At 45.1% G+C, this 57,671-nt stretch carries 54 protein-coding genes, 2 pseudogenes and 1 riboswitch (1 of these 57 running past the window's edge); of the genes and pseudogenes, 12 read left to right on the top strand and 44 right to left on the bottom strand.

Features of this window, described 5'->3' with window-relative positions:
* The 5 genes and pseudogenes from AB4Z50_RS27340 to AB4Z50_RS27320 form a co-directional block, all read right to left on the bottom strand.
* Positions 1–154, bottom strand: partial view of an ABC transporter permease gene (locus AB4Z50_RS27340; RefSeq protein WP_441884167.1) — the 5' end (the start) only. 1,019 nt of this gene lie to the left of the window's left edge; 154 of the gene's 1,173 nt are visible here — the first part of the coding sequence; its start codon is at positions 152–154; its stop codon lies off the left edge, out of view.
* A 105-nt stretch (positions 155–259) separates the two neighbouring features.
* Positions 260–547 (bottom strand): hypothetical protein, encoded by a 288-nt coding sequence (locus tag AB4Z50_RS27335; RefSeq protein ID WP_076271489.1) that lies wholly within the window; start codon positions 545–547, stop codon positions 260–262.
* Between the two features lie 86 nt (positions 548–633).
* Positions 634–1,758 (bottom strand): annotated as a pseudogene (locus tag AB4Z50_RS27330) (DEAD/DEAH box helicase); the annotation flags it as partial.
* Positions 1,759–1,931: 173 nt separating this feature from the next.
* The gene (locus AB4Z50_RS27325; protein WP_441884164.1) at positions 1,932–2,408 is read right to left on the bottom strand and encodes a GNAT family N-acetyltransferase; all 477 of its coding nucleotides are present in this window, start codon (positions 2,406–2,408) and stop codon (positions 1,932–1,934) included.
* Between the two features lie 209 nt (positions 2,409–2,617).
* Positions 2,618–2,740: a hypothetical protein gene (locus tag AB4Z50_RS27320; protein WP_256711082.1), complete on the bottom strand. Its 123-nt coding sequence runs from the start codon at positions 2,738–2,740 to the stop codon at positions 2,618–2,620.
* Positions 2,741–3,001: 261 nt separating this feature from the next.
* Between AB4Z50_RS27320 and AB4Z50_RS27315 the strand changes: the two genes are divergently transcribed.
* Positions 3,002–3,544 carry a DUF6022 family protein gene (locus AB4Z50_RS27315; protein WP_441884161.1) on the top strand — a complete coding sequence of 181 codons (543 nt, stop codon included), beginning with the start codon at positions 3,002–3,004 and terminating at the stop codon, positions 3,542–3,544.
* A gap of 161 nt (positions 3,545–3,705) precedes the next feature.
* Here AB4Z50_RS27315 and AB4Z50_RS27310 read toward each other — a convergent pair whose 3' ends face one another.
* A complete protein-coding gene (locus AB4Z50_RS27310; RefSeq protein WP_430060975.1) occupies positions 3,706–4,359 on the bottom strand; it encodes a M48 family metallopeptidase in 654 nt (217 codons plus the stop codon).
* Positions 4,360–4,802: 443 nt separating this feature from the next.
* Here AB4Z50_RS27310 and AB4Z50_RS27305 point away from each other — a divergent pair, with 443 nt between their 5' ends.
* Entirely contained in the window at positions 4,803–9,086 is a 4,284-nt protein-coding gene (locus AB4Z50_RS27305) for a glycosyl hydrolase family 18 protein (RefSeq protein WP_441884156.1), read from the top strand.
* Between the two features lie 59 nt (positions 9,087–9,145).
* On the opposite strand, the gene AB4Z50_RS27300 is transcribed toward AB4Z50_RS27305, so the two are convergent.
* Together AB4Z50_RS27300 and AB4Z50_RS27295 are read right to left on the bottom strand one after the other, a co-directional pair.
* Positions 9,146–9,706 (bottom strand): GNAT family N-acetyltransferase, encoded by a 561-nt coding sequence (locus tag AB4Z50_RS27300; RefSeq protein ID WP_441884153.1) that lies wholly within the window; start codon positions 9,704–9,706, stop codon positions 9,146–9,148.
* 553 nt (positions 9,707–10,259) lie between these two features.
* Positions 10,260–11,144 (bottom strand): helix-turn-helix domain-containing protein, encoded by an 885-nt coding sequence (locus AB4Z50_RS27295; RefSeq protein WP_441884150.1) that lies wholly within the window; start codon positions 11,142–11,144, stop codon positions 10,260–10,262.
* Between the two features lie 174 nt (positions 11,145–11,318).
* Here AB4Z50_RS27295 and AB4Z50_RS27290 point away from each other — a divergent pair, with 174 nt between their 5' ends.
* Positions 11,319–12,161 carry a phytanoyl-CoA dioxygenase family protein gene (locus tag AB4Z50_RS27290; RefSeq protein ID WP_441884147.1) on the top strand — a complete coding sequence of 281 codons (843 nt, stop codon included), beginning with the start codon at positions 11,319–11,321 and terminating at the stop codon, positions 12,159–12,161.
* A gap of 199 nt (positions 12,162–12,360) precedes the next feature.
* Here the strand turns inward: AB4Z50_RS27290 and AB4Z50_RS27285 are convergent, their stop codons facing one another.
* Positions 12,361–12,921: a TetR/AcrR family transcriptional regulator gene (locus AB4Z50_RS27285; protein WP_441884144.1), complete on the bottom strand. Its 561-nt coding sequence runs from the start codon at positions 12,919–12,921 to the stop codon at positions 12,361–12,363.
* 200 nt (positions 12,922–13,121) lie between these two features.
* Between AB4Z50_RS27285 and AB4Z50_RS27280 the strand changes: the two genes are divergently transcribed.
* Entirely contained in the window at positions 13,122–14,051 is a 930-nt protein-coding gene (locus tag AB4Z50_RS27280) for a DsbA family protein (protein ID WP_441884141.1), read from the top strand.
* Positions 14,052–14,070: 19 nt separating this feature from the next.
* The gene (locus AB4Z50_RS27275; protein WP_441884138.1) at positions 14,071–14,412 is read left to right on the top strand and encodes a monooxygenase; all 342 of its coding nucleotides are present in this window, start codon (positions 14,071–14,073) and stop codon (positions 14,410–14,412) included.
* A 249-nt stretch (positions 14,413–14,661) separates the two neighbouring features.
* On the opposite strand, the gene AB4Z50_RS27270 is transcribed toward AB4Z50_RS27275, so the two are convergent.
* From AB4Z50_RS27270 to AB4Z50_RS27225, 10 genes and pseudogenes are all read right to left on the bottom strand, one after another.
* Positions 14,662–15,369 carry a DNA alkylation repair protein gene (locus AB4Z50_RS27270; RefSeq protein ID WP_441884135.1) on the bottom strand — a complete coding sequence of 236 codons (708 nt, stop codon included), beginning with the start codon at positions 15,367–15,369 and terminating at the stop codon, positions 14,662–14,664.
* Between the two features lie 416 nt (positions 15,370–15,785).
* Positions 15,786–16,178 carry an iron chaperone gene (locus AB4Z50_RS27265; RefSeq protein WP_441884132.1) on the bottom strand — a complete coding sequence of 131 codons (393 nt, stop codon included), beginning with the start codon at positions 16,176–16,178 and terminating at the stop codon, positions 15,786–15,788.
* Between the two features lie 24 nt (positions 16,179–16,202).
* The gene (locus AB4Z50_RS27260; protein ID WP_076271073.1) at positions 16,203–16,391 is read right to left on the bottom strand and encodes a hypothetical protein; all 189 of its coding nucleotides are present in this window, start codon (positions 16,389–16,391) and stop codon (positions 16,203–16,205) included.
* Between the two features lie 139 nt (positions 16,392–16,530).
* A pseudogene (locus AB4Z50_RS27255) lies at positions 16,531–16,698 on the bottom strand (M48 metallopeptidase family protein); the annotation flags it as partial.
* Between the two features lie 15 nt (positions 16,699–16,713).
* Positions 16,714–17,481: an ABC transporter ATP-binding protein gene (locus tag AB4Z50_RS27250; RefSeq protein ID WP_441884129.1), complete on the bottom strand. Its 768-nt coding sequence runs from the start codon at positions 17,479–17,481 to the stop codon at positions 16,714–16,716.
* A gap of 11 nt (positions 17,482–17,492) precedes the next feature.
* Positions 17,493–19,832, bottom strand: a complete 2,340-nt coding sequence (locus AB4Z50_RS27245) for an FtsX-like permease family protein (protein ID WP_441884126.1) — start codon at positions 19,830–19,832, stop codon at positions 17,493–17,495.
* A gap of 17 nt (positions 19,833–19,849) precedes the next feature.
* Positions 19,850–21,157: an MFS transporter gene (locus AB4Z50_RS27240; protein ID WP_441884123.1), complete on the bottom strand. Its 1,308-nt coding sequence runs from the start codon at positions 21,155–21,157 to the stop codon at positions 19,850–19,852.
* Positions 21,114–21,776, bottom strand: a complete 663-nt coding sequence (locus AB4Z50_RS27235; protein ID WP_441884120.1) for a TetR/AcrR family transcriptional regulator — start codon at positions 21,774–21,776, stop codon at positions 21,114–21,116. The genes AB4Z50_RS27240 and AB4Z50_RS27235 overlap by 44 nt, the downstream gene beginning before the upstream one ends.
* A gap of 263 nt (positions 21,777–22,039) precedes the next feature.
* Positions 22,040–24,091, bottom strand: a complete 2,052-nt coding sequence (locus AB4Z50_RS27230) for a serine hydrolase domain-containing protein (protein ID WP_441884117.1) — start codon at positions 24,089–24,091, stop codon at positions 22,040–22,042.
* Positions 24,092–24,622: 531 nt separating this feature from the next.
* Positions 24,623–25,408, bottom strand: coding sequence for a TatD family hydrolase (locus AB4Z50_RS27225; RefSeq protein WP_441884114.1), 786 nt, complete (start codon positions 25,406–25,408; stop codon positions 24,623–24,625).
* A gap of 390 nt (positions 25,409–25,798) precedes the next feature.
* On the opposite strand from AB4Z50_RS27225, the gene AB4Z50_RS27220 reads away from it, so the two are divergent.
* From AB4Z50_RS27220 to AB4Z50_RS27205, 4 genes are read left to right on the top strand one after another with little or no spacing between them, the layout of a single operon-like run.
* Positions 25,799–26,182, top strand: coding sequence for a GntR family transcriptional regulator (locus AB4Z50_RS27220; protein WP_441884111.1), 384 nt, complete (start codon positions 25,799–25,801; stop codon positions 26,180–26,182).
* Complete coding sequence (locus AB4Z50_RS27215) at positions 26,179–27,045, top strand: ABC transporter ATP-binding protein (RefSeq protein WP_441884108.1); 867 nt, start codon at positions 26,179–26,181, stop codon at positions 27,043–27,045. The genes AB4Z50_RS27220 and AB4Z50_RS27215 overlap by 4 nt, the downstream gene beginning before the upstream one ends.
* A complete protein-coding gene (locus AB4Z50_RS27210) occupies positions 27,038–27,664 on the top strand; it encodes an ABC-2 transporter permease (RefSeq protein ID WP_441884105.1) in 627 nt (208 codons plus the stop codon). The genes AB4Z50_RS27215 and AB4Z50_RS27210 overlap by 8 nt, the downstream gene beginning before the upstream one ends.
* Before the next feature lie 52 nt (positions 27,665–27,716).
* Positions 27,717–28,019: a YfzA family protein gene (locus AB4Z50_RS27205; protein WP_441884102.1), complete on the top strand. Its 303-nt coding sequence runs from the start codon at positions 27,717–27,719 to the stop codon at positions 28,017–28,019.
* A gap of 116 nt (positions 28,020–28,135) precedes the next feature.
* Here AB4Z50_RS27205 and rlmD read toward each other — a convergent pair whose 3' ends face one another.
* From rlmD to AB4Z50_RS27185, 4 genes are all read right to left on the bottom strand, one after another.
* The gene (gene rlmD / locus AB4Z50_RS27200) at positions 28,136–29,638 is read right to left on the bottom strand and encodes a 23S rRNA (uracil(1939)-C(5))-methyltransferase RlmD (RefSeq protein WP_441884099.1); all 1,503 of its coding nucleotides are present in this window, start codon (positions 29,636–29,638) and stop codon (positions 28,136–28,138) included.
* Between the two features lie 80 nt (positions 29,639–29,718).
* A complete protein-coding gene (locus AB4Z50_RS27195) occupies positions 29,719–30,627 on the bottom strand; it encodes a diacylglycerol kinase (RefSeq protein WP_179089927.1) in 909 nt (302 codons plus the stop codon).
* A gap of 41 nt (positions 30,628–30,668) precedes the next feature.
* The gene (locus AB4Z50_RS27190; protein WP_441884096.1) at positions 30,669–31,472 is read right to left on the bottom strand and encodes a sirohydrochlorin chelatase; all 804 of its coding nucleotides are present in this window, start codon (positions 31,470–31,472) and stop codon (positions 30,669–30,671) included.
* Positions 31,473–31,482: 10 nt separating this feature from the next.
* On the bottom strand, positions 31,483–31,773 hold the full coding sequence (locus tag AB4Z50_RS27185) for a YerC/YecD family TrpR-related protein (protein WP_054026535.1): 291 nt from the start codon (positions 31,771–31,773) through the stop codon (positions 31,483–31,485).
* 223 nt (positions 31,774–31,996) lie between these two features.
* Here AB4Z50_RS27185 and AB4Z50_RS27180 point away from each other — a divergent pair, with 223 nt between their 5' ends.
* Positions 31,997–32,524: a tyrosine protein kinase gene (locus AB4Z50_RS27180; RefSeq protein ID WP_441884092.1), complete on the top strand. Its 528-nt coding sequence runs from the start codon at positions 31,997–31,999 to the stop codon at positions 32,522–32,524.
* A 638-nt stretch (positions 32,525–33,162) separates the two neighbouring features.
* Here the strand turns inward: AB4Z50_RS27180 and AB4Z50_RS27175 are convergent.
* From AB4Z50_RS27175 to purS, 16 genes are all read right to left on the bottom strand, one after another.
* Positions 33,163–34,158 (bottom strand): inorganic phosphate transporter, encoded by a 996-nt coding sequence (locus AB4Z50_RS27175; RefSeq protein WP_076271085.1) that lies wholly within the window; start codon positions 34,156–34,158, stop codon positions 33,163–33,165.
* A 24-nt stretch (positions 34,159–34,182) separates the two neighbouring features.
* Positions 34,183–34,794 (bottom strand): DUF47 domain-containing protein, encoded by a 612-nt coding sequence (locus AB4Z50_RS27170; RefSeq protein ID WP_076271086.1) that lies wholly within the window; start codon positions 34,792–34,794, stop codon positions 34,183–34,185.
* A gap of 221 nt (positions 34,795–35,015) precedes the next feature.
* Positions 35,016–36,089 carry a DUF3048 domain-containing protein gene (locus AB4Z50_RS27165; protein WP_441884088.1) on the bottom strand — a complete coding sequence of 358 codons (1,074 nt, stop codon included), beginning with the start codon at positions 36,087–36,089 and terminating at the stop codon, positions 35,016–35,018.
* Between the two features lie 252 nt (positions 36,090–36,341).
* Positions 36,342–37,163: an alpha/beta hydrolase gene (locus AB4Z50_RS27160; protein WP_441884085.1), complete on the bottom strand. Its 822-nt coding sequence runs from the start codon at positions 37,161–37,163 to the stop codon at positions 36,342–36,344.
* 350 nt (positions 37,164–37,513) lie between these two features.
* On the bottom strand, positions 37,514–38,908 hold the full coding sequence (locus AB4Z50_RS27155; protein ID WP_076271089.1) for a sensor histidine kinase: 1,395 nt from the start codon (positions 38,906–38,908) through the stop codon (positions 37,514–37,516).
* Positions 38,905–39,759 (bottom strand): response regulator transcription factor, encoded by an 855-nt coding sequence (locus tag AB4Z50_RS27150; RefSeq protein ID WP_441884081.1) that lies wholly within the window; start codon positions 39,757–39,759, stop codon positions 38,905–38,907. The genes AB4Z50_RS27155 and AB4Z50_RS27150 overlap by 4 nt, the downstream gene beginning before the upstream one ends.
* Positions 39,760–39,784: 25 nt before the next feature.
* On the bottom strand, positions 39,785–41,230 hold the full coding sequence (locus AB4Z50_RS27145) for a hypothetical protein (RefSeq protein ID WP_441884078.1): 1,446 nt from the start codon (positions 41,228–41,230) through the stop codon (positions 39,785–39,787).
* Positions 41,231–41,259: 29 nt separating this feature from the next.
* Positions 41,260–42,189, bottom strand: coding sequence for a polysaccharide deacetylase family protein (locus tag AB4Z50_RS27140; protein ID WP_441884075.1), 930 nt, complete (start codon positions 42,187–42,189; stop codon positions 41,260–41,262).
* Between the two features lie 198 nt (positions 42,190–42,387).
* Positions 42,388–43,653 carry a phosphoribosylamine--glycine ligase gene (gene purD, locus AB4Z50_RS27135; RefSeq protein ID WP_441884072.1) on the bottom strand — a complete coding sequence of 422 codons (1,266 nt, stop codon included), beginning with the start codon at positions 43,651–43,653 and terminating at the stop codon, positions 42,388–42,390.
* A 192-nt stretch (positions 43,654–43,845) separates the two neighbouring features.
* Positions 43,846–45,393: a bifunctional phosphoribosylaminoimidazolecarboxamide formyltransferase/IMP cyclohydrolase gene (gene purH, locus AB4Z50_RS27130; RefSeq protein WP_441884069.1), complete on the bottom strand. Its 1,548-nt coding sequence runs from the start codon at positions 45,391–45,393 to the stop codon at positions 43,846–43,848.
* Between the two features lie 93 nt (positions 45,394–45,486).
* Positions 45,487–46,098 (bottom strand): phosphoribosylglycinamide formyltransferase, encoded by a 612-nt coding sequence (gene purN / locus AB4Z50_RS27125; RefSeq protein WP_441884066.1) that lies wholly within the window; start codon positions 46,096–46,098, stop codon positions 45,487–45,489.
* On the bottom strand, positions 46,098–47,141 hold the full coding sequence (gene purM, locus AB4Z50_RS27120) for a phosphoribosylformylglycinamidine cyclo-ligase (RefSeq protein WP_441884063.1): 1,044 nt from the start codon (positions 47,139–47,141) through the stop codon (positions 46,098–46,100). Before purM ends, purN begins: the two co-directional genes overlap by 1 nt.
* A 65-nt stretch (positions 47,142–47,206) precedes the next feature.
* A complete protein-coding gene (gene purF / locus AB4Z50_RS27115) occupies positions 47,207–48,691 on the bottom strand; it encodes an amidophosphoribosyltransferase (RefSeq protein WP_076271096.1) in 1,485 nt (494 codons plus the stop codon).
* Positions 48,673–50,919, bottom strand: coding sequence for a phosphoribosylformylglycinamidine synthase subunit PurL (purL, locus tag AB4Z50_RS27110; protein ID WP_339206949.1), 2,247 nt, complete (start codon positions 50,917–50,919; stop codon positions 48,673–48,675). The genes purF and purL overlap by 19 nt, the downstream gene beginning before the upstream one ends.
* On the bottom strand, positions 50,897–51,592 hold the full coding sequence (gene purQ, locus AB4Z50_RS27105; RefSeq protein ID WP_076271098.1) for a phosphoribosylformylglycinamidine synthase subunit PurQ: 696 nt from the start codon (positions 51,590–51,592) through the stop codon (positions 50,897–50,899). The genes purL and purQ overlap by 23 nt, the downstream gene beginning before the upstream one ends.
* Before the next feature lie 4 nt (positions 51,593–51,596).
* A complete protein-coding gene (gene purS / locus AB4Z50_RS27100; protein WP_175598164.1) occupies positions 51,597–51,842 on the bottom strand; it encodes a phosphoribosylformylglycinamidine synthase subunit PurS in 246 nt (81 codons plus the stop codon).
* A gap of 228 nt (positions 51,843–52,070) precedes the next feature.
* Here purS and AB4Z50_RS27095 point away from each other — a divergent pair, with 228 nt between their 5' ends.
* Positions 52,071–52,220 (top strand): hypothetical protein, encoded by a 150-nt coding sequence (locus tag AB4Z50_RS27095; protein ID WP_441884058.1) that lies wholly within the window; start codon positions 52,071–52,073, stop codon positions 52,218–52,220.
* A gap of 375 nt (positions 52,221–52,595) precedes the next feature.
* Here AB4Z50_RS27095 and AB4Z50_RS27090 read toward each other — a convergent pair whose 3' ends face one another.
* Genes AB4Z50_RS27090 through AB4Z50_RS27070 form a run of 5 tightly spaced genes read right to left on the bottom strand, consistent with a single transcriptional unit; the run spans position 52,596 to position 56,785 of the window.
* Positions 52,596–53,492: a phosphoribosylaminoimidazolesuccinocarboxamide synthase gene (locus AB4Z50_RS27090; RefSeq protein ID WP_076271099.1), complete on the bottom strand. Its 897-nt coding sequence runs from the start codon at positions 53,490–53,492 to the stop codon at positions 52,596–52,598.
* A gap of 15 nt (positions 53,493–53,507) precedes the next feature.
* Positions 53,508–54,803, bottom strand: a complete 1,296-nt coding sequence (purB, locus tag AB4Z50_RS27085) for an adenylosuccinate lyase (protein ID WP_076271100.1) — start codon at positions 54,801–54,803, stop codon at positions 53,508–53,510.
* A 7-nt stretch (positions 54,804–54,810) separates the two neighbouring features.
* Positions 54,811–55,986, bottom strand: a complete 1,176-nt coding sequence (gene purK, locus AB4Z50_RS27080; protein WP_441884054.1) for a 5-(carboxyamino)imidazole ribonucleotide synthase — start codon at positions 55,984–55,986, stop codon at positions 54,811–54,813.
* Positions 55,983–56,468, bottom strand: coding sequence for a 5-(carboxyamino)imidazole ribonucleotide mutase (gene purE / locus AB4Z50_RS27075; RefSeq protein WP_339206946.1), 486 nt, complete (start codon positions 56,466–56,468; stop codon positions 55,983–55,985). The genes purK and purE overlap by 4 nt, the downstream gene beginning before the upstream one ends.
* A 47-nt stretch (positions 56,469–56,515) precedes the next feature.
* Positions 56,516–56,785 carry a hypothetical protein gene (locus AB4Z50_RS27070; protein WP_441884051.1) on the bottom strand — a complete coding sequence of 90 codons (270 nt, stop codon included), beginning with the start codon at positions 56,783–56,785 and terminating at the stop codon, positions 56,516–56,518.
* Positions 56,786–56,788: 3 nt separating this feature from the next.
* A riboswitch (purine riboswitch) is annotated at positions 56,789–56,888 on the bottom strand.
* Between the two features lie 446 nt (positions 56,889–57,334).
* Here AB4Z50_RS27070 and AB4Z50_RS27065 point away from each other — a divergent pair.
* Positions 57,335–57,671: LysM peptidoglycan-binding domain-containing protein (locus AB4Z50_RS27065; RefSeq protein ID WP_441884048.1), on the top strand; the 337-nt coding region annotated here is incomplete at its 3' end.

The following is a 57,671-nucleotide window of genomic DNA, read 5'->3' as shown; positions in this document are numbered from 1 at the left end:
ATGCGACCAGAACCATTATTAATCCAATTAGAAAATATCTGCCTTTCGCATATTTCAATTCGCGCAGCGCTAGAAACATGTTCAACCATCTCCATTCCTTCTCTTGATAGCTGAAGTTTACGTTTGGAATATGAACAGAGCGTGAATGGCTCATTACAATGTGAAATTAACCTCAAAATAAACAAAAAAAAGCTCGAGCCGCGATGGGCTCAAGCTTCTACTTGCCTATAATTGACGCAATGCTGGCACTTCTACTGTTCTACTTGCCGCTGTATTCCGAAGTTGCTGTATCGAGCATAGACTGCCAATTGGCAAAATCCGTTTCTCTTGCAACGTGTCGATCAAATAGCTCATCCGGAATGTTCTGAACATCTTCTCTTGTTTCTACTTGAAAGTTGCCCTTCTCAAGAAACGCGCTAAAGCTTGTAAAGCTGGAATGCTTGCTCATAAACGATTCTTTAAACAAATCATCAAATGAAACATGATTTGGATCTTCCTGAATCGACTTCTGTCCTTGCAATTCCTTCAACAAATCTTCGAATGACATTGGCTTTTGCTTTCTCAGACGATCACCCCTAGGTCAATTTATTATATTTCGGCTTTCTTCGTTGCTTAACTGATCAGAACCCCATCAGGACGTTCGGTTACTACAGGTATAGTTTTGCGAATCATTTTCTCAATATCCTTCAAATAAGGAATTTCATCCACTTCGCAAAAAGAGATGGCGATTCCACTTAATCCAGCTCTGCCTGTACGGCCAATGCGATGAACATACGTTTCTGAAATATTAGGAAGGTTGAAATTAATGACATGCGAAAGCTCGTCAATATCGATACCTCTCGCCGCAATATCTGTGGCAACCAGTACTCGAGTTGCACCGCTTCTAAAATTAGTTAACGCATTTTGGCGGGCATTTTGAGACTTGTTTCCATGAATAGCCTGTGCAGAAATATTCACTTTAGTCAGTCCGCGCACTACGCGATCTGCACCATGCTTCGTCCGAGTAAATACAAGCGCCGAAGCGATGGATTTATCCTGCAGCAGGTCATTCAATAAATCTTGTTTATTACCTTTATCTACAAAATAGACAGATTGCTCTATTCGATCCACTGTTGAGGAAGCTGGAGTTATTTCCACTTTCGCCGGATTAACAAGCAGCGTTTTGACAAGCTTCGAAATTTCTGGAGGCATCGTAGCCGAGAAAAAGAGTGTTTGCTTTTTTCTTGGCATTTTGGCGATGATTCTCTTCACGTCGTGAATAAAGCCCATATCGAGCATTCGATCTGCTTCATCAAGCACTAATATTTGTACATATTGCAAATCAACAAACTTTTGATTAATAAGATCGATAAGTCTGCCTGGAGTGGCAATAATAACATCAGCGCCTTGTCGAAGTGCACGCTCCTGAACCTTCTGTGAAACGCCGCCCACGATAGCTACACTGCGCAGGTCGGTAAATTGTCCGTACGCACGCATGTTTTCTTCTATCTGGAGGGCAAGCTCTCTTGTAGGTGTCAAAATCAATGAGCGAATACGTCGCTGTGCCCCCGGTTTAGTGGGTTGGCCGCTTAATAACTGAATGATGGGTAATGCGAATGCAGCCGTTTTCCCTGTCCCTGTCTGAGCGCAGCCAAACAAATCTTTGCCCGCTAGTACGACGGGAATGGCCTGCTCCTGAATAGGCGTAGGCTTAGTGTAGTTTTCCTTGGTTAGCGCCTTCAGTATTGCAGGGCTAAAATTTAGATCATTAAAAGTCATCTTTTCTCCTTCATTTGAAGCCTTATATTCTCAATCATGCTGCTTTTATAATCGCATAGCATTTCCAAAAACCGTTCCTTTAAGACATAACAAGTAAGTATAGCATAATAAAACGATATAATCGACATAAACCTCTACCCTTGAGACAGTAGCCTATGCCCATTTTTCAACCTTTAATTAAAAGTCATCCAAACGGTATTTCCCAAAGGCTCAAAGCCTTGCTTATACCAAAAGTTCCTTGTTTTATCCAACGTATATACATACATCTTTTTATTCGGATATTTTGCTTTAACCCATTGAATAAAGGTAGCAGCGTAACCCTTGCCTTCAAATTCCTTTAAAACATCAAGTGCTTCTATAAATACAAAGTTCTTTTTGTTTTTAATCTCAATATAAAAGTCCCGCTCCAAATACTTCTCATCATCGCTAAAATAATCTTGTTCTGCTTTCTGAATCAGCTGCTTGGCGTTATCGTACTCCCAAACGACTCCGTATCCAACCATCTCGTCCTCAGCCTCGATGACGTAAATGTTTTCCGGAAGCTCTGATTTGTCCTTTTGGCTAAGCTCCCCTGCGTGATAGGCGGAGTGTATATCGCTTAACAGGTTCTGCATTTCTTGATCAAATGGTTTCGCAATAATAGTAGGCATTTTCAATCCCCTTTTTGCTACTCAAAGCATATAACGTTTCCAAACAAAAAGAAGCAGGGTATCATCTTGTACCCTGCTTCTCCTATTGATTGATTTTGTATCGTTTATTAGTCTTAGACATCTTACCATAAATGATCGAAGCCAACTAGTCGTTCTCTTTTCCAATTGTCATCTAGGCTGATTTGCCGAGCCCAATATCGATTATTCCATTAACGATTCTTTTTCCTGAAATTTTGCAGCGTATGGACAAGCTTATCTCGCGCATCCTTGTTTTTCATTAAATAAGTGACGCCAGCTCCAATTGCAGTTATCAATAGTTTTTTCTTGCTCATGGGTACTACCTCCCTGAATTCGTCTTTGTATGAATGTACCCTGTTTATTGAGTTTTTAAGCACATTATGTTTCGCATTTTCCATTTCAACTTCATTTATCGTCTTGCTATATTTTTTGAAGATTAAACCTACATGATAAGGTTTTGTTCATTGAAGACCCGTTGCTTCTAAGAAAAATACGTCAAACCTTTTCATTTGCATGAATGTTGTAAGATTGAAATGCAACTCCAAAAATCGGAGAAAATTGAAAGGGGATAACGTATGAAGCATACAAATCCATTACAAGCATTTCTTGAGGAAAGTGACGAAAGTACCATTGCTGCGATTGGAAGCTATATTACAAATCATATGAATGAAAGCTGGGAAACCATCCTTCTAAACCATCAAGATATTTTGCAAAAAGCTTACAACGAGGCAGGAGATGCTGCTTATGGAACATTTCTCAATCTGTTGTTCCTTCCTGTTCATAGGCAATTTAAAGAATCCGGTTTCCATCTCGAACCCAAACTTCCAGGCCATTTCGACCTGTCGCGGGAATGGGGAAATGCGGAGGAAACCGACCAGCAGCGTTGGATGTGGAGCACGGTTTATTCCTCCAATGACGAGGCGATAGGGACCATCGTCACCATCACATTTCACGATCATACGTTATTCCGTATTCCTCGCCAACCTCAAATCATTGCATTAAGCGTCACATCGAAAGCAGATGTAATAGCGGCACTTTCTCTCCTGTCTCCAGACTTTGAGCAAGCACTCGAGTTTACCGTTGAATACGAAAATTACCTGCGGAGCCAGCAAGGCTAGAACAGAAATAAAGCACGCTGCATCTAATGTTCATGATTTCCCTCGATTAGTGATAAAAATCATTAGTATGTATAAGAAGTAAACATAACCATTTGAAAAATAGACGATATAATAGAGATACAGCAAAAAACCTCCTTTTGACAGGAGGCCAGTTATCATGATTACAGTGTCATAGCTTGACCATGCCTTGCTAGAAACTCTTCCTTCTCTTTGTAATCCGGCATAATGCTGCCCACTCGTCTCCAGAAGGAACGATCATGATTCATATGCGTCAGATGGCAAAGCTCATGGATGACGACATAATCGATTACCTCAAGCGGAGCCATCGCCAGTCGATAATTAAAGGTTAATTTTTTACTTGAGCTGCAGCTTCCCCACTTCGTTCTTGACTCTTCGATTTCGAAGCTTTTATGTTTTACTTTCAGCTGCTCTTGATATCGTTTGATTCGTTCTCCAATGATTTTCTTACAGCTTGCAAAATAAAACTTTTTAAGATTGATTTTTAACTCCTCTTCACTCAGATCAGCTGTGTCGATCAATTCATGAAGAAAGTACTCTTTTCCAAGGTGAAGGAATTTTCCTTGCTCTTGATATTCTTTTGTCTTAGGGGTATCTCGAACCTTCGCGATCTGCTGCAATCTCTGAGTGAGCTGTTTACCATGCTGCTCCACGGCCCGCATGACATTCTCTTCCGTTGTTCCATTGGGAGCCTTCACGGTTATGAATCCCAATGAGTCCATTTGGATATATATCTTTTTTCTATTGGCATATTCAACATTAAACTCAATGATATGATTTTCAAATTCGATTTTCATAGCGACCATCATTTCTATTAGGTTATTTCTGAATCCCTTTCATTTTATCACAACTACAACAATGACCGTTCAAAATGCTTTTTTCTAGCATGCTATGGGTTTAACTCGATGTTGTTTTTAAAGATCGAGTTAAACCTCTATTTCCTGTGCGGAATATCCCATTTTTATTATATTTTTGTAAAATATTCCCCTTTTATCATCGTAATTTACCCCTTCCTTTCATGAAATCAACGTCTCATGCTAGGAATAGTTATACAAAATAAATGCAAGTTTTGCAGGAGGTGATACCAAATTATCCCCTTTTAATTCCGTGACAGTTGGTGATTGTGACTGCCAAATTCGGTCTCGGAAAAGCAAGAACCCGCCCAAAATACTCCGTAACACATTGAGAAAACAACCACACCCAGACTTGCACATGAATGCTAATGCTGCAATGTTCGACTATGAAAATTAGAGGTGATATGGTGAATATTTTTGCAAGAAAAAAAGGAATGAAGTTTGTCATTATGTTTATGTGTCTCGCACTTCTCGTTTCTCCTTTCCTTGACACAACAACAGCTTATGGGAATGAAGCAGCGTTGCCAGCATTGAACGAAGCTGCTCGAGCCGTAACGGATGCTGTCTATGAGGCAGCCCCTCCCGTCCCTCAAAACCTAACTGTTGTAACCGATTCCATCACTGCGACGAGTGCACAGCTTAAATGGGATGTTCATCCAGAGCAAGCTGACGTTGATGTATGGTACTACGTAACTCCAGACCCTGCTAATCCAACAAAAGAAGATATAAACAACTATTTAGCTACAGGGAAAGGCGGCAGTGTGGAGCTGCAAAACTTGCAGCCTAATACGACGTACAAGCTGTATACCACTTGGTACAAGAGACCTTACACGCGGGTGTTGCGAAGCAACTACGTTGAATTTACGACACTTGCCGGCGAGCCTTCCAATGAGCCGACTGGCAATCCAGGACCTAGCAACCTAAGTATTGTGAATGTTACACATAATACGGTAACCGTTACCTTTGATCCTGCGCATAAGCTAGATGATTACTGGGTTTGGAATCCGGACAATCCTCCTCTTAACAAAGATCCTTATTCCGGCTTCACACAAGTAGGAGGCAGTACGATTGGCGGATTAAAGGAAGAAACCAAATATACCTTCTTCTTAGGTCCGAACGGTACTCAATATGCTAATCTAACAGATAAACAGAAGAGCAATTCGATTACTTTCACTACGCCAAAGGATACAAGTGAATATAAAGAACCGCCATTAACGCCTCCTCAATATTTAAAGGTAAGCGATATTACATCATCCAATATTACGTTCAAATGGACAGGCAGTCCTGATGCCAACGGCTATGACTTCTATGTTAACGGTGGATGGAAAGGCGGAATATGGAATGGCTCCGACACATTCATCTATACGTTCCCAGAAGGTGGACTTACAGCAGGCAGCATCTACAAATTTATGGTTGGCGCGCAAAATGGCGCTTCCGGCAAAGATCCGGTTAACGGCCCACCTTTAGAAATCAAATGGGGCGAGCTTGCGGCGCCGCTCGATCTTCAAGTCATTACAGCCAACCGCACAACTGCTTCTCTAGGCTGGGCACCGACCCCTGGCGCAACGAGCTACGACATCTATGAAGCAGGCAAGCTTATCGGCTCCAGCGATTCCAATCGGTATGTTGCTGAGGGTTTAACAGAAGGCAAATCCTACAGCTTTACAGTTGCAGCCAAAAATGCGCTATGGAAATCAGCTGCCAGCAGCGCAGCAACGACGATTCCAGGTGCGGACTACACTAATTTCACCTATTACGGCAGCTGGTTTTCCTATGACAATAATCGTCAATACTTTCCAGAAGACATCGATGTTTCACAGCTTACACATCTCAACTACGCCTTCTCCGATATATGCTGGCGTAAAGTTGGTTCAAACGGTGTAGCTTGCCAAAATAAAGACATTCCGCTGCAAGAGAATTATGTTTTCGACGGAGAGCTTGTGCTTGGAGACCAGAAGGTCGATATTGAGCAGATTGCTGCTTTTAACAAAATTAAAAATAATAACCCTGAGCTGAAGCTGATGGCTTCCGTAGGCGGCTGGACATTCTCCAATCATTTCTCCGACATGGCTGCATCTGAGGTCACACGTCGTACGTTTGCGAATTCCGTCGTTAAATATTTGCGTACGTATAAGATGGATGGACTCGATATCGACTGGGAATATCCGGTTGAGGGCGGAGAATCGGATAATATCAATCGTCCAGAGGATAAACAAAACTTCACTCTTCTCATGCAAACCGTTCGTGCAGCGCTTGATGCAGCCGGCTCCATCGATGGCAAATATTATTTGCTCACCATCGCATCCGGTCAAGGAGATGATTTCGTAGTCAATGCTGACTTCGTAAATTCTGTTCAATACCTAGATATGATCAACATTATGAGCTATGACTATAGCGGAAGCTGGGAACTGCGGGCTTTCCATAATTCGCCTCTCTATCAAGACCCTAATAATGTAAGAGCCTCTGCGAAGCGCAACAATGTTAGAGGCGCCTTGCTTGGTCATTTGAACGGCGGCGTTCCGGCTTTTAAACTAAACATGGGTGTTCCTTATTATGGAATAGGCTGGAAGGGTTGTTCCGCAAACGGTGAATATCAAAACTGCACATCCATTCCTTATGGATCATGGGAGAGCGGTAAGTTCGATTTTGCCGAGGTTGAGAACAATATGATAGACCAAAACGGATATACCCGTTACTGGAACGAGCATTCAAAGGTCGCTTATGTTTACAATAGTGAAACCGGAATGTTTATTACTTATAATGACCAAACAACAATGATGTATAGCACTTCGCTTGTCAAAACGTTGGATTTGGCTGGCGTTATGACTTGGGACATTAGCGGTGACCGCAACAAAACACTTACAACGCAGTTGATCAGTGATCTTCCGATTGACGGGAAGGTGAATGAAAACGCACTAGCTGCTCCTCAAAATGTAACAAAGCTCAGCGCGGACAAACAATCCTTTGAAATCAAATGGGATGCTGTCCAAGGGGCTGCTGGCTATGAGGTATTCGTGAACGCCATATTTACAGGATATACAGCGAATACGCAGTTTAAAGCAGACAAGCTGAACCTTGGATCAGACTACACCGTTACCGTGCTCAGTATCAGAAAAGACGGCAATAACATTACAGAGGTTTCTCCTGCAAGCAGTGCACTGGTTGTAAGTACAGCAGGCGTAATATCTCCAGCTCATCTCACGGTTACGAGTTCAACCTATGACGCGATTAGCGTTCAATGGACAGCTTCTCCGAAAGCAGATGGGTATGACGTTTATCTGGGTGATAAATTGGTGGAATCTACAACTGCTACAAACTACACGTTTACGCAACTAACGCACAGTACGACCTATTCCATTGGTGTAGTAGCCATTACTAAAAATGAGGATGAGATAATCGAAAAGTCCGAAATGACAAAACTAGAGGCAAAAACATTAGATTACACGGCTCCGCCAGAGTCGTCATCTGGGAACCCGCAAGCGGTCAAAGATAAAAATGAGCTTGATTCCAACGTTACGAAATCCGGCGGCAAGTGGACCGTTACGATTTTGAAAGATGCGGCTATTCAAACGATTGGAGCGGCTAGCYCCGCCGAGCTAAAAGTGACTGTCGGCAACGATGCAGCCCAAGTGGATGTCATCCTTCCTAAGGAAGTTATTGCAGCGCTTGCCAGCAAAAACGATAAGGCGAATTTGTCCATCATCTGGAACGGAGTTACCTATGTCATTCCAGCCCATGCGATTCACCTGAAATCAGATATCAAAATTTCGATTGCTCCACCGACTGCGAGCGAAGCAGCTGCAATAGAACAATTGGCGAAAAAGAATGGCTATACGCTAAAAGTTTCGTCGCTTGACTTTAAGATTTACAAGCTGACTGCTGACAACAAATATGARGAAGTCACTGATTTTGGCCAGTCCGTTTTCACCCGTATTTATCAATTGAATGCTAAAGACATAGATACAAACCGTGCAAACGGTGTTGTTTACTTGCCTGGCACAAATGAATTCCGTCCACTCCATACGGTTTTCAAAAAAGACGATAAAGGCGGAGTTACCGCTCATCTGGTCAGCAACGGCAACAGCATCTATACCATTGTTGAATCTAGCTTCAACTTCAAAGACGTGACGGCTGAATGGAACAAAAACCATATCGAGCGTGCAGCAGCCAAATTAATCGTTTTTGGACAATCGAATGAACAATTTGGAGGAAACACGATCATCACTAGGGCTGAATTTATTTCCATGATCAGCAGAGGCCTCGGCATCGTTCCAAAAGTAGAAGGCGCTCCATTTGATGATGTAGCGGCAGATTCCAAATATGCTGGAGATATTGCATTAGCTAAGGAATTAGGCATCATTACAGGCAAGAGCGAGCAGCTATTTGATCCGAACGGTACGATTACTCGCCAGGACATGGCAGTCATTTTGGCAAAAGTGATGAAACTGATTGATCGTACGGCAGACGGTGATACAGCATTGCTTGAGTCATTCCGTGATCAAGCTTCTATATCATCCTATGCTAAAGCTTCCGTTGCACTATTAGTTAAAGAGCAAATTTTGCAGGGCGTATCCGAGACGAAATTTGATCCTCAGTCGAAAGTGACGAAAGCACAGGCAGTCGTAGCAGTGATGAGATTGCTTGATGATTTGGGATTAGCGAGCAAATAACCTATTTTTAAAATGCAAAAGAGGGACGGAGCAGCTTGAACTGCTCCGTCCCTCTTCTATTACTGTACTACTGTCTGCAATTTCTCGTATAAATTAAATTCCCCCATCTCATTGGAGGATAAACCTTTATGTTCATAACCGCAGCTTAGGTAGAATGCATTGAGCTTCGGATTATTCGCAATACAGTCCAGCCGAATACGGTCTTTTCCCTCAAAATGAATACCTGATCCCGCCCAATCCACAATGGCCTCACCTAAGTTTTTGCCTGCAACCTCACGGTTAATGTTAAGTCGATGCAGATAGATGGACTGTTCATGCCCTTCTTCACCCCATAACTCGCGATCCCAAGCGCTTGCTTGCTGCATAAGCATGACCATTCCTGCCAATCGGTTGCCTTGCCTAAATAGGTATACTTCACCGCGTTTAATTGCCTCAGGCGTTTGATGAGAATCCTCACCCTTCAGCAAGCCGCTCCACTGCGTGGAGCCTTTGCTTTTTAGCCATTCAGCTGTTTGGATGAGAAGCTGCAATACAGCTTCCGTATCCTCTGGTTTTGCTTGATATACGTTAATATCCAGTTGAATGACGCCAATATGATCCGTGCGTGTAAATATAGACATGTTGATTAACCTCCATATAATAGGTCCTTCTATTATAACCCTTCTCGTCTTATTTCAGCTATGTCAGCCCTCTTCCATGCGTCAAATCATATATTGCCGAAACTGCTAAAGCGAATCAACTTGCTCACTATAAATGCTGCCACAACTAAACCACGTGTGAGGATGTGGTTTTTGTTCATTAATACATGATGCAGCTCAACTATCGGAGGTTTTAGAAAAAGCCAGAGAGTATATTGAGGACGAAGAAAAATAAATAAAAACAACGGCTGTTTATTAATAGATTGTTGCTTTTAGATTTAAATTTCTAAAACCATCTATTATGATAAGATACCTCTATAATTTTTTATAAGTGTTGGATTTAACTTTAATTTGGGGGTGTTGGAAATAGATAACGGTGCTTTTGTTGCAATTTTTTCGAGTTTTATGGCAAACACTCCATAGCTTCATGCTCATCTACAACTATGTGAAAGGATGCTTGCCTTTTGTTTGAGACCTTCGTCAGATTCCCCCTTTCATTTCTTACTGTATTATCGTTTGACCGATCAAGCTAGTATCATCGACCCATGGTCCCCCTGCTGTACTCACCAGGAGTTATTCCTACTATCTTCTTGAATGCTTTAGAAAAATGATGAATATCTGAAAACCCACAATAACTTGCGATCTGCTCTTGTGTCAGCTTGGATGCAAGCAGCAGATCACAAGCATGATCTATGCGTGTTTTTAACAAATATTGATGCGGTGTTACACCGTACTGCATTTTAAATACATCGTTAAATCTTGAAGTAGATAGATTAGCTCTTCGCGCCATATCAACTACCGATAAAGGTTCGCTCAAGTTAAACGAAAAATAAGAAGTAATCCAATTTAATGCCTGCGGTGACATTTGCTTCACATGATTGGCAGGTATGTAATCCTCTAGTATGGAGGTGATCAATTCCATCATTCGGGTTTGTGCCTTCAATTGCATAATGGAGTCTTTATACTGCCAAAATTCCACCACTTGCAAAAATGTATCCCGAAATTTAGATGGATGACTTAGCTTCAGCTTCACCGGAATATGAGTTTGGAACTGCTCGTCCAATCTCGGCTGCATAAGATGCTGATAGGGGGTCAAATCCAATTGGCCCGCTCGTGTTGGGAAGCTTTGGTCGCTAGTCGTGCTATAAAATATATCAAAGTGTGCAAACGGCGTTACCGTATTCGTTGTCCCTTCCAAACGATTCACACTATTCGGCTGAATGAAACAAAACTCACCTTTTTCGAATGGATAGGCCACCCCATCAACTGTGAACAAGCATTCCCCTTCCTGTACATAGACAAGCAAGTAATCAAGCAAGCGGCGTTCCGGCAGTACCCACGGTTTTCGCAGCGCAAAATCGCACTCCCGTATATAGGGCACGATCCGGTGGTTCATCGTTGCATCCATGCCAGGTTTCATGAACATCCTCATCCTCTACTCGTAATTACTCACAGAATATCATATCTATCCCACAATTACAGTTGTTTTTGACAAACTTATTTGAAGCTTTGACAAAGCCAGATCATAGAAGAATCCTTTACACTGTATGTATTGCGAAGCTGAAACAAACACATACAATTAGGAGGAAATATGATGAATGAAAACAATAGGTTAAGCACGCTGCCCCTGCTTGAAGAAAGCTATTCTCTCACGCAAGAACAAATCGCTTCTTATCAAAAAGATGGCCATCTCTTTTTAAAAAATGTCGCATCCGCAGAAATGATAGAAACGTATGAACCAATCATTAGTGACTTGGTATTTAAGCACAATTACCATGATAAACCGGTCTCTGAACGGGATACTTACGGCAAAGCTTTTATACAAGTAGGCAACCTTTGGGAGATGAGTGAGGCTGCAGCTGCATTCACACTGGCAAAACGTTTTGCAAGAATAGCTGCAGAATTAATGGGTGTTGAGGGTGTCCGGATTTATCATGATCAAGCATTATTCAAAGAACCTGGCGGCGGTCATACGCCATGGCATCAAGACCAAATTTATTGGCCTTTCGATACCAATAATACCATTACGCTGTGGATGCCGCTGGTCCCTATTCCTGAAGAAGTGGGTACAATGAACTTTGCTTCCGGCACCAATCATTTGGGTTATGTCAGCAGGCAAGAAATTTCGGATGAATCACATAAAACCCTTGGTCAATTCATCGAAGGACGCAGCATTCCTCAAGTAAATTACGGTGCTATGGCGGCTGGAGACGCTACCTTCCATGCAGGTTGGACCATCCACTCTGCTCCGGGTAATCCAACTGACCATATGCGCAAGGTGATGACCATTATCTACTATGCAGACGGTACACTCGTTGGTGAGCCAGACAGCAAGGCAAGACGCTCTGATCTTGAAAATTGGCTGCCAGGCTGCAAGCCGGGCGGAATCGCAGCGAGTATTAAAAATCCGTTGGTTTATAAGAGGGAAAACGAATAATAAATAGTTTTAATAAAACAAAAAGAAGAGGGGCTGCGTGCACCCCTCTTCTTGATTTATTCAAATATACCCTGACTTGTTTTAACTCTTTAAGCTTCTTCTAATTATTATACAGCTCACTCTTAGTCTTATTTGTTTTCACACTAGCTTTCTTAAGAGCCGATTTCACAAGAGATTTCAAATAGCTATTCAATTCCCCTTACATTCTATCAATTCCAGTCCGTATATAAGGAATCGCTAATTTGATAAATTCTTCCGGCGGTGTCTTGTGACTATTTCTTCGCCATTCTACAGAAACCCCATAAATTCCCCAGCTTAATAGGACAGCTGTAAGTTTTAGAGCTTCATCCTTCTCCGCTTTATGCTGCTTTAACAACATTTTATAAAAAATAATTTCAAGCTGTTCCCTAATAATACGGGCAATGGTATCTTCGTAGCCTCTATGGCAACGACTGGATAATGACTTTTGAAAATTTGTTACAGCTTCAAAGATGCTAACAAATACTTCTTCATTTAGTTCGTCATTTTGATAAAAGTCATAATTCAAATTGACTAACAATACTTCTGACAGTACTTTTTCCAATAAGTTGTGTATATCTTCAAAATGATAATAAAAAGTTGCACGATTAATCATCGCTTCTGTAGTTATATCTTTTATCGTAATATCTTTAAATTCCTTTTTCCCTGAAAGTTCAATGAAAGAATCCATAATTAATTTGCGGGTACGTAGAACTCGGGGGTCCGACTTTGATTCTGTCATTTTGTTAACCTCCTACTTTTTAAACAACTTCTTAAATGTGTTGTATAAACGACACATCCGCAGAACTATTGGTGTTGATGATTTTTATTATGATTTAAAATTTAATTGCAAGCAAATAAATATGTATTTCGCTAGCGAGGTATAAGTATTTGCTTTTCATCGCTTATCTTTACTTATTAAAAGAGAAATGAGGAATTAAAATGGGGAACAATAATAATATGGTTTGTGATCTACAAACAGGCGTATGCGGAGTAGCTGAAGAGGAGGAAGTGGAGATTATTGATTTTAATCAGCCCACAAAAACAGTTAATCTTTACTATGTAACCGATCCTATTTGTTCGCATTGCTGGGCGCTTGAACCTGTGCTTCGTCGTTTTGTAGATCAATACGGGAACTTTTTTAACTTTCATACGGTTATGGGCGGTTTGCTGGAAAAATGGCATGATGGACCAATCGATCCGGCAAACGGCATTCATAAACCAGCCGATGTGGCCCCTCACTGGAGAGAAGTTGGAGAGCATTCAAGAATGCCAATTGATGGGACTTTAATGATAGATAATCCAGTTCAATCATCCTACCCGCCTTCTCGTGTATTTAAGGTGATTCAAAAAAATCATACTGATGCAAAAGCAACAGAATATTTGCGTCGTTCAAKAGAAGCACTGTTTGCATTTAATCAAAATATATCAGATAAATCGGTTATGATTGAAATCGCAAATCATATCGGCCTTGATGGAAAAGCAATTGTAAACGAAGCTGAACAACAGGTCGGTCTTCAATTGTTACATGAAGATTTTGATCTAGTTAGAAGGTTGGGTGTCAGAGGTTTCCCTACCATTATTATGACTAATGAGGAGAATAAGGGCGTAAAAATTGTTGGCAGCCGTCCGTTGGATAACTATGTTGACGGTTTGAAAAAAGTTCTGAATCTCGAAGATTTACAACCCAAGCCAGTCCCTTCCCTTTCTGACTTGCTTGAAAAAGAAAAGCTTCTTTTCTCCAAAGAAATTGAAGTCATGTATGATGTTGAACAAGCAGACGTAAAATTTCTTATTGAACAAGAGCTTCCAACAAATCATTATCAGGTGAACAAAATTTTAGGAGAATTGTATTTTACCGCTACTAAATAAACAAAGGGAAGTGACTATAATGTCGTACGTATTACAAGTGGATTTTAAAATGAATGGACCGTTCGGAGAAAAGATGGCAGAGGCGTTTTCTGATTTAGCAAAAAGTATCAACGAAGAAGATGGATTCCTATGGAAAATCTGGACAGAAAATTCCGAAAAAAATGAAGCCGGTGGAATTTATTTGTTTGAAACAAAAGAAACGGCTGAAAAATATAACATTATGCACACTAGCAGATTAGCTGACTTTGGTATAACAGATATCAATGCAAAAATCTTTTCCGTCAATCCCAAACTTACTGAAATCAATAAGGGACCTGCTTATTGCAATGAGAATTCTAGTACGGGAAATCCTACTTCATAGTTACCAACTCCTTCTATTCTATGTATATTAAAGCCCTAGCGTAGAATACGTTCGGCCTTTAAATGGCAGGTAAATGTGGCTCATAAAATGCTAATTACTAACGAGCGACACAAAGCACTCCACATGTGTGGAGTGCTTAACATAGCGATATAAACTATTTCAAAGCAATTACCTTCGGCAGCTCGACTTCCATCAGAATAACCTTGTATTACTTGCTCGCTAGCGCCATAACAATCCACGAAGAAACTTTTAGCATCTTACATGCTTGCGTTTGAAGCCAAGCCGCTGTTTATCAACTGCTTTTTGAATCTGTTCAGATGCGACCAAAAAACTGCTTTTTTTCTTGTCCCGATTAACTTCTACCGGACCAACTTCCAATGCAATCTCCATTGCTTTATCATGGAGCCGCATGTAGGATACCCCTACTGTGTAAATAAAATTATTCATTGCATATTTTGTTCGTTCGGGAGCATCATGAATCGTATTTTTCACAGTTTCGAGCAGATTGGCCATTTTGCTTTCGGTAAATTCATCATCCGGCCGACTCCCCAAAAGCCAGCAGTAACAGCTCCAACCCGCAGACATTTTCAGTTCTTCTCCGCTTGCGATCCATTTGTCAGCCACTTCTTGTGCAATATCGGCTTCTGCCAAGGTTACCGCAACAACATAATCGGACAGCATATAAAAATAAGCTCCATCCATCCAACGGTCATAATCCGCTTCCGTCATCGCATTGGGATCTGCAATAATTCCGGCAAAATACATGGCGTCGTAGTTCCCTGTAGCATAAAGCTGCTCAGCCAACGGTTGATTTATTTTTGTTTTTTTGAAAATAGGCTTCATTTGGCCTGTAGCAACACCAAAAAGCGGTTCCTGTGCGCCATTGGATTGGTATATTTTTTTAGTTCGATCCTTGCCAAGAGCTTCAAGCTCCTGCGTAACCATTTCTAAATTCATTGTTTTACACTCCCTTTTGAGATTTTACCGTCTTCTCCTGCACCAGCCATTTGTTTCTGTTGCATTAGTAACTTTTCATCCTATTTCAATGACCTTCTATAAAAAAACCACAGACCAGTAAGATTTTATTTATCCATAAAATTCGTTTTTCGCGTCCGTTTCACATCAAAATCTCAACGAAGACAAGTATATGTTACCACTATTTGAGCATAGAGAATATGAAATGAAGTTAAAAAATCATTCCTTGCTAGAGCACAACCACATGAACCATACATGGGATTATATCTAGCTTCGGCACTTCATGCTTGAACCTGCTCCCTTTGCTGTTACTTCATTTTTCGAAAAAGTCGTTCAAACGAAAAAAATGCCCCAGAGAAAATTCTCTGAGGCATTTTTTCAATGGAGCATCTCTGCTCCTATTTCTTTTTCTTCACTTTTTTATTCGCGGCTTTTTCAATATTCTCAGCTACTCTGTATTTTACGATCTCACCAATTAATTCGTAAGGTATAGGCTCGTCTAAAGGGAAGCGAATCGACCCTTTTGCCCCTTTATACGGGGATAATTGCTGTTTAAAGGCCTCAATTCCGCTTGGAGCCGGATATAAGCCGATATGATTTTTGTAAGCTGCAAAATGAACCAAGTTCCCGTGGAGCACGAAGGTCGGCATTTGATAGCTGATTTTTTCTGTCGCTTCTGGTGCAGCCACTTTAATCACGCCTCTTATCTTCTCCAAAATGTCCTGAATCTCAGGAGAGTAATGGGCGATATACTGATCGATTGTCTCAAATGTGATTTTATTGCCGTCCATGGCTGCTCCTTTCGGGCCTTATAGTTATTTGCGGCGCTTCTGGGCCATTCTCGAATAAATGATGAATGCTGCGACAAGCATGCTAATGAAACCAACATTTTCTGCCGGTCCCTGTTCCATCCCAAATACCATACAAAGATTCGTAATAAGGCTTTTTACAAGCAGTGCTATGACAATCAGCATTAACGGACGAATAAAATTATATTTCTTCATCTTTAGTACCACTCCTGACGACGCCCATAGTAGATCAGCTCCCGCTAAAACTAGCAATTGAAATCGCTTTAATAGGAGCAATCCCGGCAAGTATACCAGTTTCCAGCCTGATCGTCCAACCTTTCCGCGCAGCTGGCTTCTACAAGGTCCTCGCCTGTCCATGCCTTGCTAGATACTCCTCATTTTCTTTGTAATCCGGAATGATGCTTCCTACGCGTCGCCAAAAAGAACGGTCATGATTCATAGGGGTAAGATGGCAAAGCTCAAGGATGATTATATAGTCGATCACCTCATTAGGAGCCATCGCACCAGACTCCCACCATTAAATCCCCATCTTTAACAGCCAAGCAGAAAGCTTTTCCTCCCGCCCCTTAACATCGTCGCTATCAAAACGATATTTCCCTAAATACTGCTCGCCAACAATCTCTCCATCCTCCATCAACAGGACGCGCTCGGTTTTGGCAGCGACCTTGACGTCGTGCGTGACCAGCAGTATGGTAGTTCCGGATTGGTTGATGCTGCCAAGCAGCTCCATGATGTCAGATGTCGCTTTCGAGTTTAGTGCTCCCGTCGGCTCATCTCCGAGAATAATCTTCGGCTGGTTCATGAGCGCCCGGCAAATGCTCACCCGTTGGAGCTGTCCGCCGGAAGCCTGCGTTATATCGCGGTCTGCGAGCGCAGAGATTCCTGTTTTCTTCATCAACTCCTCCGCTCGCAGGCGAATGGAGTCCCGGCTCTCTTTGGCTGCAAAATATTCGGACAGAATGATATTATCGAGCATGCTGAGATTTTTGAGGAGATGGATCTGCTGAAAAATAAATCCCATTTTGTTCTGGCGCAGCTGATCCAATTCCTTCTCCGAAAGGGAGGAAATATTTTGCCCATCAAACAAGACTTGTCCGGAAGTCATCCGATCCATGCCGCTAATTGTGTAGAGCAAGGTCGACTTTCCCGAGCCTGACGCCCCCATGACGGCAACGAACTCGCCCTCGTGTATCTGCAGATTAATATTTTTCAGTACGGCTTGTTCTTGCCCTTTGCTTATTGAATAGGTTTTATTCAGGTCTGTAATCTCCAATATGTGGTTCATGCTTTATCCCCTCATTCGGTTATCATTCTCGTCATGCTGTATTTTTTCATCGATAGCGTGCCTACCAGCGTTGCAATGGTGACAACTAAACCAAGAGCTAATGGATACAAGAAATAAGATACCCATGGGTTCGTCACAAACTGGATATTGGAGGCTCCCATCGAAGACATCAGCAAACCTACCAGACTTTGCCCAAACGTATGGGCCATAAGCGTACCCATGAGAATACCGCCTGCAAGCACAACCAGTATCCGTATCACGTACTGCTTTCGAATATGTGCGGCGGCAATACCAAGGCTTCTCATAATGGCGATGCCGGAATAATCTTTTGCGGTCAGCAGCTTTAAGAAAAGCGAAGTAATCAGAATGGAGATAAACACAGCAATGATAACGGCAAGTACCGTAACCATCTTGATCTGCTTAATCGTCGAGCCGAGTGTCTGATGCATATAATCTTGGAGATGCGTCACTTTCACCCCTGGAAAAAGACCCGTATATTCGGTTATTTTGGCCCCTATATCGCTGCCATGTCTAATGTCCGCATTAAAGGTATACCAGAGTACATCCTCCGGTTGATAGGGCAGCAGCGCTTTGGCTGTTTTGCCGCCATTGGTCACGTCCTGATAAATGCCGCTAACGGTCATCTCATGCTGCTTACCGTTAATGACTAATATCAGCGCGTCTCCCACTTTTTTCGACAGAGCGTCAGCGTTCAGACTGGAGAGAGCCATATCGTTTTTGTTGATAGGAGCGTTGCCGCTGCTGTATTTCAAAGGGAAAATGGAGAAATCCCCCGTTTCAACCTGTATGCTCTCTAATGCTCCTTCACTTCCTACGACGCTGTATTTACTCGTCACGAGCGGAGAAAATTTCACTATATCCGTATCTTGAGCAAGGTAATGCTGAACTTCGTCAAATTTATCCTGCATGTGATCGGATTGCTGCAAATCCATTCGCATATCGCTTTGTCCGACCCCCATATACGCAACAAAGCTAGGTGACTGCATCGTATGCAGGAAATTGACCGGAACAATGATGATGAAGAAGCAAATGACAAAAATAATAAACAATAAAAAATACATTTTAAACCGTCCGACGACATCTTTCAGCGCCAAAAATACGTTAACACTAGGAATTCTGCTTTTATAAAGCGGCAACCGCTTCGTATTCACCTTAAGCTCGCCCATCGCACCGGCTCGCAGCGCTTCAACGGCCGAGATTTTATGAAATCGCCTCAGCACAAGGGTGCAGAAGAGCAGAACGAAAGCAAACACCAATCCAGCTACCAAAATAGGAATCAAGCTTTGCAGTATGCTTTGCGGAGCAATCCCGATATACAACGCCATATTGGATAGGAATAGCGGACGAATACAAAGGGAAAGCACATATCCGAAAAGACTAGCGGCCCCCGCCAGAACAATATATTTGGTCAGATAGATGTTTCGAATATGCTGTTGACGGATGCCGAAGGCTTTCATGACGCCAATCTCTTTATAATCCTCTTCCAGCGTGGTCAGTATGGTGAACCGCAGACACAGCACCGCAATAAGAACTAATAAGCTGCTGACCAGAAAGATGATGACAGCGACTACCCCGTCCGTTAATGCATGAAGCATCTGGAACAAGGAATAGTCAATGGCAGGGCCTTTAGCCGGTAGTCCGGCTGACTGGTATGCTGTCTTGAATTCATTAAGCTTGCTTAGATCCTTAAGTTGAAATGCAATCATATACTCCGTTTCACCGGTCATACTCTTCAAGGCTTCATGATCCGCTTCGCTTACGACGAAACGCTTGGAGCTGATAATCGAAGGATTCATTTGAACATCACGCACAAAATCTGTAATGGTGAACGTCATGTCTGATGATCCAGCCGAAACTCGAATCGTATCGCCCAGGTTCAAATGATGCTGCTGCCTATAATAAATAGGAACCGCAATCTCCCCGTCCAAAACCTCAATTCGCTTATTATCTAATGTAAGTAAATAGTCGAAGCTCTTGTTCTGCACGACAAAGCCGTTATCCATAACGCTGCTGCTTTCGGCTTTCTGATTGTTGCCAAAGAAGAGATTAGCATTGTCGATCACCAGCATTTCAGAGATTTGTTCACTCTTGACAAGGGAGTTCTCTGCCGCAAAGCTCTGAATGGCAGCTCTATCCACGGGTCCGGCGTGCATCTGCACGTAGTGCGGCGCACTAGATACAGTAAACAAATGGTTAATCGAGCGAAATAGCTGCGTCATCATCGTTGTCCCGCTGGAAGCAAGCAGCACAGACAGCATAATGAACACAAACAGGACCACCGTAATCGTCTTATTTCGTTTAAAATCTTTTTTTAATATTTTCGCTAGCATGTCAGCCCCTCCTTTCCTTACTTCGTCTCCAGCGCCCGAATCGACTTCATCCTTGACATAATAAGTGCTAAAACGATGACCAAAATGCCAGAAATAATAAATAACAAGCCGATACCGCGCCCTTGGCCGCTGCCAATCCATTTTCCAACCGTGGAGGCTAGAAGCCCTCCTTCATCCATTAGAGGATTAAATATATGGTCGGATAAAAGACCCGCCGATGCATACGCAGCGACATAGCCGAATTGGGAGACCACTCCGATCATTCCCCAAGCTCTGCCTTGCGCTTCGTTTGGTATGTTCGTTCGAATCAATACATCTGCGCTTGTATTAATGAAGGGCAAGGTCGCAAAAAACAGAAAGCCTGCGGCTGCGATTGCGTAAATGTTCGTTGATATTCCGATGAGCGAGAAGAAAATACCAGCGATAAAAAGACCGACCGACAGCACGCGCGCATACCGCTGATTCACGCTGAAGACTCCGATAAACAAGCTGCCAAGCAACAGTCCAGTCGCACTGACCGATTGGACGATCCCTAATGTCTTGGCATTAGATAACGGAAGCACCATGGGCGTAAATAAGGTTTGCAAAATGCCCATATAGAAGGTGACTACGGTCAGCAGCAGCGTGAGCGCAAAGACCCCTTTTCTAGAAACAAGAACTTGCCAACCCTCTTTCAAGTCCTTTGCTAAGCTGAACTGCTTCTTGAAGACAGATTTAGTAACCAAGCTTCGGCGAACGGCGGAAATCGTAATAATCGTGATAACTACCGTGCTTATATCGATAATCAGGAGTGTCTCGATATCCACCACAGCAAGCAGCACGCCCGCGAGGACAGGGGAAAATAAATACTTAGAGGAGCCGGCAAGCTGCACCAGTCCGCTCGCTTTCGCAAACTGTTCTTTGGGCAGCAAATCGGTAATCGTCGCTTTATATGCAGGATCGGTTAACGATGCGAATATAGAGCTGATCATCACCCCCACACAGAGCTGCCAAAGCTGTGCCTCGTCTGAGAACATGACGATTAGAATGTAAATAAGCCCAAGCGCCGAGCCGCCATCACCGAGCAGCATCATCAGCCGTCGATCAAATCGGTCCGCCAATACACCGCCAACTGGACTTAACAGGATCATCGGCAAAAAGGTGCAAAGCGTCACGAGTGACACTGCCGTGGCGGAGTGGGTCGTCTGGAAGACGTAAACCCCTAAGCCGAACGCGGTTAAGCCGCTGCCGATACTGGAGACCAGTTCCCCGAACCATAGAATGATGAATTTTCGAAAAGCATTATTGGCCATTTGGCTTACCGTCTGCCGGGTCTGCTTGCTCAAACAGCCTTGCCACGTAAGCGAAGCTGCCTTTCTCTGCTCCAAGCAGCGTTTCCATGGCATAAATGAAGCCTTGAATTTTTTGAGATATCTCCTGCGGCTGCCAGTTGAATATGCCCTCATCAAATAGGGTTACAGCAGACACAAGCAGTAGCTCTATTGCTTCCTTCGGATATGGCGTGGCAAACAGCTTTTCTCTTATTCCTTGCTCTGTAACCTCCTGCAAAATAGGAGTCAGCTTGCGCACCGTCTCTGACAAGCTTTTTTGATGCATTTGGGCGTTATTGACGTCATGCAACGTTTCAATAAGCTGGCTTTTTGAGCTGTTTGAGGCCGGCTTTTGCGCGAGCATGATGTACAGAAACTTTTCGTGGACGGTAAGACTAGCATTTGCGGAGATTTCTTTGGCTGCCAGCACCCCACTATCCACAATTCTGACGACGATTGCATCCATCACTTCTTCTTTCGATTTGAAGTAATAGTAGAAGGTTCCTTTTGCAATTCCGATTTCTTTCAAAATATCGTTGATCGTCGTCTTGTCGTAACCCTTGGTATGGAATAAAGCTTCCGCAGTATCCAATATTTCATTTTTCCGTTCTTCCGGCTCTTTGAGCGTTCTCATGAAAACTCCTCCGTTCTATAGACCGACCGTCAGTCTATGAAAGGATTATAATATATGATCCTTATTTTGTAAATAAGGAGAATGAAGCGGGGTAACAAAGCCGAATGAGTAATACGCAAAAAAAGACGCATAAGAGCTCTGCTCCCTGCGCCCTATTGGTGATGGTACCTGCAATCATTTGGAAGCCGTTGAAGGCTGTTCAAAAAACAGCTATAATAGCTGGCCAAATCTGCATATGAGACTAGTTTATACTTATCTACTAGCTATTTCACTAGCGTAATACCGAAAGCAGATCCGGCATTTCCAGCAAATACGATATATCCGTTCGCAGGCAATACGACTTCATTTTTACCGCTAATGACCGTATTATTCACCAGTGCTCCCGCTTCATCGTATACCATAAAACCACCTTTAGCTGGCATCTCGACTACCATTTTCTTGCCAACAGCTGTTTCGGGAACGCTGAACCATCTAGCATAACCGTCAGCTTGAATCGTAGTTATCGACGATTTGCCTTTATACAGCGGCTTCACTCCATCCTCGCTCATATACACGGTTGCAGCCGCATTAAGGTACTCTACGCCCTCTTTAGCATAAAAAAGAATACTCAGTGTATCTCGGCCTGCTGTTCCAGGAATCTGATGCTGGCTCTCAGCCGTATTGGCGCCTGTTATTTTTATATCATTGAAATAACCTTGGCTTGTCTTTATTGTTGGCCTAATAATGTTCATATTGGCGATGGAACTGAATTTCTCGTTGACTGGATAGTAGGATTTGCCTTCTCTTTTTGCCCACGCATCTGCCGTTTCTTTATTCAGCACTGCACCTTCCAATTTCTCTGCCTTGTATTCAGAAAATGCAAGCTGGCCTAATTCAGGTACTGAAACATACTGGCTCATCCACAAATAAGTCCGTCCGTTGCTTTCTTTTACAAAACTAACCTTCGTGCTTCCAGCTTCATCGACAAAAGTTCCATCCTTGGTGTATATAAATTTCTGATCTGGAGCAACCATTCCTGACAACGACAGTTCCCCGTCTTTTATAGCTACATTCCACTGATCGCCTTGAGTACTGTAATAACCTGCGTACTTCACAAGATCTTTTGGCATGTCAGCCTTAACCGGCTTGCCAAATGATTTATCTGGCTTGATCTCTTTAATTGCGCCCTTCTCTTTCATCGCCTGAAGGAGCAATTCACTCGCTAGCAGCTGATTTATTGAGGAGCTGCCGCCTGAGGTAATGACTGCTGCAGCCATGTTCTGCTCGGGAAGCACGACGAAGGAGGAATGATACATCTGTGTGTCTCCTCCTTTGACGAGGGCTTTTATACCATAATCATTGAAAGGGAATAAGCGTACGCTATCCCAACCAAGTCCGTAGTCCATCGAGTTATCCGCTTCTTTGGGCCATAATCCCTTCCTATACTCTTCTTGCTCTATGGCCTGTACTGATTTGATGGAGAGTACGTCCGCTCTCTTTCCAGTAAAGATTTGCGAGAATCGAACCAAATCCTCCGCAGTAGAGTAGACTCCGCCTGTACCAATCGCATTGGTCGTCTCCGTTGGAAGCTGGCCCTCATAGGCTGGAGAGTAAAGGCCGGCGAATTTGCTCGTCTCTACCATGTCTTGTGGCGTCATAGTATGGTTCATACCCAAAGGCACAGCAAAATTGTCATGAATGAATACAGTAAATGTCTTTTTACTGACTCTTTCTACAAGAATTTCTGCGAGCGTGAATCCATCATTACAATACACTGAAAAAGCTCCCGGTTCTGCCTTTAATTTCTGTGTAGACAAGTTCTTTAGCAGCGAATCGTGTACGTACGTATCTGGATCATTAAATAAAAATGCACTGTTTAAACTCGAACCCTGCAAACCAGATGAATGATTCAACAACATGCGCGGAGTAATCTTTTTATAACGTTCATCTTCCATCTTAAAATCCGTAATATATTGTACGACGGGGGTATCGAGATTGATCTTACCTTCATCCACTAATTTCATAACTGCTGACGCGGTAAACATTTTGCTCGTAGAGCCAATACCATAGATGGTTTCCTTCGTTAAAGGGATTTTTCCTTCTATGTCGTTAACTCCTGATTGTCCCGATACTTTGATCACTCCATTATCGATCAAGGCATACTGCACGCTAGGTATTCCATATTGTTCAGTTAGAAGTGCCGCTTTCTCAGAAGCAATCTTCTCTAGCGTCTTAGAAGAAACCGAAGCTACGGTGCTGGAAGCCATTGCGTTTGTAGGAATAAGCGGGGTCAGAACTAAGGCCGCTGCAAGCGTCCATATGAATCTTTTTTTCATATCATCCACATCCTTTTGTCTCTCATTTTGAACGATTACGAATTTTCCATGATTCAATTCTAGCCTGTACTGAGTCTCCTTTCTTACCGTCATTCTAGCATTCCAGTCTTACACGCTATTAAACTTAACCTTAATTCCATCTACGATATTTGGAAGACAGTTAAGTTTCTGTTAAGGCTCTCCATAATTGAGCTGTGTTCTGAAAATAAAAAAAACCGCGTTAATCGCGGTTTAGATAAAACTATGTTTTATATGTCATTTCTATTAGCAAAGCTTATTTGGATCCTTATATACTTCATCATCTGTATTTAGATTCAATCTTATTTTAAGATTTGTACATGAAAAAGAATAACTCAATTTTTCTCTCTGTTCATGTTTTGTTAATCTCTTAAATTTATTTCCACTAACCATCATATCAAAATAAATCGTATCGTCCTTCTTCACATACCAGGCCGTTGATTTTCTTTTATGATAGACAGTAAAAAAAAGTTCTATATCAAAGTTGGTCTGGCGCCTCTTATCTCTTAACTCTTATAAACCAAAAAATTCCTCAGACGTTTTTCTCGTAGCCTCAGCTACCTCTTCTACTGGTTTTCCTATACACCGTGATACAGTTTGCAAAATGTGTGGTAAGAAAGCCGGCTCATTCCGTCCATCCTGCGGCTTCCCTTTCAAATCCCGTGGCGTTAAAAATGGCCCATCCGTCTCAATCATAAGCCGGTCTAGCGGAATCATTCGTACAAGCTCTTTCAGGTGTTTGCCTCTTCGCTCATCACAAATCCAGCCTGTGATTCCAATATGGAATCCCATTTCGAGATAAGCCTTAAGTTCTGGCAAAGTCCCCGTAAAACAATGGACGACCGCTTTCTGAACCGATTGTTCCTTAAGAGTGGCTATAAAATCCGAAAAAGCTTCCCGTTCATGTAGAAACAGCGGCATATCCTGCTCAAGCGCTAAATCAATTTGCTCGGCAAACCATTTGCGTTGCACATCCCGCGGTGAGAAATCTCGGTTATAGTCTAGTCCGCATTCTCCGATGGCCACCACCTGCGGCTGTGCCGCCAGTTGTTTGAGCTGCTTCATTGTCGCATCTGTACAGCTCTTCGCATCGTGTGGATGAACACCCGCAGTAGAGTACAGCTTTCCGGGTAAACGACCTGCATAGCGGGCAGCTTCCATGCTGTTCCTCAAGCTTGTTCCCGTAATAACAAGTGGAGAAACCCCATTTGCTTCCGCCCTTTCAACCACCTGCTCACGATCTTGATTATACGATCGATGCATCAAGTTGACGCCAATATCTATAATTTTATTCTCCATTTTTTATTTGCTCCGTTCGATTTCATTTCTTATTGCTTCTAATTGTACCCACATACTCTCTACATCCAAATTATTCTAACTGTATTATAAGCATTTCAAATCAATGGAGGGTAGGGACTGTTTGATTAAAAGCATTTTTTACAATGAAATGATATTGCTTCAATGGGTACATTCATTTTTCAACTTAGCTATATTCCTCTGCATCCAACACATGCATTTCACTTTGAAGCCACAGAAAAAGCTAATATAAGCGTGGAATCATCTCCTGCATGAACTCTTGTTCCACTACCCAACAATCACAATAAATAAAAATATTGACGCAAAAGATTATAGTGTATATATTATATATATACGGTAGATACTCTATCAACGAGAACGAGGTAATGAAACATGAAAATTATTATTTCCAACGCATCAAGCGATCCGATTTACATCCAAATAATGAACCAGATTAGGCAGAGCATCTTGAGCAATGAAATACGTGCAGGTGAACTCCTACCCTCCATTAGGCAGCTTGCCAAGGATTTGCAAGTTAGTGTAATTACAACTAAGCGTGTTTATGAAGAATTAGAGAAAGAGAAGTTAATCGACTCAGTTGTAGGTAAGGGCTGTTTCGTATCGGGAGCAAATAAAGACTTTATTCGGGAGCAGCGTATGAAACTATTAGAAGAGAAAATGATAGAAATCATTCGAGAAAGCAAGGAACTAAACATGAGTCAACAAGATCTAATCAATCATTTCACTCTCTTTTTCGAGGAGGAACAGACCCCATGAATGCAATAGAATTACGTAATCTTACGAAAACATACAATCAATTTACAGTTGATAATGTATCTTTAGATGTAAAAAAGGGCTACATAACCGGACTGATTGGTCCGAATGGTGTTGGTAAAAGCACTTTGATCAAAATGATGCTCGGCATGATCCGCCCAGACTCCGGTAGTGTAAAAATATTAGGCCGCGCTATGCCTGAACATGAAGTTGATATTAAGCAGCGCATCGGCATCGTGTCGGATGACTGCTTCTATTATGAACATCTTACGATTCGTGATATGAAGGAGATGATCGCACCTTTCTACAAAAAGTGGAGCAATACTAAGTTTAACGGCTTACTTGAACAATTCGAGTTGTCTCCTAAGAAGAAGATTGATGAGTTATCAAAGGGGATGAAAATCAAGTTTTCCCTTGCCGTTGCCTTATCGCATGAGGCAGAGCTCTTAATTATGGATGAGCCAACCTCTGGACTTGACCCTGTGTTTAGAAGAGAATTGCTTGATCTACTTGGGGATATGATGCAGGACGAGAGAAATACCATTATATTTTCGACCCATATTACAACAGATTTAGATCGCATTGCTGACTACATTACTTTCATCAATCGTGGAAAGCTCGTATTTAATGAATCAAAAGATGAAGTATTTGAGAGGTATGCAATCGTCAAAGGTGACTTGCAACTGCTTGATTCGGATATACGAAGCAATTTTATCGGGATTCGTGAGACTGATGTTGGGTTTGAGGGCTTAGTAAACAATAGGCAAGATGCCTTACAGTTGTTTGGCAATTATGTTGTTTTCGATAAACCATCCTTAGAAGACATCATCTATTACACCGCTAAGGGAGGACGAATTCATGCTTAACTTGCTTCGTAAAGACTTCATCGCTTTAAAAAGCTCACTAGGGCTTATTATACTTTTTCTCGCTGTATACAGTATTGCATTTATACCAAAACATGAATCTTCTATTCACCTTGTGGCTATCTATACAGCTTGTGCATCACTTAGTCTAGGTATGATGATTGATATCAAAAAAAATCACCATAATTTTCTGGTCACGCTGCCGATTAGCCGTAAACATATTGTAAAAGCGAAATACATAACAGCCATCATTTACACACTTTTTGGAGTCCTTGCTTCTTATGGGATTCACTCTCTCGTTAAACTAGCATTCCCTCAGCTAAACAAGCCGGATTATTCGGTCATAGACATGCTAGTTCCATTAGGAATAGTGCTTGTTCTAACTTCCATCTATATGCCACTCTTTTACACACTTAGTAAAAAAGGAACCGGTATTATAAATTTCGTATTTATGATTATCCTAATTGCTCTGGCGCAGCCTACAGCTATGTTTATGAATATGATAAACAACCAAGGCTTTAGCAATAACCAAACGCTATTTCTTATCCCGATTGCTGTCTTACTGTTATTCATTGCTTCCTATTACTTAACTGTACATCTGTTTACTAGAAAGGACTTATAGGAGGCCGCACAAGTATATAACAAGTGATGAAATAATAAGGAGAACTGGTCAAATGAAAGTTACACCAAACAAAGGTCGATCTAATCTAAAAAGAAGTTGGATGTTTCCGATTGGACTATTTCTTGTTTTACAATTATTCTTTATTATCTGTGATCGTTTTTCATGGGCGCCAAACTTGCAAGATGGGGCATTATTTAACCGGATCTATAACTCCATATCTCATTCGAAGCTGTTTACGGAATGGTTCGTCCCTTATAAAACCACACAATTCAACATATTCACAGCCATCTTTTCTATTACATTACTTCCCTTTGCATTAATAAGTGCAGTAAAAAGCAACTATTCCAGAAAATGAATGGTTTAGTACTTATATTGTCTGCCGTTCCTCTAAACACAAAACCAGCTCATGCAAATTTCGCATGAGCTAGTTCAATGTCTATATTTTCGTATATATGGATCAGACTTTTCCGATCAATTGTTTATACGATTTAGTAAAACTACCGACTCCACATGAACCGTCCAAGGAAACATATCCACCGGCACAACCTCAGTCGTCCTATACCCGCCGTCCTCCAGCACGCGCAAATCCCTTGCCAGTGTAGACGGATTGCAGCTCACATACACCACTCGCTCCGGCTTCATCGCCAGAATCGTCTCAAGCAATGCAGGATCGCAGCCTTTGCGCGGCGGATCAACGACAATAACATCGGCCGTTATGCCTTCCTTGCGCCAGCGAGGAATAACAACCTCCGCAGGGCCCGCCTCGAACGAGGCGTTCGTAATGCCGTTGAGCGCTGCATTCCGCGCCGCATCCTCGATTGCCTCGGGTACAATTTCAACACCATAAACGCGTCCAGCCTGCCTTGCAAGGAACAGCGATATCGTACCAATGCCGCAATAAGCGTCAATAACGGTTTCCGAGCCTGTTAAGCCTGCATACTCGACAGCTTTGCGATATAACTCCACCGTTTGCATCGGGTTCACTTGATAGAACGATCTCGCCGATATTGCGAAACGAATGCCGTCGAGCTCATCATAGATAACCTCGCTGCCCCAGAGGATGCGAGTCTCATCACCGAATATAACGTTCGTATTCCGCTCGTTCACATTTTGAACGATGCTCTTCACGCCCGGGAGCTCCTCGCGGATGCGCCTTACCCATTCATCCGACGAAGGCAGCTTCCTGCTGTTCGTGACCAACACAACCATGATCTCGCCAGTGACAACGCCTGTCCGTGCCATTACATGGCGCAGTACGCCGCGGCCTGTTTCCTCATCATAAGGTGTCGCGCCAAGCTCACGTCCAATTCGTTTTACAACACGAATAACCTCATCATTATGCTCATGCTCAATCAGACAATCGTCCATATCGATAATCCGATGGCTGCCGCGGGCGTAGAAGCCTGCAATTAATTGACCATCTTTAGAACTGGTACCGATCGGTACCGATGCTTTATTGCGATAACGCCATGGCTCGTCCATACCAACAGTAGGGTGAACAACAATCCCAGTAGACGCATTCTCTCCATCTGACAGATTGCCTTCACCATCCACATTCAGTTTGCCGATTCGCATCAAGTTATCCACAACATGCTGGCGTTTCCACTCCAGCTGCGCCGGATAATCGAAATGCTGCAGCTGGCAGCCGCCGCATTCCTTATAAATATCACAAGGCGGTTCTATACGAGATGGGCTCTTAAGCATCAGCTCTTCAAGCTTCGCATAGCCATACTGCTTCTTTACCTTCATCACCTTCGCGCGCACACGCTCACCAGGAAGTGCTCCCTGTATAAAAAGGGTAAAGCCGTCAGCGCGGCCTACCCCTTCTCCATCATGTGTCAGGCCGATAATATCGACGGTGACTTCTTCATTTTTCTGAAAAGGCGCATCTGCTGGAATCGCCGCTGCTCGAGTACCCGTACCCGCAGCACTGCGCGATCTGCCTTTGCCGCCTCTGCTTCTACCTTTGTTCATAAACTCTCTCCGCTCTATCTTCAATGCTGTTGCATGCTAGTTCCTATTTATCATTCCCAGATTTCCGAATACATAAGGGCTTAACGGTAAGTCGATTCCCCAGTCTCATCAGCAAAAATACGCAAATGAGACGGCAGCACCGAAAAAGTACACGGCAGCACGCCGCCATATTCGCCATCAAGGTTAATTTGCACATAATCCGGTGTAGTCACCTTTAGTTCATCCGTCCGAAAATGAATCACATGTGGATCGTTCAAATGCTCACCGCGCAGCGCAAGCGTCACAAGCTTAATAAATTCCGGCAGATTGCATTTGCGGATAAGCAGAACGTCCAAAAGCCCGTCATCAAGCTTGGAGTCCGGCGCCAATCGCTCGAAACCGCCAACCGAATTGCTGTTGCATATGAGGAACATCATGAACTCATCATGGAATTCCCCTACACCAGCTGCATGAAAAGTCAGCTCAGTTGGCCGAAGTCGGGTCATTTTCTCCATGCCCTTCATATAATATGCCAGCTGCCCAATCATCGTCTTAAGCTTGCTCGGCACATCATAGGTCAGTTCCGTTAAGGAGCCGCCCCCAGCAATATTGATAAAATAGCGATCATTTGCCTTACCGACATCAATCGGCCGGCTATATTGCTGAATAATAAGGTCGACTGCATACTCCCAATGCTTCGGAATACCCATCGCCCGTGCGAAATCATTGGTTGTGCCTACTGGCAATATGCCAAGCGGAGGTCGATTCGCCTTGTTCGTCAAGCCGTTGATAACCTCATAAAGCGTACCGTCACCGCCTGCAGCAATGATCATATCATAGCCGCGGTCCGCGGCTTCAGCCGCTGCAAGCGTAGCATCTCCCTCGCCTATCGTAGCGTGGCAGCTCGTCTCAATACCGCCTTGTTCAAGGCGCTGAAGAATATCTGGCAATCTTTTTTTCATTTCTTCTCTTCCCGATGTCGGGTTATATATAAGTCTTGCTCGTTTGATTGCCATCTCGGTTCACCCCTAACAATCATTCAACCTAACATTTATTCTGTAAACGTGACATGCTTCTCTTCGTGCAACCGTTGTAAACCGTTGATCATCTGATGCTCCAGCCAAAGCTCAATCGCTGCATTAGGAAGCATCGCCTTGCCGTTATAGCGATATACAAAACCATTAAGCCGATTTGGAATGACATGATTGGTAAAATAGCCTTGGCTCAGAAATAGCGGCACAACAATGACCGCTTCCTGTGGATTCGCTGCCTGCATCGCTGCCAGCTTTCCTGCCGCTTGATCTGGCAATAGCATGGCATACTCTGCGCGCTTATATCCACCGAACGCTCTAACCCGCTCGCCAAGCTTCTTCAGCCCTTCCTGCCAGCGCTCATGGAATACCTTTTCTTTGCTTCCGTGGCCAATAAGCAGTAACGCTTCTGACTCTGGTTTTGTGGATAAGGGTGCAATGTTTGAAGCGAGCAGCTCTGCAATTTGGGGATCATCGTCAATTGGGAGACCATAATGAATCGTGGCTTTGACTCGAAATACACCTAAGTCACCCTCTAGATCGGAAACCCATGGAAAACCAAATGCTTGCCCAATTTCATCCACATGTGTACTACCCGAAGAAACGAACAGCGGCACTACGAACATATCCGTAACACCTTGCCGCTCTAATTCATCAATGCCATCCTGAATAAGCCGTCCCTCCACGATCTCGAGAAAGGACGACATAATTGGAACGCCTGATAAACGGGGCGAAGCCGCTGCTGCTGCAATCGCCTCATCGACTAACTGTACCCATGCAGCTTCTCTGGAGCCGTGGCTAATGATTAGAATGCCTGGCTTCATCGAATGATTCCTACCTTCCAAGCCGTTCTAAAGCCATTTTATAACCGTCATTGCCATAGTTCAAACAACGCTTCACTCTCGATATTGTTGCTGTACTCGCGCCTGTCTCGGCTTCAATCGCGTTATAAGTGCTGCCTTTTCCGAGCATCCGTGCTACTTCAAGTCTTTGCGATAACGATTGGATCTCATTCACCGTACACAGATCATCGAAGAAAACATAACATTCCTCAACTGACTTCAATGTAAGCACCGCTTCGAATAATTGATCTATTGCTTTATCGTTCAGCTTTTTAAGCTGCATGCGAATTCACTCCTATTAAAACTAATGCTACTATTGTAACTTTTTTACCCGTTTTTTTCAAACATTACCGAATTAACGCAAGGAAATGCTCCACTTATTTGACGCGAACTCACATACAAGCAGCAGGCATTTATCTAGAAAAAAATCTGCACCCCGAGACATTCGTCCAATCCTTATGTTCGCCTACTCCATAAACTGTTATAAAAGAAGGGTTGTGATCCGTGTGAACTATCGCAATAACCCCGGTACCGGCAACCAGCAAAACGATTGGCACGGCGGCCAGCGTCTGGCACAAGAGCCGTTCAGCAAATCGTCTGGCGCAAAGTCGAGCGGTTTCAGCTTTGGCGGAAACCTACCAACAATGCCGCCGGCTTCGCAGCAGGCGCAGGATATCCTGCCCGTCGTTGTACCGGATACAGCTGCTGAGCTTATAGAATCTACCACTAGCACCAAAGCAAGCGGCTTCTCACTTGCCAATCTAGGCGAAATTAAAGGTTATATCGATCGTTTGGGCGGCATCGACGGTATCTTAACGACCGTGACAAAGGTCCAGAAGGTCATGTCGAGCGTTTCTCAGATGGCTCCGCTAGTCAAAGTGCTTATGGGCTCCTTCGGCAAAAAAGACAAATCTGATGACGATGATTCTGACGAATGGAAACCAAAGCGCCGCAAACGCCGCAAGCCAAGAGCTGGTTCCGGCTCAGGCAAAAAAACAGTGCGTCGTCGCCGTACTACACCTAAGAAACGTTAAATACAAATTCCAAGGTTTATTCTAAACATATTTAACCTACATCTATTAAAGTGAAGCACCCTGATTGCCGCGAATAGCGCAGCGATCGGGGTGTATTTTATTTCATCCATTTATGCACATGATCACACTAAAAGTAAAATAGTTATCCAGCTGTGGATAACCCGTTTCCCTTGTCTGTCCACATAAAAACTGTTCGAATTCGTACATCATTGTTGTGAACTGTGTACAAGTACAACCTTCGACAGTTTTCGTCAGCTTCCATCTTGCAATCCATACACAGCTGTTCGTACAATGTGCATATGTTTTCTGCTTATGCTGAAAATATATAAATATTTAAAAGAAAAACGAATCAATTCTGCCGCATATTATGGTAGCAACGAAGCTCCAGCGGCTGTACAATCATCAAATGTGGAACTCATACACAGCTGTTATTAATTATGTGCATAGATGCAATTTTCGCGATTTTTCGACAAACGTTGTCCACAGAGGATAAACGTTAGAAGAGAACACAAAAAATAGTGAGGAACATCTCATTCCCCATGAGCCTAGGCTCATGGCGAGTGAGGTTTTCCTCACTATCTCATTTAAAGAGTCAGATCACTATATTACCGAAGAGTAATCGTTTTTTCAAGCTTTTCTTATAGAAAGAAGAAATGAATGATCCAATAGAAAAACATCGCCATGATGATTGTAATGGGAATTGTAATAACCCACGCAACGATGATACGACCTGCAACTCCCCATTTAACAGCGGAGAAACGTTTCGCGCTGCCGACACCAAGGATTGAAGACGTAATAACATGTGTTGTACTTACTGGAAGATGAAGCATCGTAGCCGTCAAAATAACAGCTGCTGAACCAATATCAGCTGCAAAGCCGTTGATTGGCTCGATTTTGAAAATTTTTGTCCCCATCGTTTTGATGATTTTCCAGCCGCCGACTGAGGTACCGAGCGCCATTGCTGTCGCCGCGGAAATTTTAACCCATAGTGGAACGTCCATCGTGGTTTGAATACCGGAAGCAACTAGAGCAAATACGATAATACCCATTGCTTTTTGAGCGTCATTCGTACCATGAGAGAACGATTGGAAAGCAGCTGTCAGAATTTGACCGAAGCGAAATCCTTTATTCACCTGATGCGGGCTTGATTTGGCAAAGATTTTCTTGAGAATCCACATAATGATAAAACCTGCGGAGAAAGCAATGAGCGGTGAAAAAATCAACGCTTGTACAATCTTGATCAATCCGCCACTGTTAATTGCGCTCATGCCTGCTCCGCCGATTACTGCGCCTGCGAGGGAGCCAATCAAAGCATGTGAGGATGAGGAAGGAATACCGAACCACCAAGTAATCAGGTTCCATGCGATTGCTGACAATAGAGCCGCAATAACTATGGGAACGCCGTGCTCCAGCTCTGCTGGATTGGCTACACCTTTACCAATTGTGGCCGCAACGCCTGTAAACGTAATCGCACCGACAAAGTTCATTACGGCGGCCATTACGATTGCAACTCTAGGTTTTAACGCCCGAGTCGACACGGCAGTTGCAATCGCATTTGCCGTATCATGAAATCCATTTATAAAATCAAACGAAAGCGCTAGAAATACGACAATCCATAGAACCATTAAATCCATTGTAAAAGACTCCCACTCTCTAGATTAGCTATTACGCATAATGATCGATTCCAGCGTATTGGCAACGTCCTCGCAGTAGTCGGTCGTTTGCTCTAGCATCTCATAAATCTCTTTACGCTTCATCAGCTCAATTGGATCTGTGACATTTGCGAACAAGCTCTTGATGCAAACCCGAAGCAGGTCGTCAGCTTGGTTCTCCAGCTCGTTAAGTGCAATATTGGGCTCGCGTATAGCAAGCAGCTTCCGTTCTGTAAGCAAATAAATTGCTTTCTTAATTTGATGCGACGAACGAACGAGAATATCGCCAAACAACGTTATGTACTCGTCCTTCTCAAGAATGTTGTACATTTCAAAACGAGATGCGCAAGCTTCGATGCCATCAAGCACATCATCAAGCGAAGTCGTCAGGGCCATAATATCTTCACGTTCAATCGGAGTGATGAACGTTTTGTTCAGCTCCTTCAAAATCGTGTGTACATGCTTGTCGCATCTACTTTCGTATTCCTTCATGGTCTTGGCGAAAGCTGATACATCCGATAGGTCTGACAATCCTTTGGCAAAGTACTCCACAGCCTCGACAATTGCGTCAGCCATTTCTTCGAACGTCTTAAAGAAAATATCCTTTTTCTTGAACATCGTAATCCCCTTTACACGACTTGATGTTTAGGCGCACTGCTATGAGCCCACAATATCTTAACATAGTTTACATGTGAATTGTTAAGAGAATGTAAAGGTTTTATGAAAAATTTTAGATTTTCATAAAAAATATAAAAAAGACGCAATCCTGTAACAAGATTGCATCCTTTTGATCCTTGGAAGCTCATCCGTCAACGTCTGTTAACAGTGTCTCCAACTTGCTACGATTGTACCCATGTTACATGCCCTTCAAAAGTCGGTTTGTTTGGCACGATGTGAAAGAAAGTTTTTCCAGGGACAAACGGTAGCTCTGCTCCATTCTTTACAATTCGAATCATTCCATCTGGAGCTCTTACCCATTCTGCTTCAATGGCTTTGCCTTTCTGGAACAGAATCGCCGAGCCCCCTTTTGTCAGATCCACGGCCAATCGTCCCTCTTTATCAAGCGTCTTGTGATCCGCTCCAAGAACAACCAAATTTGTACCGGAAAGCTGTTCATTATTGTTCATATCGATATGCGGTTTGTCGCCAATTGACCGTTTGTATAAGCCTGATACAGAATCGTACTTGTATCCAACGTTATAATTTTTGAGCATAAAATTTATTGTAATGTCCGCTGCCGGGACACCAACCTCTGTGGAATCCGCTTCCGCGAACGTATAAGGCGGAACCTGCTTGTCCATGCTATATTTCTTCTTCTCTGCGCCCGTACGCAACTTCTCTAGATTTGAATACAAATTATGCGGAGCCTTGCGTTCCTTGCTTCTCCAGAAGTAGCTGCCTGCATTCGAGATTTCATCCAAATAAGGTTTGCCCTGCCTCTGCAGCACTGCATAACCATCATTGCTCGCCCCTGCATGGGCAAGCACAGCGCCATAACTGTCTCCAATATCAATAAGATAAGGTCTAATGCTGCGTATAGGTCCAATCGTATCGGTTATTGCGCTCGTACTCTGAAATACAGCTATTAAACGAGTAATGCCGCCTTCCGCAAGCACTTCCCAGATTACGTCAGCGTTTGTTAAACCAGACTGTGGACGAGCTGCTGCGAAATTATTAATCATAACAACAATCGGTCTTGAGGTTGCCGCATTTTCCAATTTAAGTCCGCTTAGCGGAGCATCATAAGGGAGCGGCGTCGGTGCTGTTACTGGCTCATCCGTACTATTAGGATTAATAATATCATATGTCTCTGTCGGTGTATCGTTGCTRCCTTTCCCTCCACTGCAAGCTGTAATAAGGAGTATAAGCGATAATAATAGCAAAACTGCCGATTTTCGAATTCTTTTATTCATGCGTTAACCTGCCTTTTCCCGCTAAAACATAGCTTGTATTCGTTTTCACATTACTTCCATTTAAACACAATTGAGGGCGTATGTCTCGACAAATAAGTTGCTTTCCAGGTTAAAAAATCCAAATTTTTCATATCATATCCCAACTTCCTGACAGAAAGCTGGGTCTTAGCACCACATGGACGTGATAAAAAAAATAGAAGGGACAAGCTCTTAGCTAACAAGAACTTGCCCCTTCTATTTGTTCATATCGCTTTAAATACTCCAGTGATGCCATTCTTCTTGCTGTTTATCAAGTCCGTTTAGCCAATCTGAGGTTACGCGAATCGCTTCCTCCTGATGATTGCGAGTGGAGTAGGTGTGATTCGCTTGAAAAATAATTTCCTTATCGCAAAGGCCCTCATTGCGGGTCCAGAACACCTTCTGGTACAAGAAGCTGTAATCGACAGGTATAAGCTCATCGCTAGTACCGTGAACCAGCAGCACCTCGCCGCCAAATTTAGTAGCTGCTTGGAAAGGCTGATGTTGAAGCAGCGAATCAAAAAATACAGGCTGCAGCGTATACCCTTGATAATCGGAGCTTCCTCCAGTTACAGCATCGTCATAGCTGCTCCGTCCCACGATCTGTACAATATCATTGAACGGATAAGCAACAGGCGACCAAAGCACAAGACGTTTAGCGCGCTTATCTTTAACTGCTGTCATAATCGCTACCGCTCCGCCTAGACTGTGGCCAAGCAATACAATTCTGAGCGGATCAACACATTCCATGCTTGATAAATAATTAATCGCGCTTCTAGTCTGATCAACCATTGAATCGAAGCCGAGAGCTCCGTAGTCACCGCTGCTCTCGCCGCAGCCGCCATAATCGAAACGAAGGACATAAGAGCCTTGCGCCGCAAGCGCTCTAGCCGTTTTTACAAACAAACGGTCAACGCCTATGCGAGAGCCTATGAATCCATGGCATATAATGATGGCTTGTTTTTTTTCTGAATCGTTTTTATTTCCATCCGTAGGGTAATGCAGCGTTGCCGCAAGCTCAAGCTCGTTATGTCGCAGCGTCAAGTGCTTTTCCATCCGATAACCTCCTGAAAGCCTATATATAATAATTCCTACCCGTATACTATGAATTAACATTAAAACCATAATATCATCACTGCTCTGTACCTGTCAATCTCACAAAGAAAATAAAACCAGCAAACTTTATACTGCTCCTAATCGGGACATACTACCCATATGTTTGGCAGATTCACATTTTAGGAGGTGCAACGCTATGCCTTTATGGATTGCCTTTATAAAGGATCACTGGCTGTCCTTGCTGCTTATTATAGGAATCGCAGTTGCGATATCGTTTGTATATGCGAACCGCAAGCTGCTGTTCTATAAAGAATGACGATAAGAGCACCGCGAGCAGCTGAGGGAATGGATTATTCCTCATGCATGATCGGCACTCGAATCGTCACAATGGTTCCGGCTCCACGTTCGCTGTCAATGGTTAACTGACCGCCGTGGAGCTCAATGATCTCCTTGCATATAGCTAGTCCGAGTCCTGATCCGCCATGACCGGTACTCGCTTTATAAAACTTTTCAGTGACATGTGGCAAGTCCTCTGCTTCAATCCCACAGCCTGTATCCGCTATCGTGAGCATCGCGCTATCTTGTTCGATGGTCGTTGCTACACGAATGGTGCCGCCAGCAGGTGTAAACTTGAGCGCATTGTCAATTAGATTAATGATCACCTGCTTGAGCCGATTCGCATCCCCTCGAACAACGATGGGGCTTTTGCCGTAGTTAGCCAATATCCGTACCCGTGTATGCTCCTCGCGAACCCCTAGCTGGTTAACCGTTTCTTTAACCGGACCATTGAAATCAAGCACTTCACTATGCAGCTCCATCGTCCTAGCCGACAGCTTCGAGAAATCGAGCAAATCTTCGACCAGCCCCGATAAGCGCTCCGTTTCCTTGCTAATAATGGATAAGCCCAGCTTTACCTCTTCATCATCCTCGGTAGGCTCGCTTTCCTTTAAGGTTTCACTCCAGCCCTTAATCGATGTAAGCGGGGTGCGAAGCTCATGGGATATCGAAGAAATAAAGTCATCCTTCAGCTTCTCACGTTTGCTAAGCTCTAATACCATTGCATTAAACGTTTCTGCGAGTTGACCAATTTCATCATCATTTCGCTGAATAGCCCGATGCGTCCAATCTCCCTCGGCCATATAGCGCGCCGCTCGTGTAAGCTCTCGAATCGGCTTGACGATTCGCTGGGCGAGAAATAAGCTTAAGCCAAGAAACAAAAGGACAACTCCGATACCAACCGCTGTTGCCATCCGGATAAGCAAGCTCACCATCGCATCTACTTGATTCAAGGAAGCTGAATAACGAAGCATGGATACGACCCGTGTTTCATTCCAAAGCGGTATCGTGACCGACATGACCCGCTCTCCATAATAAGGATCAACTCCCCGCCAGCTTCCCGTTGTCCCTGCAATCGCGGACTTTACGTCAGCAGTCGTATAACGAATATCTGGTGCAAAACCGTCGGAATCGATCCTAATTTGACCCGTGCTATCAAGAAGCTGCAGCCTAGTGCCGCTCTCAACCATGTATTGCAAAATATAATCGCCCTGATCCTTCACTGTAAGCGAGGAAAGCGAACGGCTGTGCAGTGTTAACGCCGACTCCGCACGTTGTTTAACGGAGCTCTGCGCGCTTCCGTAATAGTAGTTCCACATTAATGCTGCGAACACGCCACCAAGTACGCTGACGACAAGCACGATGAGCAGCAAATAGCTCCACACCATTCTCGTTTGTACGCTTTTCATTCGTCGCCGCCCCGCTTCCACCGATAACCATAACCCCAAACCGTTTCAATAAAGGCTGGATCGGATGGGTTTTTCTCGATTTTCTGGCGAATTCTTCGAATATTCACGTCCACTACCTTAAGATCTCCAACATAATATCTGCCCCATACCTCTGTCAAAATATGATCTCGGCTGACGCTCTCGCCGACTCGTTCCATCAATAGTCGTACAAGCGTCCATTCCGTAGGCGTCAAAATAATTTCCTTGCCCTGCTTCCACAGCTTCCGCTCTGCTACAGAGAGCCGGAACGGCTGTACATGCAGCTCCTGATGATGAAAGCCCCCGCTTCCATAATTCATCGTAGGCTGCTGTTCTTCTATCGGACGCTGTACATTAAATGCAGATGTCGGTGCCGCTATAGGCGCTGCTTCGCCACGGTACACTTCCTCACTTGCCGCAATCGATTCAGATGCAGCACCAACCTCTTGCTCCTGATCATCCAGCTGAGGCTTCATTCTCCGATAGAGCGACTTAATCCGCGCAATAAGCTCGCCTGGACTGAACGGCTTTTGCACATAATCATCTGCACCTAGCTCCAGCCCATGAATTTTATCCTCTTCCTGCGACTTCGCCGTTAGCATAATAATACCCATGCGCGGATAGCGGGCACGCAGCTGCTCGCACACTTCAAACCCGCTGATCGTCGGCAGCATAACGTCGAGCAGCGCAATATCGATAGGCCCTTCTGTATCTGCAAGCGCTAACGCTGATTCGCCAGTTTCCGCCTCTATCACTTCCATATCGTTGCGCTTTAGATTAATGCGGACAAAGCCGCGGATGGACTCCTCGTCCTCCAACAATAATATACGCATAGCTTAAAGCACCCGCTTTTCTCTCTTAATCGTTACGGATAGTAAGCGAAGATGCAAACTCTGCTTCTACCCCTGCCATCTCGCTAAAAGCTTGCCGATCTGCTTCAGGCCACTCGGCTGGAGCTTCCACTACGAATGAAACCGCAAAAACATTACCGCTGTCCGTCATAAGCTGCCGATATCGTTTAGATTGCTGCTTCCAAGTTGATTCAACGCTATCCCACTGCTTCTGCGGTACTGCATATAAGGTCGCCAGTTTGGCTGTCTTATTCAATTTTTCATTCCAGTAATCGATAGACACAAGGGCATGCGGCTCGTTCAAGCTGTGCATCGTATAACGGCCTAACCATTGTTCAGGTATACGAAGCTGTATACCATAACTATAATCAGAAAATTCCTCTGTTATTTTCACAAAATCAGATTTACCGTCCCATTGCATCCATTCATCCAACCATTTGGAATCGGAATAAGGAACCTCTGAATAACCCGGAGCCTCTTTCGTCCATGGCAGTTCAAAAATGCCATCGCCATTTATATCCTTGCTCATCGTTGGCGTTCCGCTAATTCCTTCCTGCCCTATAGAACGATTCGGATAAACGAGCCTGAGCTTGTTTCGCTCCCAAACGTACATAGTGGTATAAGTACTATGCGCGCCGGTCGACGCTTCCAAAATAATACCTCTACGAGTAGGTGAAATCCGTCCAATGAGCAAACGATCATAACTATTCACTTCTTTATACAGGTTCTCTGTATGTATTTCCCGCATGCTCCCGTTGATCCAATTGTAAATGGTTAAATGGAATTCAGGCAGCGCCATTTCTTGATTCGTACCGATCTCCGATATAATCGCAAGCTCAATTCGTCCATCTTCATTAATGTCGCCCGTATCTCCATAAGAATAAGGCAAGGTCTCCATAGGCTTCAATGTCAATTTGCCGACGTCGTTGCGTACTGGCTTCGATTTAAACGAATAAATCTCGAGCACATTCGGACTATCAAAAGCTCCGATCCACCCGATCATGATTTCCATTTGACCATCGTTATCGAGATCCTCTATTTTCAGCCAATCGATTAATCTGGCCAGCGGCTGCTGAATAAGCACCCACGGCTTCCATACTGAATTCGTATATTTGAACACCATTAACTCAGGTGAACTGTATTCATTGTAATAAGAAACGATAGCCTCTTCCGTTCCGTCTCCGTCCACATCAATGAGGCGTATGGCTTCCATATGATCCTCTCTAAGAGGAAGTGTCAGCTTGCTGTAATCCGGTAAATTTTTTTCAATTGCCTGCACGATAGCCTGTTTCTCGGGTGAAATAGCAGGCTTCTGCAGAAGATCTGCAGGCGCGGCTGTATAACGACAGCCAGCTGCGAGCAATAGGAGTGGAATCAAGCCACCGAGCATTAAGCTCCATCTCATGATTGGTCCACGCCTATTTCTCACATTACTATCACTTGCGTTATCCAACGTTGCAGCCTCCTCGTGCATGTTCCCAGTTAAGCCAATTGATCGGCAGTCACTAACGTATAACCCATATTTTCCAAAAGATCAATGATAGCAGGTAAAGCGTGTACCGTATTTTTAACATGTTTGCTTCCAAAAGAATGCATTAATATCATACCATTTGGTTTAGCTTCTTTCTTAATCATTTTAATCATATCGGAAGACGAGGTGCCCGCCCAGTCGCGCGTGTCGATATTCCAGCCAATTAGTTCACGATGATTTTCTTTCACTAATGCTTTAACTGTATCCGATACCGCCCCATAAGGTGCGCGGACCATTGCTGGTGTTATGCCGATCGCTTCTTTAATTGCGTTGTCTGCTTCTTTAAATTGTTCAATAATTCCCTGCTCGTCTAGCTTAGATAAATCCTTATGATTATTTGTATGATTGCCAATTGCATGCCCTTCGTCTACAATACGCTGCAGCACTTCTGGATTTTTCGTAACTTGTTGCCCGACTACAAAGAAAGTGGCCTTAACTCCTTTTTCCTTCAGGATATCCAAAATATCGGTTGTATAACGCTTGTCTGGACCATCGTCGAACGTGAGCGCGATAAGTTTTTTACCTTTGTCAGGCTTTGATGCTGCTATAACTTGATCCGGCTTGTCCAGCTTTTCCGTTACAGGAACTTCAGGTTTTCCCTTGTCTGGTTCGACTGGCTTATTATCCACATCGCCATGAATGATATCACCGTCTTTGCCTCCGTTGTTACCGATAATAACGACATCTCCGTCACCAGTGGTTCCGCTTCCCGTTTCTGGCCCTTTCTCGTTGTTCCCATTATCTACAATGGAATTTTTCTCACCTGTCAAAAGCGTTGATAAGCTTAATCCGCCTTTTGCCCCACAAGCACTGAGGCTCATGATTACTACAATCGATAGAACTCCTAAAAACAAAAAACGACGCTGTCTTACTTTTTTCATTACACTCACCTTCTATTCCTCGCTGATAGATTCATTGTAACGCTGCGGCATATTGATAGAGTTACAAATTAGTAACACCTTTCGAGTGATTTTGACACACTTGGCACAAAAATAGGCGAAAATAAAAAAAAGCCAACCAGAGATTTCTGGTTGACCAAAATAAAGGAAAGACCATATTTTTATTTCGTACTAAGCAACTTAGATTAGTGCTTTAGCTGCGATGTCCGTTCGGTTTTGCTTGCCTTCAAAATCGATCACGCTAACCGCTTCATACGCGCGTGCACGAGCCTCTGCAATGTCGCGGCCGCGGCCAACGATACCTAGAACGCGTCCGCCGTTTGTAACGAATTGCCCATCCTTTTCAGCAGTTCCAGCATGGAACACGAGAGCTCCCTGCGCTTCTGCTTCTGCAAGACCGGTGATTACGCGACCTTTTGGATAAGAAGCTGGATACCCTTCCGATGCGACAACAACACAAACGGCTGCTTCCTCGCTCCACTGAATATCAAGCTGATCCAAATTGCCATTCAGCGATGCAAGCACGATGTCGATCAGATCCGTTTGCAAACGAGGCAGTACAACCTGCGTTTCTGGATCTCCCATGCGAGCATTAAATTCGATCGTTTTTGGACCGTCCTTCGTAATCATAAGACCAGCGAACAAAACGCCGCGGAATGGACGGCCTTCGCTGACCATCGCTTTTGCCGTTGGAATGATGATGTTCTGAATCGATTCGTCAATAATGGCTTGATCGATATGAGGCAGCGGTGTATAGGTACCCATGCCGCCTGTATTTGGACCTTTGTCTCCATCAAAGATGGGCTTATGATCCTGTGCTGGAACCATAGCGCGAACCGTCTCACCGTCAACGAAAGCGAGAATGGACATCTCTTGCCCTACTAAGCATTCCTCGATAACGATTTGGCTTCCTGCTTGGCCGAATACTTTATCAACCATCATGTCGCGCAGCGCTTGCTCCGCTTCCTCTAGCGTAGCTGCAACCGTAACGCCTTTGCCAGCTGCGAGCCCGTCAGCTTTAATAACGATAGGAGCGGATTGCTCGCGAAGGTAAGCGGATGCTGATTCATAATCGGTGAATGTTTCATATTTCGCCGTAGGAATATCGTATTTTTTCAATAGATTTTTCATGAAAATTTTGCTGCCTTCGATTTCAGCCGCATTTTTGCGAGGACCGTATGCCACGATTCCTGCTGCTTCGAATGCGTCTACGATACCATCTGCAAGCGGATCATCTGGACCTACAAAAACAAGATCAATTGCAGCATCCTTTGCAAACTGAATAAGCTCATCAAATTGATTGACCGCGATCGGTACAATTTCAGCTAGCTGAGCAATACCTGCGTTGCCCGGTGCGCAAAAAATTTCTACTACCTTCTCGCTTTTCTTAAGCGCCCATACGATTGCATGCTCTCGTCCGCCGCCGCCAACTACCAAAATACGCATAACCGATAACCTCCCAAATGACTAAATACAAGTAAAAACGCCTTCGGCGACCTTTGTACGCTGAAGCAGCTTTGACGAATAAAAACAAGCCCTTTATAAGCTAACAAACTTATTTTAAAAAATGCAGCCGCCGCCCGCGCCAGCTGTCTGTCGTTAACGTGCGGCTGCCTATTTGAATAGCTGCGCCAGGTTCTAGTGTTTAAAGTGACGTACGCTTGTGAACACCATCGCGATGTTGTTCGCATTAGCCGCAGCAATCGACTCTTCGTCTTTGATTGAGCCGCCTGGTTGAATGATCGCTGTGATGCCAGCTTTAGCAGCAAGCTCTACCGTATCGCCCATTGGGAAAAATGCGTCCGATGCAAGTGATGCTCCTTTTGCCGCTTCGCCAGCTTGTTCAATTGCAATGCGTGCTGCGCCGACGCGGTTCATTTGACCAGCGCCAACGCCAATCGTCATATCGTCCTTCGCAAGCAAAATCGCATTCGATTTTACATGTTTAACAACTTTCCAGCCGAATAGCAGCTGTTTCAGCTCTTCCGCAGTCGGTTTGCGATCTGTAACAAACTGCAAATCTGCTTCTGTAACCGAATGAACGTCGCTCTCTTGTACGAGCATACCGCCGTCAACTGAAGTAACAAGCCATTCCGGCTTGCGCTCACCAGCTGCCGAAAGCTCTCCCAGCTTCATCAAACGGATATTTTTCTTCTTCGTCAAAATCTCAAGCGCTTCAGGCGTAAAGTCAGGCGCGATGATGATTTCGAGGAAAATACCGCCAAGCAGCTCAGCTGTGTCTGCACCGATCGTACGGTTAGCAGCTACGATACCGCCGAAGATCGACGTTGGGTCTGCTGCATACGCTTTTTGATAAGCTTCATGGATTGTAGCGCCGATTCCTACGCCGCAAGGATTCATATGTTTGACTGCAACGACCGCTGGCTCGTCGAATTCTTTTAGAATTGCGAGTGAAGCGTTGGCATCGCTAATATTGTTATAGGAAAGCTCTTTGCCGTGCAGCTGCTCAGCAGTCGTTACGTTGCCTGCTGCTGCAAGCGGCTTGCTGTAGAATGCAGCTTTCTGGTGCGGGTTCTCGCCGTAACGCAGATCCTGTACCTTCTCATAAGTAACGGTGTACGTTTCAGGCAATGATTCGCCCACTTGCTTGGTCAAGTAATCAGAGATAAGGGAATCATAAGCCGCAGTATGACGGAACACTTTGGCAGTCAGGCGTTTGCGCGTCTCAAGCGTCGTATCGCCTTGTGCTTTCAATTCCTCAATCACCGTACCGTAGTCGGCTGTATCTACTACAACCGTTACGAATGCGTGGTTTTTGGCAGCTGAACGAAGCATCGTCGGGCCGCCGATATCGATATTTTCGATTGCATCCTCATAGGAAACATCAGGTTTCGCAATCGTTTCTTTGAACGGATACAAGTTAACGACAACGAGGTCGATGTAATCCAGACCAAGCTCCTTCATCGTGTTCTGATGCTCTTCATTGTCACGCACCGCGAGCAAGCCGCTATGTACGGCCGGGTGAAGCGTTTTGACACGACCATCCAAAACCTCCGGGAAGCCCGTTACATCGGAAATACCGATAACCGGAATGCCTTCCTTTTGCAGCAGGCTGAATGTACCGCCCGTCGAAATAATTTGCACACCTTGGCTAGCCAGTTCTCTAGAAAACTCCACGATTCCTGACTTATCCGAAACACTAATTAACGCTCTGCGAATTGCCATGCAAATCCCTCCTCATCTATTTGACCAAACAATTTCTCTTCTCCAAATATTGCATCCACACTTGCCGATATTAGATCTTATTTCAATAAACGATTAGCCGTTTACTGTCACATAACGACCATTCAGTGTGACGCGACCCTTCGCGATATGCTGAATAACTGAGGGCAGCAGCGCTTGCTCGGCTGCGTGAATACGCTCCGCGAGTGATTCTTCCGTATCTCCGTCCAGCACTTCGACTGCCTGCTGCGCGATAATTGGTCCGCTGTCCATGCCGCCGTCCACGTAGTGAACGGTGACGCCAGTCAGCTTAACGCCATACGAAAGTGCCTGCCCGATGCCGTTCACGCCGGGAAATGCCGGCAGCAGCGCCGGATGAATATTAATCATCCGACCATAAAACGGCTCAACCAGCAAAGGCGTAATAATGCGCATGTAGCCTGCAAGCACGATCAGCTCCACGCCGCGCCGCGCTAGCTCAGCGATAATTTCCGTCTCATAAGCTTCGCGAGACGGGTATTCCTTCGGCGTGAACAGGAACGTGTCCACACCTGCCTTCCGTGCGCGCTCCACAACGGGAGCGGCAGGCTTGTCACAAACAAGAAGCTCGATGGTTACATCGAGCTTCCCTTCCTGCACCGCATCTACAATCGCTTGGAAATTCGTACCTTGTCCCGAAGCGAAAACAGCGATGCGAAGTGCTCCCATTATACTTCCGCTCCCGTAAACGTTACGATGCGGCTTCCTTCCGTAACCGTTCCGATACGGTAAGCCTGCTCACCAAGCTCAGAAGCGATGCGAAGTGCTTCATTTGCTTGATCAGCTGGAACAACAACAACTAGACCAATACCCATATTGAAAGTCGTGAACATATCACGATTCGTAATAGCGCCTTTATTTTGCATCAAATCGAAGATTGGCAAAATCGGCCATGAGCCGTATTCCACATCAACGTTCACACCGTCAGGAAGTACCCGCGGAATGTTCTCGATAAAGCCGCCGCCAGTAATATGCGCCATGCCCTTCACTTCCACTTGCTCAACCAGCTTAAGCGCCGATTTCACGTAGATGCGTGTTGGCTCAATCAGCACATCGCCTAGCTTCGCGCCGCCAAGCTCTTCAAGCTCTTGATCAAGCGAATAACCTGCGTCTTCAAGCAGCAAGCGGCGAACGAGCGAGAAGCCGTTGCTGTGAATACCGCTGGAAGCAAAACCGATAACCGCATCGCCAGCAGCGATAGTTGATCCGTCGATCATTTTTTTCTTATCCACAATACCTACTGTAAAACCAGCGATATCGTATTCTCCGCCTTGATACATGCCCGGCATTTCAGCTGTTTCGCCGCCGATGAGTGAACAGCCAGCTTGTACGCAGCCTTCTGCAATACCTTTAACGATCGCTTCGATTTTCTCAGGAACGACCTTGTCGCATGCCAAGTAATCAAGGAAGAACAACGGCTCTGCGCCTTGTACGATAATATCGTTCACGCACATGGCTACGGCATCAATGCCGATCGTGTCATGCTTGTCCATGGCAAAAGCAAGCTTCAGCTTCGTTCCGACGCCATCTGTTCCAGACACGAGTACAGGCTCATCGTACTTGTCCTTGTTTAGGCTGAACAGTCCGCCAAAGCCGCCAAGCTCTGCCAGCACCTCTGGACGGTAAGTCCGTTTTACGTGCTTCTTCATCCGTTCAACCGCTTCGTTGCCTGCCGCGATATCGACGCCGGCTTTTTTGTACGCTTCTGACACTCTCGGTCAACTCCTTAACTAATTTAGGAGCAGCAATCGCTCCATGAGGTTAATCATTTATGTTATTAACAGCTGCAGCTTTTGTCTGATTCTTCGTTAACTGGTGTTGGGTAGTCATTATCGAAGCAAGCTAGGCACATGCCGCGATTATAAGCCCCATCATTGCCGCCAACAGACTCAACAAAACCTTCATTGCTTATAAAAGATAATGAATCAGCATTAATTTGCTTGCGGATTTCCTCTACTGTCCTTGAAGAAGCAATGAGCTCTTTGCGGTCAGGAGTATCAATTCCGTAGTAGCATGGGTTTTTGAAAGGCGGCGATGTGATGCGCACATGCACCTCAGTCGCTCCTGCTTCACGAAGCAGGTTTACGATCCGCAGCGATGTTGTGCCCCGAACGATTGAATCATCAATCATAACGACACGTTTGCCTTCCACTACTTTACGAACGGCAGACAGCTTCATTTTTACACCCTTCTCGCGAAGCTCTTGAGAAGGCTGGATGAATGTCCGGCCGGTATATTTGTTTTTGATAAGGCCAAGCTCGTATGGAATACCGGTTTGCTCCGCATATCCAATTGCTGCTGAAATACTCGAATCCGGCACACCCGTTACGATATCCGCATCAACAAAAGATTCGGAAGCAAGCTGGCGACCCATCCGTTTGCGGGCCATATGAATATTAATGCCGTTGATATCACTATCAGGACGGGCAAAATAAATATACTCCATCGCACAAGTTGCGCGGCGGTCAACCTCCGCGTAACGTTCCTCGCGCATGCCGTCTGCATCAAGAATGAGCAATTCACCAGGCTGTACATCACGCTCATACACGGCACCAATTGTCTCGAATGCACACGACTCCGACGAGAATACATAACCTTCGCCAATACGGCCCATAACAAGCGGACGAAGAGCATGCGGATCAGCTGCAACGAGCAGCTTGTCGTTCGTCATAATCAAGAAAGCAAATCCGCCAACGATGCGCTGCAGTGCTTCCTTCGCAGCCGTCTCGAAATCCTTCGATGAACGTGCAATAAGATGCGCGATAACTTCCGTGTCGCTGGACGTTTGGAAGATCGAGCCGGACATCTCAAGCTCACGACGAATTTCCGGCGCATTCACGATATTGCCGTTTGTAGCAACCGCAAGGTCACCGTCGCGATAGCGGAAAATAAGCGGCTGTGCGTTCGCAAGCTTACTTTCTCCCGCTGTCGAATAACGTACATGGCCGATAGAGCGGTCCCCGGCAAGCATATCAAGATTTTCCTTGTTGAATACTTCTTTTACGAGACCCATACCGCGGTGATAAGCGAACTTATTGCCATTTTTCGTATCAACCGTACAGATTCCCGCACTTTCCTCACCGCGATGCTGAAGCGCATGAAGACCATAATAGGACAGGTTGGACGCTTCGGGGAGATTAAAAACCCCGAAAACGCCACATTCCTCACGCAATTTATCAAACATATCGTCACGGCCAATACCTTCGTTATAGTGGTCGCCCGTCCATAACAAAGGTTCCTGTCTTATTTGTTCATCAGACATGGAATCGCATCCTTCCAGACCTTCTCCAGTTGTGTTACCGGCGCCTGAATGCCGGATTTTCCGTTTACGCTTATGGTCAGGCTGCTGCCTTTAACGTTACCAACTTGTGCATGAACAACGCCTTGCTCTGTAAGCCATGCTTGCAATGCCGCTGCTTGATCCGGCTTAGCCGACAGCAAGATACGGGATTGCGATTCGCTGAACAATAGGTGATCAGCACGTAGATCAGATGACAATGCCACTTCTGCGCCTAGACGGCCGCTAATGCATGATTCTGCAACAGCTACCGCAATACCGCCTTCGGACAAGTCATGAGCCGATGCTACGAGACCTTTTTGAATCGCGCCAAGGACAGCATCCAGAACCTTCTTCTCTGTAGCAAGATCGATTTCTGGAGGACGGCCAGCAGCAGCGCCTTGCGTAACGTACTGGAATTCGCTTCCGCCCATTTCCGCTTTTGTTTCGCCTACGAGAATAATAACGTCGCCCTCTGCTTTGAAGCCTTGCGTTGTGATGTGATCGATGTCGTGTACAAGACCGACCATACCGATTACTGGTGTCGGGTAAATAGCACCCTTCGCGTTCTCATTGTACAAGCTTACGTTACCGCCGATAACTGGTGTGTTAAGCACGACGCAAGCCTCGGACATCCCGTCTGCCGATTTCTCAAGCTGCCAGAATACTTCTGGCTTCTCAGGGTTACCGAAGTTAAGGTTGTCAGTTACAGCAAGCGGCTCAGCGCCTGAGCACACGATATTACGTGCAGCTTCTGCCACCGCAATACGTCCGCCTACTTCTGGATCTAGATATACGTAACGTCCGTTGCAATCCGTTGTCATCGCAAGCGCTTTGCGCGTACCGCGAATCGTTACGACTGCCGCATCGGAGCCTGGCTGAACAGCTGTCGATGTACGAACCATGTAGTCATATTGATTGTAAACCCACTCTTTGCTAGCAACTGTCGGGGAAGCAAGAACCTTCTCCAGCGCGCCAGTCAAATCCGTTACTTCATCATATGCCGATGTATCTACTGCGGCATTCTCGCTGTAATATGCAGGCTCTTTCGATGGTTTGTCGTATACAGGGCACTCGTCAACGAGCGCTTTAACCGGCATATCGGCAACCTCTTGGCCTTGGTGGAACAAACGAAGACGACCGTCATCCGTTACTTTACCTACTTTGGCGCAAATAATGCCCCAACGATCAAAAATTTCCTTCGCTTGCGCTTCATGCTGCGGCTCTACGACGAAGAGCATACGCTCTTGCGACTCGGAAAGCATCATTTCATAAGGCGTCATGCCTGTCTCACGCTGCGGTACCTCATCAAGGTAAAGCTCAAGGCCGTTGCCAGCTTTCGAAGCCATCTCAGCACTGGAGCAAGTAAGACCCGCTGCGCCCATGTCTTGAATACCAAGAACGATACCGGAGTTGATCAGCTCAAGCGTTGCTTCCATAACCAGCTTCTCCATGAATGGATCGCCGACTTGAACAGCTGTACGCTTTTCTTCTGATTCCTCGGAAAGCTCAACCGATGCAAAAGTAGCACCGTGAATACCGTCGCGGCCAGTAGCAGGACCAACGTAGAATACCGGGTTGCCTACCCCTTTTGCGACACCGCGCTGAATTTTATCATGATCGATTAGGCCAACGCACATCGCGTTAACGAGCGGATTGCCCTCGTAGCTCTCATCGAACATAACCTCGCCCGCAACTGTCGGAATACCGATACAGTTGCCGTAGCCAGCAATTCCGCTAACGACGTGCTCAAACAAATATTTAACGCGCTCATTTTCAAGACGGCCAAAACGCAAGCTGTTCAGCAATGCGATTGGGCGTGCACCCATGGAGAAAATGTCGCGGATAATGCCGCCTACGCCAGTTGCAGCGCCTTGGTAAGGCTCAACCGCTGATGGATGGTTATGCGATTCGATTTTGAATACAACCGCTTGGTTGTCGCCGATATCGACGATACCCGCGCCTTCGCCCGGTCCCATGAGAACGCGAGGTCCTGTGATCGGGAATTTTTTCAAAATAGGCTTGGAGTTTTTGTAAGAGCAATGCTCTGACCACATAACGCTGAATACGCCGATCTCCGTGTAGTTTGGCTTACGGCCAAGAAAGCCGCAAATGAGCTCAAATTCATAATCGGATACACCAAACTGGCTGTAAATTTTTTGCTCGGCAATTTGCTCCGCTGTCGGTTCCTTAGCTGTTAACTGCTGCGCCATGTTGTTCCCTCCATGCATTCAAAATCGATGTAAACATCCGTTTGCCGTCTTCCGAGCCAAGCAATTGATCAACTGCACGCTCTGGATGCGGCATCATGCCTACTACGTTACCTGCTTTGTTGCTAATGCCCGCAATGTTCTCTACAGAACCGTTCGGATTCGTGTCGCCCGCATAGCGGAAAATAATTTGATCGTTCGCTTTAAGCTCAGCAAGCGTTGCGTCGTCGCAATAGTAGTTGCCTTCGCCGTGTGCGATTGGAATATTTATAATTTCACCTTGCGAATATTGGTTGGTAAATGCTGTGTTGTTGTTTACCACTTCAAGCGGCGCTTGATGGCAGCGGAACTTCAGTCCGTTGTTGCGAATCAAGGCGCCTGGCAGAAGGCCAGCCTCCGTCAAGATTTGGAATCCGTTGCAAATGCCTAGAATATATTTGCCTGCTTCGGCTGCTTTTTGAACTTCCGCCATAACAGCAGCGAATTGCGCAATTGCGCCGCAGCGCAGGTAATCGCCGTAAGAGAAGCCTCCAGGTACTAGAATCGCATCATAAGAAGACAAGTCTGTAGCTGTGTGCCATACGTAGTCAACCGACTGGCCGATCGTGTCTTCGACTGCTTTGTAGCAATCGATGTCACAGTTGGAGCCTGGAAATACAAGTACTGCAAACTTCATCGCCCTATCCCTCCAGCTCAAAACGGAAATCTTCTACAACCGTGTTTGCAAACAGCTTCTCGCACATAGCTTTAATGCGTACTTCCGCTTCTGCGCGGTCAGTCGTATCAAGCTCAAGCTCCAAATATTTGCCGATGCGTACTTTTTCGACTTCAGAGAAACCAAGTGTGTGAAGCGCTCCTTGTACAGCGGTTCCTTGTGGATCCAAAACGTTTTGCTTGATAGTGACGTAGACGGTTGCCTTCATAATAGCCTCCTGAAAATGTGGGTTTTTTCTCGCAGCAGATTTTCGTCAAAATGTGATTGCCGCTCGGGCGTGGGAGTTATTGCTTACGCCGCTTTCGAAGCCGGGAAATTCTGATTACACGCTTTGCGGTAATTTCCCGGCTTCAAGAAGCGATCGCTGTCGCTCTCCAGCAACAACTTCCCACTCTCCGAGCTCACACACTTTGAGATAAAACCTTTGCGAGGGTGGTCGGTGAAGCGTTTGTTTGGCGGCCGCACTATCGCTGGCCACCATGATTATTGTGATTGGCCTGTGCTTGCACTGCCAGTCAATATTTTTGCTGCAGCCCTGCACTTTCGTGCTCAGGCTGTTGTTAATGGGGTGCAGCAGCGCTCTCGCTGACTGCCTGCCTTAGCGGCATGCGCTTCAGCACCCCTATGTCAGCGTCATCGCTCTCGCTCGACGTTGTTAAAGTCATTCCATCCGGCCTTCATCGCCGGATTTTCATATAACGGGAGTTCCTACCGTTAAATCAATCATAAATGCAAGTTTGCTGCGAATAGCGGGAATTTCGGGCGTTATTTGCATCAATTTCGGCGTCCTAGCTCGATTTCACAGCATTTAACGCCCGTTTTTCCCTTTAATTCAATTATGAATGCTAATTTGCTGCGAATAGCGGGAATTTTGGGCGTTAATTGCATCAATTTCGGCGTCCTAGCTCGATTTCGCAGCATTTAACGCCCGTTTTCCCGTTCTTCACTAAGCTAACAAAGCTTCCTACAGCTCTACGCCAGTAAGACGGCGGTAGATATCGCGGTAGCGGGACGTTGTTTCAGCTACTACGGAATCCGGCAGCGGTGCTGGCTTGCTGTCGCGATCCCAATCTGAGCCTAGCAAGTACGTGCGAACCGGCTCTTTGTCCATGCTGTCGATCTCGATATCCAGCGCATAATTGCCTTCCGCCCAGAAGCGGGAGGAGTCAGGCGTGAAGATTTCGTCGATCAAGATCACTTTGCCGTCGATGAGTCCAAACTCGAATTTGCAATCGGCAAGGATGATGCCATGCTCTGCGCAATAGCCATGAGCGTATTCGTACAGCTTGATGCTGCGGTCACGAAGCTCCTCGGCAAGCTCAGCACCGACCATTTCAGCCATTTTCTCAAATGGGATGTCCTCATCGTGACCAACGTCGTTTTTCGCTGCCGGCGTAAAAATTGGAGCAGGAAAACGTTCGTTTTTGCGGAGGCCCGCTGGAAGCTCTATACCGTTAATCGCTGACGTTTGCTGATACTGTCTCCAGCCGCCGCCAGTGATATAGCCGCGAACCACACATTCGATATCGATGCGCTCCGCTTTGCGGGTAACCATAATCCGGTTTTTGAGCAGCTCCGGCTCGGTTACGAGACCGCCAAGCTTCTCCACATCGGTATGAACGACGTGGTTCACTTGAATGTCAGCGGTTTGCTCGAACCAGTAAGCGGACAAACGGTTCAGCACATTGCCCTTGTCCGGCACTGCCGGGTCAAGCACGTAGTCGAATGCGGAAATGCGGTCGGTTACGACGATGAGGAAATGCTCGCCCAGATCGTACAGCTCACGAACCTTTCCTTTGTAAATCAGCGGAGCTTTAATATAATCGACAGCTGTCGATAGAGCTTGCGATGGTGCAGTCATCAGGCCAGCCTCCCCTTAAATCAATCCAAGACGTGTGAAAATCGTATCAACATGCTTTAGATGCCAAGCTGGATCGAAGCAATCATCGATTTCTTCTGTCGTCAGCACGCTTGTAATTTCCTCTGTCTCACCAATGAGTTCGCGGAATTGACGTTTTGTTTCCCATGCCTGCATTGCACGCGGTTGAACCGTGTCATAAGCTTTCTCACGACTGAAGCCTTTGTCGATCAGCTTCGTCAATACGCGGCCAGAGAATGGCACGCCATATGTCGCTTGCATGTTGCGCTTCATGTTTTCCGGGAACACGGTCAGGTTGTTGATGATGTTGCCCAAACGGTTCAGCATGTAGTTAAGCAGCATCGTTGCATCCGGCAAAATAATACGTTCAACAGACGAGTGGCTAATATCGCGTTCATGCCAAAGGGCAATGTTCTCGTAAGCTGTAACCATATGTCCGCGAATAACGCGGGACAAACCGGAAATGTTCTCGCAGCCGATTGGATTGCGTTTGTGCGGCATTGCGGATGAACCTTTTTGACCTTTTGCGAACGCTTCTTCTACTTCACGGAACTCACTCTTCTGCAAAGCGCGAATTTCAGTTGCAAACTTATCAAGCGAAGAGGCTACGAGTGCAAGAGTCGCCATATATTCAGCGTGACGATCACGCTGCAGCGTTTGTGTTGAGATTGGAGCTGCGGTAATGCCAAGCTTCTTGCATACAAATTCTTCAACAAAAGGATCGATATCTGCGAATGTACCTACCGCACCGGACATTTTACCGAACTGCACGTTGTTCGCAGCATGGTGGAAACGCTCCAGGTTACGCTTCATTTCCTCATACCAAAGCGCCATTTTCAGACCAAAGGTTGTTGGTTGCGCGTGTACGCCATGCGTACGGCCCATCATCGGCGTATCCTTGTATTGCAATGCTTTGTTCTTAAGAATTTCGATAAAACGTTCGATATCTTTCACAAGAATCGCGTTAGCTTGAAGAAGCAAATAACCGATAGCTGTATCTACAACGTCCGTAGAAGTAAGGCCGTAATGCACCCATTTGCCTTCAGGGCCTGCTTTCTCAGATACGGCGCGTGTAAACGCGATAACGTCATGACGAGTGTCCTGCTCAATTTCATAAATCCGATCGATATCGAAATCAGCTGATGCGCGAAGCGCGACAACGTCTTCCTTCGGAATAACGCCTAGCTCAGACCAAGCCTCGCATGCGCAAAGCTCAACTTCCAGCCATGCTCTGAATTTATTTTCCTCTGTCCAAATAGCTCTCATTTCCGGTCTGCTGTAACGATCTAACATGATTGCTTCACACCTTCCAAATAGTTGTTTCTTCGATCCAGCTAAGCGCAGCATCCGTCGTTTCTGCCAAAACATTGACATGGCCCATCTTCCGCTTCACAACAGCTTCCTTTTTCCCGTACAAATGCAATTTCGGAGCGACATTCAAGCGCTTAGCCGCTTCATCCGCGCGAGCTGTGAGCTCTAGAAGCGGTGCGACATGCTCACCCAGCACGTTCACCATAACAACAGGACTCATAAGCGTCGTATCTCCGAGCGGCAGATTGCATACCGCGCGTACATGCTGCTCGAACTGTGACGTTCGGCAGGCTTCCATCGTGTAGTGACCGCTGTTATGCGGGCGTGGTGCAAGCTCATTTACGAACAGCTCACCATCCGCTGTAACGAACAGCTCTACTGCAATTAGACCAACTACGCCTAATCCCTCAGCGATACGCTCTGCAAGCCGTTCTGCTTGCTGCTGCAAATCCTCCGTAATTCTTGCTGGCACGATAGACAAATGCAATATATTATCGACGTGTATGTTTTCCGCGACAGGGAAAACCTTGATCTCACCCTGCGGACTTCTCGCCGCTATAACTGATATTTCCTTATCAAAACGAATGAACTGCTCAAGCACCAGTTGGACGCGCGCTCGTGCTAAGGTCTCATACGCTTCTTCTATTTCGCTTTCGCTGCGAATGACCCATTGGCCTTTGCCATCGTAACCGCCCATAGCTGTTTTCAATACGCAAGGTGTTCCAAAGGCGGTAACAGCCTCGCGCAGCTCGTCTGCGCTGCGAATCTCGCGGTAAGGGGCAACACGTACGCCAGCTGCTTCAATCGCCCGCTTCTCGCGAAGCCGATGCTGCGTTGTATACAGCAGCTCACTTCCCTGCGGCACATAAGACTCTGCCATCAGCATCGCCGCTACATCTGCATCCACATTCTCGAATTCGTATGTGATGACGTCCGATCGTTTTGCAAGCTCCCTCGCTGCATCGTGATTGTCGTAAGCTGCGACGATTTGCTCTGCTACTTGTCCAGTCGGAGCATCCGGCGTTGGATCAAGAGCAATGAAGCGATACCCCATCGCGCTGCCTGCATTCGCCATCATTCGTCCAAGCTGCCCGCCGCCTAATATGCCGATCGTACTGCCCGGCAACAGCGTCTTAATCGTTTGCTTGTCCGTTTTTTGACTCATAACGTCTCACTGCTTTCCAGCACTTCCTGCTTTACACGCTCGCGACGAGCGATTACACGCGCTTGCACCTCGGGATCAAACGCTCCCAGCATTTGTGCCGCGAGCAGTCCAGCATTCGTTCCGCCTGCGTTGCCAATGGCTACCGTAGCTACTGGAATGCCGCCAGGCATTTGAACGATAGAGAGCAAGGAATCAAGTCCGCTCAAATTCGAGGACTTCACGGGAACGCCAATAACCGGCAAAATCGTCTTAGCAGCGACCATGCCGGGCAAATGTGCAGCTCCGCCGGCTCCGGCAATAATTACCTTAAGCCCTCGTTCTACTGCAGTTTCTGCATACTCGAACATTAAATCCGGTGTCCGATGCGCAGAAACGACTTTTTTCTCATAAGGAATTTGCAATTCCTCTAGTACGTCGCAGGCTAATTTCATTGTGTCCCAATCCGATTTGCTGCCCATGATGACGCCAACCTTCGCAGACATGCGTTCAAACCCACTTTCATCTATAAGATAATTAATGATCAAGCATCCTATAAAACAACACATCCAAAATAGAAAAGGCCCTTCAGCAGCCATAAGAATGGGGATGCCGCAGGACCGGAGCGGAAGCACAGACCGGTATTCATGCGAATCCATGGCCAATCAAGCTTCACTTCAATGAGGACGAGACAAATCGTGCTGCAGAGCCGAAAAGACAACAGAAGGCTGCCCCGTAAAGGAGGCAACCAGTGTCCAACTAACAAGGCACTTTGCAGACTTGCATTTGCTTTATGGCGATCCGAAACCTTACGATTCGACATCGCTTATCGTCTCATTTTGCTCGTAGTCCGAAAATTAAGGTTCTCGGGTAGAAACATTCAGGCCTGATCCCGAATATATACGAGTAAACTTTAAATGAAATAGTAGGAAGACAAACAAACAGCAATACGTTCCAGCGGACAATTCCGCCTCAAACCTATTCTAGTTTATCTAATCCCCAAACCACTGTCAATGAAATACGAACATTAAAAGAGAATGTTTTATAAAGGTTCGTTTTTTTGAACAAAATAATCGGAAATCCCGTATGAAATAACCATATTTAGGTGTATCGCACCTGATCATTCCCTAAACTTACCTTCTTTACTATTCTGTACAACCCCCATTCGTATTGGCTGTCGTGCTTTTTCTTTGGCCTCTTCCTTATCATTCCCATTTCTCCGTCTGCCTTAAGCGAGCGGATTGACATTTCCCATTCGAATGCGAGAGCCATTTAATGAATACATTATAAAAGAGTCTTTTCTTAGCATTCAGGCAGGCACCGCAGCCGAGACCGCAATAGCTAATCATTTTAAAAAGGAGGCTCGAATAGGGTGCATATTCATGTCGTGCAAAAAGGAGATTCCATCTATAAGCTTTCTCAAATATACGATTTGTCGATAAACGACATCACAGATGCAAACGGCCTTAGCGATCCAAACGTACTCGTTATTGGTCAGGCGCTTATTATTCCAACTGATGCAAGCACTCATAAAGTACATTACGGTGAATCGCTCTGGCTAATCGCCCAGCGATATGGCGTTACACTGCAGGAGCTCGCGAAAATAAACAAAATCTCTAATCCCGCCCTTATTTACCCGGGGCAAACACTTGTTATTCCTCAAACCGTGCGGCCAACAATTGAAGTAAACGCCTATACACCCTATACAC

Origin of the sequence: Paenibacillus sp. 2TAB26 (assembly GCF_052115145.1) — a bacterium.
Lineage (GTDB): Bacteria > Bacillota > Bacilli > Paenibacillales > Paenibacillaceae > Pristimantibacillus.
This window is presented reverse-complemented; position numbering and strand designations above follow the sequence as displayed.

Bases quoted from the DNA above. Each gene is read 5' to 3' on its own strand.
- AB4Z50_RS27335 (WP_076271489.1), bottom strand. From the start codon at position 547: ATGTCATTCGAAGATTTGTTGAAGGAATTGCAAGGACAGAAGTCGATT.
- AB4Z50_RS27325 (WP_441884164.1), bottom strand. From the start codon at position 2,408: ATGCCTACTATTATTGCGAAACCATTTGATCAAGAAATGCAGAACCTG.
- AB4Z50_RS27320 (WP_256711082.1), bottom strand. From the start codon at position 2,740: ATGAGCAAGAAAAAACTATTGATAACTGCAATTGGAGCTGGCGTCACT.
- AB4Z50_RS27315 (WP_441884161.1), top strand. From the start codon at position 3,002: ATGAAGCATACAAATCCATTACAAGCATTTCTTGAGGAAAGTGACGAA.
- AB4Z50_RS27310 (WP_430060975.1), bottom strand. From the start codon at position 4,359: ATGAAAATCGAATTTGAAAATCATATCATTGAGTTTAATGTTGAATAT.
- AB4Z50_RS27300 (WP_441884153.1), bottom strand. From the start codon at position 9,706: ATGTCTATATTTACACGCACGGATCATATTGGCGTCATTCAACTGGAT.
- AB4Z50_RS27295 (WP_441884150.1), bottom strand. From the start codon at position 11,144: ATGAAACCTGGCATGGATGCAACGATGAACCACCGGATCGTGCCCTAT.
- AB4Z50_RS27290 (WP_441884147.1), top strand. From the start codon at position 11,319: ATGAATGAAAACAATAGGTTAAGCACGCTGCCCCTGCTTGAAGAAAGC.
- AB4Z50_RS27285 (WP_441884144.1), bottom strand. From the start codon at position 12,921: ATGACAGAATCAAAGTCGGACCCCCGAGTTCTACGTACCCGCAAATTA.
- AB4Z50_RS27275 (WP_441884138.1), top strand. From the start codon at position 14,071: ATGTCGTACGTATTACAAGTGGATTTTAAAATGAATGGACCGTTCGGA.
- AB4Z50_RS27270 (WP_441884135.1), bottom strand. From the start codon at position 15,369: ATGAATTTAGAAATGGTTACGCAGGAGCTTGAAGCTCTTGGCAAGGAT.
- AB4Z50_RS27265 (WP_441884132.1), bottom strand. From the start codon at position 16,178: ATGGACGGCAATAAAATCACATTTGAGACAATCGATCAGTATATCGCC.
- AB4Z50_RS27260 (WP_076271073.1), bottom strand. From the start codon at position 16,391: ATGAAGAAATATAATTTTATTCGTCCGTTAATGCTGATTGTCATAGCA.
- AB4Z50_RS27250 (WP_441884129.1), bottom strand. From the start codon at position 17,481: ATGAACCACATATTGGAGATTACAGACCTGAATAAAACCTATTCAATA.
- AB4Z50_RS27245 (WP_441884126.1), bottom strand. From the start codon at position 19,832: ATGCTAGCGAAAATATTAAAAAAAGATTTTAAACGAAATAAGACGATT.
- AB4Z50_RS27235 (WP_441884120.1), bottom strand. From the start codon at position 21,776: ATGAGAACGCTCAAAGAGCCGGAAGAACGGAAAAATGAAATATTGGAT.
- AB4Z50_RS27230 (WP_441884117.1), bottom strand. From the start codon at position 24,091: ATGAAAAAAAGATTCATATGGACGCTTGCAGCGGCCTTAGTTCTGACC.
- AB4Z50_RS27225 (WP_441884114.1), bottom strand. From the start codon at position 25,408: ATGGAGAATAAAATTATAGATATTGGCGTCAACTTGATGCATCGATCG.
- AB4Z50_RS27220 (WP_441884111.1), top strand. From the start codon at position 25,799: ATGAAAATTATTATTTCCAACGCATCAAGCGATCCGATTTACATCCAA.
- AB4Z50_RS27215 (WP_441884108.1), top strand. From the start codon at position 26,179: ATGAATGCAATAGAATTACGTAATCTTACGAAAACATACAATCAATTT.
- AB4Z50_RS27210 (WP_441884105.1), top strand. From the start codon at position 27,038: ATGCTTAACTTGCTTCGTAAAGACTTCATCGCTTTAAAAAGCTCACTA.
- AB4Z50_RS27205 (WP_441884102.1), top strand. From the start codon at position 27,717: ATGAAAGTTACACCAAACAAAGGTCGATCTAATCTAAAAAGAAGTTGG.
- rlmD (WP_441884099.1), bottom strand. From the start codon at position 29,638: ATGAACAAAGGTAGAAGCAGAGGCGGCAAAGGCAGATCGCGCAGTGCT.
- AB4Z50_RS27190 (WP_441884096.1), bottom strand. From the start codon at position 31,472: ATGAAGCCAGGCATTCTAATCATTAGCCACGGCTCCAGAGAAGCTGCA.
- AB4Z50_RS27185 (WP_054026535.1), bottom strand. From the start codon at position 31,773: ATGCAGCTTAAAAAGCTGAACGATAAAGCAATAGATCAATTATTCGAA.
- AB4Z50_RS27175 (WP_076271085.1), bottom strand. From the start codon at position 34,158: ATGGATTTAATGGTTCTATGGATTGTCGTATTTCTAGCGCTTTCGTTT.
- AB4Z50_RS27170 (WP_076271086.1), bottom strand. From the start codon at position 34,794: ATGTTCAAGAAAAAGGATATTTTCTTTAAGACGTTCGAAGAAATGGCT.
- AB4Z50_RS27160 (WP_441884085.1), bottom strand. From the start codon at position 37,163: ATGGAAAAGCACTTGACGCTGCGACATAACGAGCTTGAGCTTGCGGCA.
- AB4Z50_RS27155 (WP_076271089.1), bottom strand. From the start codon at position 38,908: ATGAAAAGCGTACAAACGAGAATGGTGTGGAGCTATTTGCTGCTCATC.
- AB4Z50_RS27150 (WP_441884081.1), bottom strand. From the start codon at position 39,759: ATGCGTATATTATTGTTGGAGGACGAGGAGTCCATCCGCGGCTTTGTC.
- AB4Z50_RS27140 (WP_441884075.1), bottom strand. From the start codon at position 42,189: ATGAAAAAAGTAAGACAGCGTCGTTTTTTGTTTTTAGGAGTTCTATCG.
- purD (WP_441884072.1), bottom strand. From the start codon at position 43,653: ATGCGTATTTTGGTAGTTGGCGGCGGCGGACGAGAGCATGCAATCGTA.
- purH (WP_441884069.1), bottom strand. From the start codon at position 45,393: ATGGCAATTCGCAGAGCGTTAATTAGTGTTTCGGATAAGTCAGGAATC.
- purN (WP_441884066.1), bottom strand. From the start codon at position 46,098: ATGGGAGCACTTCGCATCGCTGTTTTCGCTTCGGGACAAGGTACGAAT.
- purF (WP_076271096.1), bottom strand. From the start codon at position 48,691: ATGTCTGATGAACAAATAAGACAGGAACCTTTGTTATGGACGGGCGAC.
- purL (WP_339206949.1), bottom strand. From the start codon at position 50,919: ATGGCGCAGCAGTTAACAGCTAAGGAACCGACAGCGGAGCAAATTGCC.
- purQ (WP_076271098.1), bottom strand. From the start codon at position 51,592: ATGAAGTTTGCAGTACTTGTATTTCCAGGCTCCAACTGTGACATCGAT.
- AB4Z50_RS27090 (WP_076271099.1), bottom strand. From the start codon at position 53,492: ATGACTGCACCATCGCAAGCTCTATCGACAGCTGTCGATTATATTAAA.
- purB (WP_076271100.1), bottom strand. From the start codon at position 54,803: ATGTTAGATCGTTACAGCAGACCGGAAATGAGAGCTATTTGGACAGAG.
- purK (WP_441884054.1), bottom strand. From the start codon at position 55,986: ATGAGTCAAAAAACGGACAAGCAAACGATTAAGACGCTGTTGCCGGGC.
- purE (WP_339206946.1), bottom strand. From the start codon at position 56,468: ATGTCTGCGAAGGTTGGCGTCATCATGGGCAGCAAATCGGATTGGGAC.
- AB4Z50_RS27070 (WP_441884051.1), bottom strand. From the start codon at position 56,785: ATGTCGAATCGTAAGGTTTCGGATCGCCATAAAGCAAATGCAAGTCTG.